A 55822-nucleotide genomic window follows, 5' to 3' on the forward strand; every position below is an offset into this window, starting at 1 on the left:
AAGCCGACGGTGAGCTTCTGGTCCATGCGCTGACGCTCGCGGTACGCCTGCAGTGTCGCCAGGTCGCCCGGAATCGCCGGCCCGGCCAGCAGCGCCTCGGCCAACGCGTAGGCATCCCGCAGGGACAGGTTGAAGCCCTGACCGGCAATCGGGTGCAGGCTGTGGGCGGCATTGCCAAGTACGGCCAGATGAGAGCGCACTTGTTCTTCCGCTTCCACGAGCGTCAGCGGGTACAGGTGGCGCGCACCGACTTGCTTGAGGGTGCCCAGGCGGTAGCCGAACACGCCCTGCAGTTCACTCAGGAAGCTGCGTTCGTCCAGATCGGCCAGGCGCTTGGCGTCCATGCCGACGCGGGTCCAGACCAGCGCGCAGCGGTTGTCCGGCAACGGCAGCAAGGCCATCGGGCCTTCGTCGGTGAACCGCTCGAACGCCTCGCCGTTGTGGGCCTCGCTTGGGGTGATGTTGGCGATCAGCGCGCTCTGGTTGTACGGCCGCTTTTTAACGCCGATGCCCAGTTGCTCGCGCAAACCTGAGCGACCGCCATCGGCCAGCACCGCGAGGTCGCACTCCAGCACGGTTTCGTCATTGAGGGTCAAGCGGTAGCCATCGGCAAGCGGCTCCATGCGCGTAACTTCCGCCGGGCAACGCCAACTGACCACGTCCTTGTCCAGCCCTTGCCACAGGCATTGGCCCAGCCAGGCGTTTTCCACCACGTAGCCAAGCGCCGGCACACCCTCTTCCATGGCCGACAGGCGCGCGGTAGAGAAGCGGCCACGGTCCGACACATGAATCTGTTTGATCGGCTCGGCGCGGCGAGAGATTTCCTGCCACACGCCCAACCGTTGATAGATCTGCCGCGCGCCAAAGGACAGCGCTGAAGAACGCGCGTCATAGCTCGGCTGGTAGCTGTCGCCGGGGGCAAACGGCTCGATCAGCACGATCTTCCAGCCCCGGGCCTTGGCCCCGGCCTGCAAGGCCAATGCGAGGCTGGCACCCACCAGGCCGCCGCCGATAATCGCCAGGTTGACCCGGCTCATCGGGCGCTCGCCATCAATGCTTCGATCTCGGCGACGGACTTGGGCACGCCACCGGTCAGAATTTCACAGCCTTGCTTGGTCACCACCACGTCGTCCTCGATGCGTACGCCAATGCCACGCCATTTCTTCGCCACGTTCTGGTTGTCCGGCGAGATGTAAATCCCCGGCTCCACGGTCAGTGCCATGCCGACTTCCAGCACCCGCCACTCGCCGCCGACCTTGTATTCGCCGACATCGTGCACATCCATCCCCAGCCAGTGGCCGGCGCGGTGCATGTAGAAGGCTTTATAGGCTTCACTGGCGATCAGTTCGTCGACGTCACCCTGCAACAATCCCAGCTTCACCAACCCGGCAGTGATCACTTGCACCGTCGCCTCGTGGGCCTGGTTCCAATGCTTGTTCGGGGCGATTTCGGCAAAGGCGGCTTCCTGGGAAGCCAGCACGATTTCATAAATCGCCTTCTGCTCGGCGGAAAACTTGCCGCTCACCGGCCAGGTGCGGGTGATGTCGCTGGCGTAGCAGTCGATCTCGCAGCCGGCGTCGATCAGCACCAGGTCGCCGTCCTTGAGCAGCGCGTCATTCTGCTGGTAATGCAGGATGCAGCTGTTGCGCCCCGAGGCGACGATGGAACCATAGGCCGGCATCTTCGCCCCGCCCTTGCGAAACTCGTAGTCGAGCTCCGCTTCCAGGCTGAACTCATGCAACCCGGCGCGGCTGGCCTGCATCGCCCGTACATGGGCCGCGCAGGAAATCCGTGCCGCCTCGCGCATCACCTTCACTTCTGCCGCCGATTTATACAGGCGCATGTCGTGAAGCAGATGATCCAGGGCAACAAATTCGTTCGGTGGCTGGGCGCCGAGGTGCGCTTTGGAGCGGATCACGTTGATCCACTCCATCAGGTGCCGGTCGAATTCGGCATTGCTGCCCATGGCCGAATACACTCGGTCACGGCCTTCGATCAGGCCGGGCAGGATGTCGTCGATATCGGTAATCGGGAAGGCGTCATCGGCGCCAAAATCGCGGATCGCGCCTTCGGTGCCCGCTCGCAGGCCGTCCCACAGTTCGCGCTCGGCGTTGCGTTCGCGGCAGAACAGCACGTACTCGCCGTGTTGGCGGCCGGGCATCAGCACAATCACCGCTTCCGGTTCGGGGAAGCCGCTCAGGTACTGGAAGTCGCTGTCCTGGCGGTAGACGTGCTCGACGTCACGGTTGCGGATGGCTACCGCAGCCGCCGGCAGGATGGCGATGCTGTTGGGTTCCATCTGCGCCATGAGCGCCTTGCGGCGCCGGGTGTATTCCGCTTTGGGGATATGGATCATGGGCAGATGGGCTTCCTTTCTTAGTGCAGCGACGGCTTGGGTGCAGCGGGCTCAGCCGATTTACGGGTCTCGGTGAACAGCAGCAGCGGCGCGACGCGCAGGTATTCCATGACTTCCATGTAGTCGCTTTCGCCGTCTTCGGACTCTTCCAGGGCGTCTTGCACCTGGGAGATGGCGGCCAGGTCCTGCAGCACTTCCTGGGCATCGGTGCTCAGGTCGAGGCCGCCGGCGTTCACGCCGAAACCGTGGAGGAAGCCTTGGCACCATTGGCCCAACGCGGCGGCGCGCTCGGTGAGCGGCGCGTCATCGGTAGGCAGCAGCAGGACGACGGTGACGTCATCACCGGTCAGCTCGCCTTTAACCATCTCTTGCAGGCCGATGAGCGCATTGCGCACGTTTTCGGTAGGCTCGGTTTCCAGCAGCTCGGCGACATCGGCCAGCCAGTTGTCGGCATCAAAGCCGACACCGGTGCAACTGCGGCCCAGCAGCACGCCGTGCAGTTCGGCAGGCGAGCAAGGATGACCGCTGGAACTCAGCAGTTTGGAAAAAGCATCGTACGGGGAGTTCTGAATGGGCATGGTGAGCTAGGCGCCAGACGGCGCAATGTCTAGAATGAAGCGCTGTATCCTAGCATCGGCAGACGTACCAAGACTATCGAGGGCGTCAGATCGTTTATCCAGCAGTTGCCATTCATCAGACAAAATCCAGTGGAACCCAATGGAAGACACCGACCTGCAAGCGCTGATGGCCAGACTCGAGCTGCTAATTAACCGGGTCGAGCAACTTAAGAGCCAAAACGGACTCCTATTAGCTCAGGAAAAGACCTGGCGCGAGGAACGCGCTCACCTCATTGAAAAAAACGAAATCGCCCGGCGTAAGGTCGAATCGATGATTTCGCGCCTGAAGGCCCTGGAGCAAGACTCATGAGTTCAAGCAATAGCGTCACCGTGCAGATTCTCGACAAAGAATATTCGATCATCTGCCCCCAGGAAGAACGCAGCAACCTGGTGAGCGCTGCCCGCTACCTGGACGGCAAGATGCGCGAAATCCGCAGCAGCGGCAAAGTCATCGGCGCCGATCGCATCGCCGTGATGGCCGCACTGAACATTACCCACGATCTGCTGCATAAGCAGGAACGGCCTGACGTGCAGGCCAGCGGCTCGACGCGCGAGCAGGTGCGCGACCTGCTGGAGCGGGTCGATCTGGTACTTTCTACCGATCCAGAGCCACCCAAGGGCTGATTGCGGCGTCGGTTTCGGGTATACTCGCCCCACTCCCTGGCGTGCTTGCCAGTCGGCGATGTCCCTGAGCCGATTCGCACTACCCTGGAAGTTACACGTTGGGCTGGTGTGCATGTCCGCTAGACGGAAAGCCTTAAAGCCTACTGTTTCTTCCACCTTGAACTTTCGGGTTCAAGGGCTAAGTCGACAGCGGTTCTGTCGGGGAGCCTGATTCCCAAATCCAATGCCAGTCCCAGGACTGGCATTGTTTTATGAGCCGAAAACCATGACCGAACCTGCGCCGCTTTCCCGCCCGCAACTTCGACGCATGCTGCGCAAAGCCCGCCGCGCCCTGACGCCAAGCGAGCAACGCCAGGCCGCCCTGGGCCTGTATCGGCAACTGGCACAGCACCCGCTGTTTCGCCGGGCCAAACACCTATCCTTATATCTACCGACGGACGGTGAAATCGATCCGCGCCTGCTGCTGCGCGCTGCACAGCGCCGGGGCAAGGCGACGTACCTGCCGGTGCTCAGTGCATGGCCGCGAACCAAGATGGTATTCCAGCGAGTGCGCCCCGGCGAAAAGCTGAGGCCCAACCGTTTTCGCATCCTCGAGCCCCAGGTAAATGCCAGCCGGCAACGCAAGGTCTGGGCGCTGGACCTGGTGCTGCTGCCACTGGTTGGCTTTGATGATGTGGGCGGACGGTTGGGCATGGGCGGCGGGTTTTATGACCGCAGCCTGGCCTACATGGCCCGCCGGAAATCCTGGCGCAAGCCGACGCTGTTGGGCCTGGCCCATGAATGCCAGAAGGTCGAACGATTGGCACAGGCAAGCTGGGATGTACCGCTTGAGGGCACAGTAACCGATAAGGATTGGTATATAGCAGAGACGCTACTGGAATCAGCAGCGCCTTGAAGACGGGTCAGCGTTTGAACGGTTGCGGCTGTTGCTGTGCGAGTTCAATCGGTGCGTCAGTCTTGTTCGACCACAAGCTCTGCGCATAGCCGGTGGTCACAACGCCCAGGCCGAACAAAATAACCAAAATCCATAGTAAATCCGGTTTGCGTTTCATCGATTGCCCCCCTTCAGGCATCTTGCACACGATGACAGCAACGTTCCATTAGTAGTCCGTGCCAGCTGCGTCAAGCTCAAAACCCCGGCATTCTGCGTTAACGTGAACTAACACGCAAACCTTGACGCCAACCGACTGTCGGTTTGTCATAAAATTGCAGGACAACTTTCCCAATCGACTTTTGAGGAGCGAAAACATGGCCTATTGGCTGATGAAATCCGAGCCCGATGAACTGTCCATCAAGGGCCTGGAAAAGCTCGGCGAGGCCCGGTGGGACGGGGTGCGCAACTACCAGGCGCGGAACTTCCTGCGGGCGATGGCGGTGGGTGACCAGTTCTTCTTCTACCACTCCAGCTGCCCGGAACCGGGGATTGCCGGCATCGGTAAAATCGTCGAGGCAGCCTACCCGGACCCGACCGCGCTGGAGCCCGACAGTCATTATTTCGACGCCAAGGCCAGCCCTGAAAAAAATCCGTGGAGCGCGATCAATGTTGCCCACGTCGAGACCTTTGCGAAGGTCCTGGGGCTAGGCTATCTGAAACAGCAAACTGCCCTCGCCGAGTTGCCCCTGGTGCAAAAAGGCAGCCGCCTTTCGGTGATGCCGGTCACCGCCGAGCAATGGGCCGCCGTACTCGGCCTGCGCTGAAACAGCAGAACCCTGCGGTCACGCCCATGGCGCATGCATCTGCGCGCCAACCGGGTTAGGCTGGCGCTTCATTTGACCCGCATCAAGGGCCTCCGGGCAGGATCGGTCAAACTAGGACGCTAACGCCGCAGGATGCACCCATGTCGACGAACCACCGTACCTCCCATCTTTTCGCCATTCCATTGATTGTCTTGCTGCTGGCCGCCGGCGGCTTCGGCTATTGGCAATCCACCCAGGACCGCCTGCCCGAAGGCTTGAGCATGGGCAATGGCCGGCTGGAATCGACTGAAGTGCAGATCGCCGCCAAGATCCCCGGTCGCCTCGCCGAAGTGCGGGTGGACGAAGGCGACAAGGTGCTCAAGGGCCAACTGCTGGCGCGCATGGACACCCGCACCCTGGAAGCCCAGCGCGCCCAGGCCGAAGCTGAAGTGCTGCGGGCCAGGGAAAACTTCGCCGCCGCCCAAGCCAACGTGCAGTTGCGCCAGAGCGAACAACTGCTGGCCAATCAGGAACTCAGGCGCACCCAGGAGCTGTACAAACGCGGCTTCGCCAGCGGCCAACTGATCGACCAGCAGCAGGCCCGGCAAAACACCGGCAACGCTGCCGTGGTCGCCGCCCAGGCCCAGGTCAATTCGGTAAAGGCCGCCATCGGCGCCGCCCAGGCTCAGGTCGCCCAGCTCACCAGTGAAATCGAAGACAGCAGCCTGCGGGCGCCTATCGACGGCATCATCCAGCTACGCCTGGCCGAACCCGGCGAAGTGCTCGGCGCGGGTGGTCGCGTGTTACTGCTGATCGACCCCAACGACCAATACATGAACCTATATCTGCCCGCTTCAGTCACAGGCGCTTTGACCGTGGGCAGTGAGGCGCGGATCGTCCTCGACGCCCTGCCGAAGCAACCGCTGCCGGCGAAAATCAGCTTCGTCGCCGCCAAGTCGCAGTTCACCCCCAAGGAAGTGGAAACCCGCGACGAACGCCAGAAGCTGGTGTTCCGGGTCAAGCTGCGCCTGACCCAACCAAGCGCCGTGCCCCAAGCCAAACCGGGCATGCCCGGCGCCGGCTATGTGCGCACCGCTGACCTGGACTGGCCGGCCAACCTGCAATGAACGGCCTGGCGCTGCACGCCACGGGGATCAACCATCGCTACGGCAAGCAACAGGCGCTGATCGACATCGCCTTCAGCCTGCCCGCCGGCACACGCTGCGGGTTGATCGGCCCGGACGGCGCCGGCAAGTCGAGCCTGCTGGGCTTGATCGCCGGGGTTAAAAAGCTTCAACAAGGCGAGCTGGAAGTACTCGGCGGCTCCATCGAAGACCGCCGCCACCGCAACAGCCTGTACCCGCGTATCGCCTTCATGCCTCAAGGCCTGGGCGGCAACCTGTACCCCGAGCTGTCCATCAGCGAAAACATCCGGTTCTTTGCCACGCTGTTCGGCCTGTCAAAAGCCGATTGCGACCAGCGCATGCACAACCTGCTGCTCGCCACCGACCTCGCACGCTTCGCCGAGCGACCTGCCGGCAAGCTCTCCGGCGGCATGAAGCAGAAACTCGGCCTGTGCTGTGCACTGATCCACGACCCGGACCTGTTGATCCTCGACGAACCCACCACCGGCGTCGACCCGCTGTCCCGTCGACGCTTCTGGGAACTGGTGGAAACCGTACGCAGCGAACGCCCGCAGCTCACACTGCTGGTGGCCACCGCCTACATGGAAGAAGCCGAGCAGTTTGAACACTGCCTGATGCTCGACCGCGGCAAGCTGATCGCCGACGGCCTGAGCAGCGAACTCGCCGCCGCGACGCCCAGCGGCAAACTGGACGAAGCCTTCACCCATTTCCAGGGCGACAGTGCCCATAACAACGAGCCGCTGGTGATTCCGCCACGGCAAAGCGACAACACCGACATCGCCATCGAAGCCCACGACCTGACCCTGCGCTTCGGCGACTTCACGGCAGTCAACAAGGTCAGCTTCGCCATTGGCCGGGGCGAGATCTTTGGTTTCCTCGGCTCCAACGGCTGCGGCAAGACCACCACCATGAAAGTCCTCACCGGGTTGATGCCCGCCACCGAGGGCACCGCCACGCTGCTGGGCAACCCGGTCAACGCCAAGGACCTGGCCACCCGCAAGCGCGTGGGTTTCATGTCGCAAAGCTTCTCGCTGTACGGCGAACTCAGCGTGCGCCAGAACCTGGTGCTGCATGCGCAGTTGTTCGACCTGCCCAAGGCCGGGAGCGGCCAGCGCATCGACGAGTTGATCAAGCGTTTTGACCTGGGCGACGTTGCCGAGCAGCCGTCCGGCGAGTTGCCGCTGGGCCTGCGCCAGCGCTTGTCCCTGGCGGTGGCGGTGCTGCACCGCCCGGAAGTGCTGATCCTCGATGAGCCGACCTCGGGCGTCGACCCGGCCGCGCGGGATGACTTCTGGCGGCTGCTGATCGAACTGTCCCGGGAACAGGGCGTGACGATCTTCCTGTCCACCCACTTCATGAACGAAGCCCAGCGCTGCGACCGCATCTCGCTGATGCACGCGGGCAGGGTGCTGGCCTGCGACACGCCGGACGCGCTGCAACAGCAGTTCCACGGCGAAACCCTGGAAGCAGCGTTCGTCACCTGCCTGGAACAGGCCCAAGGCGCGCCCGAAGCGGCCACCGCGCCCTCCGAAACCGTCAGCGAACCCATGGCCCCACCCGTCAGCAAACGCGGGTTCAGCGTCGCCCGCCTGTTGGCCGTGGCCAGCCGCGAAGGCAAGGAACTGCTGCGGGACAAAGTGCGCATGGCCTTCGCCCTGTTGGGGGCGATTTTCATGATGGTGATCTTCGGCTACGGCATTTCCCTGGACGTGGAAAAGCTCGCCTTCGCCGTCTACGACCAGGATCAGACGCCGCAAAGCCGGGCCTACTTGGAAGCCTTTCGCAGTTCGCGCTATTTCGCCGAACAGTCGCCGATCACTGACTCCAACGAACTGCACAAACGCCTGCAGCGCTCGGAGATCAAACTGGCGCTGGAGATTCCGCCAGGATTCGGCCGCGATCTCTACGCCGGCCGCCAACCCGCCGTGGCCGCCTGGCTCGATGGCGGCATGCCGTTCCGTGCGGAAACCAGCCGCAATTATGTCGAGGCCGTGCACCAGGCCAACCTCCAACAACTGGCCGAACTGAACAGCACACCATTGAATCAGCAAGCCGCCGCCAAACTGGAAACCCGCTTTCGCTACAACCAGGACGTGGTCAGCGTGAACGCTATCGGCCCCGGCGTGATGGCGCTGATCCTCGCGTTTATCCCGGCGATGCTCACGGCCCTGGGGATCGTGCGCGAGAAGGAACTGGGCTCCATCACCAACTTCTACGCCACACCCCTGACCCGCCTGGAATTCCTGTTGGGCAAGCAGGCGCCGTACCTGGCCGTGAGCCTGATCAACCTGGGCCTGCTGGTGGCGATGAACCGCTGGCTGTTCGGCGTGCCGTTCAAGGGCAGCGGCGTGACCCTGGCTTTCGGCGGCCTGCTGTATGTGCTGGCCACCACCAGCATGGGCCTGCTGATTTCCGCGTTCACCCGCACCCAGATCGCAGCGATCCTCGGCACCATGATCATCACCAGCCTGCCGACCATCCAGTTCTCCGGGCTGATCGTGCCGCGCTCGTCCCTGGAAGGCGCCGCCGCGTTGATGGGCATGTTGTTTCCGGCGGGCTACTTCCTCGACATTGCGGTGGGCACCTTTACCAAGGCCCTGGACCTGCGTCAGCTATGGCCACAGTGCCTGGCGCTGTTCGGGTTTTTCCTGGGGTTCACCGGGCTGAGCCTGATCATGCTCAAGAAGCAGGAGGCCTGAGATGCACAAGTTCGCCCATATCCTGCGCCTCGGCATCAAGGAACTGACCAGCCTGCGCCACGACAGCGTGTTGCTGCTGTTCCTGTTCTACGCCTTTACCGTCGCCATCTATATGCCCGCCGCCGGCTCGGTGATCGGCGTGCACAACGCCAGCGTGGCCTTTGTGGATGAAGACCACAGCGCGCTTTCCCGGCAACTGGCCGAAGCGCTGCAACCGCCGGAATTCCAGGCGGCGGTGCCGTTGCCGTACGACCAACTGGACAAGGTGATGGACAGCGGCCAGTACACCTTCGTGATCAACGTGCCGGCGAATTTCCAGGCCGACCTGTTGGCCGGGCGCCAGCCGGGGGTGCAGGTCAACGTCGATGCCACGGCCATGAGCCAGGCATTCATGGGTGCCGGGTATATCGGGCGGATTTTCCAGCGGGAATTGCTGACCTATGGCAACCAGGCCGATGCCGCCCAAAAGGCGCCGGCGCTGCTGACCACCCGGGCGCTGTTCAATACCAACCTGGAAGGCGGCTGGTTTCTGGCGGTGATCCAGATCGTCAACAACATCACCATCCTCGCCATCGTGCTGACCGGCACCGCGCTGCTGCGTGAGCGCGAACACGGCACCCTCGACCATTTGCTGGTGCTGCCGCTGACTGCGCTGGAAATCATGCTGGCGAAAATCTGGAGCAACATGCTGGTGGTGGTGCTGTGCACCTGGCTGTCGCTGGAAGTGGTGGTGAAAGGCTTGCTCGGCGTGCCGCTGGCCGGGTCGCTGACTTTGTTTTTGCTGGTGACGGCGCTGTACCTGTTTGCCAGTACTGCCCTCGGCATCTTCCTCGCCACCCTCGCCCGCTCGACGCCGCAGTTTGGCCTGCTGGCGATCCCGGTGATTATCCCGATGCTGCTGTTGTCCGGCGGCAGCACGCCGCTAGACAGCATGCCGCAGTGGTTGCAATGGGTGATGCAGGGCTCGCCGTCGACGCACTTTGTGAGCCTGAGTGCGGCGATTCTGTTCCGGGATGCGGGTGTGAATGTGGTGTGGCCGGACTTGCTGGCGCTGGCGGGGATTGGGTTGCTGTTCTTTGCGGTGGCGTTGGCGCGGTTCAGGAAGAGCCTGGCTTCCTGAGGTGTCTGTCAGGGCCTCTTCGCGAGCAAGCCCGCTCCCACACTTGACCGAGTTCTAACATGAGAATGCGGTTAAATGTGGGAGCGGGCTTGCTCGCGAAGGGCGCGAAGCGACCGGCTTACTGGATGATCAGGTTGTTGAACAACAGATCCTCAACCTGCGGCTTGCCGGTTTCGTCGTTCATCACTTGCTGGGTCTGCTTCAGGGCTTCCTGGCGCAGTTTTTCCTTCCCATCAACGCTGCTCATGGTGTCGTTGGTCTGCTGGGTAAACAGCGCCACCAACTGGTTGCGAATCAGCGCGTCGTTGGCTTTCACAGCAGCGGCTGCCTCGGGACCGGTGACCCGCAGGGCGATATCCGCCTTGAACACCCGCAGCTTCGCGGTGCCATCCAGGCCGTAGTTACCGACAAACGGCGGGCTCAGGCTGATATAGCTGACCTTCGGCGCTTCGCCTTCTTTGGCTTCTTCGGCCAGGGCTGCCGTCGGCAGTGTCAGGGCCAGCATCAACAGGATCCACGCTTTCACAGTTCATTCCTCAATTCGGTTGCCCAGTAGCATAACGCTAGCAGCCCTGAGCACAAGCTTATGGCGACTTATCAGGCCGGGGCATGCTCGTTGACCCGTCGCCCTGCCCACCTACACTTATCGGCCAACACGCCAAAAGGAATAGTCCGATGAAAGCTGTGCTGTGCAAAGCCTTCGGCCCCGCCGAAACCCTGGTGCTGGAAGACGTCGAAAGCCCGGCGATCAAGAAGAACGAAATCCTGTTGGACGTGCATGCGGCCGGGGTCAATTTCCCGGACACCCTGATCATCGAAGGCAAGTACCAGTTCAAGCCGCCCTTCCCGTTTTCGCCGGGCGGTGAAGCGGCAGGCGTGATCAGCCAAGTCGGTGAGAACGTCAGCCACCTGAAGGTCGGTGACCGGGTGATGGCCCTGACCGGCTGGGGCAGCTTCGCCGAGCAGGTCGCGGTGCCGGGCTACAACGTGCTGCCGATCCCGCCGAGCATGGACTTCAACACCGCCGCCGCCTTCAGCATGACCTACGGCACGTCGATGCACGCCCTGAGGCAACGGGCCAACCTGCAACCCGGGGAAACCCTGCTGGTGCTCGGTGCCTCCGGCGGCGTCGGCCTGGCTGCGGTGGAAATCGGCAAGGCCATGGGCGCCCGAGTGATCGCCGCGGCCAGCAGCGCCGACAAGCTGGCGGTGGCCAAGGCTGCCGGTGCCGATGAGTTGATCAACTACAGCGAAGCCAGCCTCAAGGACGAGATCAAACGCCTTACCGGCGGCAACGGCGTGGATGTGATCTACGACCCGGTGGGCGGCGACCTGTTTGACCAGGCCATTCGCGGCATCGCCTGGAATGGCCGGCTGCTGGTGGTGGGCTTTGCCAGCGGGCGCATTCCTGAGTTGCCAGTAAACCTGGCGCTGCTCAAGGGCGCGGCGGTGGTCGGGGTGTTCTGGGGGTCGTTCGCCCAGCGCCAGCCGCAGGACAATGCCGCCAACTTTCAGCAACTGTTCGGCTGGTTCGCCGAGGGCAAGTTGAAGCCGCTGGTGTCCCAGGTGTACCCGCTGGAGCAGGCGGCGCAGGCGATCAACGACCTCGGCCAGCGCAAGGCTGTGGGCAAGGTCGTGGTGCAGCTACGCTGACTATTGTTTCATTTTGTCCGCGGAGTGCCTGGGCCCATGATCGGCCGAGGCACTCACTCACTGGCAGGAATGAATAATGGTCACACCGCTGCGCGCGCTGTTTCTGGGGTTGTTGATGATGGTGTCGGCTCACGCCTTTGCCCATAAAGAGGGCAAGGATGTACGCGGGCTGAACAACGTGACGGTGCTGATCGTGCGCCATGCGGAAAAACCCGATGAAGGTCCGTTGCTGAGCCCCAAGGGCGAACAGCGGGCGGCGGCCTACGCCAGCTATTTCGACCCGCTGCTGTTGAACGGCATCTCCGTGGTGCCCCAGCGGCTGATCGCTACCAGCGACAGCAAGGAAAGCTCTCGCCCGCGCCTGACCCTGACACCCCTGGCCCAGCGCCTGCAGCTCCCGCTTGAAACACCCTACTCAGACGATCAAGTCGGCAAGCTGGTGAAGTCCCTGCGCAAGTCCAACCAGGCGCAGACCGTGTTGATCGCCTGGCATCACGGGCATATCGACAAGTTGATCGAGGCCTTCGGCGGTGACGGCGCGGCGCTGACCGGCATGAAGAAATGGCCGGAAAATGTGTATGACTGGCTGATCGTGTTGCGCTTCGACGACCAGGGTCAACTGGTGGAATCCCGCAGCCAGAAGATCCAGGAACACCTGCTTCCAGGTGATATCGCAGCCGCCAACGGCAACTAAACCGGATCGCTGTCTGTGGCGAGGGAGCTTGCTCCCGCTGGGGCGCGAAGCGGCCCCAAAAGATGGGCCTGCTGCGCAGTCCAGCGGGAGCAAGCTCCCTCGCCACACGTTCGTGATACCCCGCCTGAAAACGTCCCTCACTTGCCTCTAAGCGACATGTTCGTAAAAGAACATGCAATTGCACTCAATTCCTATGCCCGCAGATAAGAGGCGGTGCTATTTTCGGTAACGAAACTGTAACATTCGCATCCGCAGTCAAAACAAGAAATCTGGAGCTCTTGAATGTTTGCTTTCTTCCGTCCTGCCGCACATCAGGCGCCCCTGCCTGAAGAAAAAATAGACAGCACGTACCGACGCCTGCGCTGGCAGATCTTCGCCGGTATTTTCTTCGGTTACGCCGGGTACTACCTGCTGCGCAAGAACTTCTCCCTGGCCATGCCGTACCTGATCGACGAGGGTTACACCCGTGGCCAGTTGGGCCTGGCAATGTCGGCGATCGCAATTGCCTACGGCCTGTCCAAGTTCCTCATGGGCCTGGTGTCCGACCGCTCCAACCCGCGCTACTTCCTGCCCTTCGGCCTGTTGGTGTCCGCCGGGGTGATGTTCATTTTCGGTTTCGCACCTTGGGCTACGTCCAGCGTGACCATGATGTTCATTCTGCTGTTCATCAACGGTTGGGCCCAGGGCATGGGCTGGCCGCCAAGTGGGCGGACCATGGTGCACTGGTGGTCGCAGAAAGAACGTGGCGGTGTGGTTTCCGTATGGAACGTGGCGCATAACGTCGGCGGCGGCTTGATCGGCCCGCTGTTCCTGCTGGGCATGGCCTGGTTCAACGACTGGCACGCGGCGTTCTACGTCCCGGCTACCGTGGCCCTGCTGGTGGCGGCGTTTGCCTTCATCACCATGCGCGACACCCCGCAATCGGTGGGCCTGCCGCCCATCGAGCAATACAAGAACGATTACCCGGAAGGCTACGACGCCAGCCACGAGGACGAATTCAGCGCCAAGGAAATCTTCGTCAAGTACGTGCTGCGCAACAAAATGCTCTGGTACATCGCCTTCGCCAACGTCTTCGTCTACCTGCTGCGCTACGGCGTGCTGGACTGGGCACCGACGTACCTCAAGGAAGCCAAGCACTTCGACGTGGATAAAACCTCGTGGGCGTACTTCTTCTACGAGTGGGCGGGCATTCCGGGCACGCTGCTGTGCGGCTGGATGTCGGACAAGATCTTCCGTGGCAACCGTGGCCTGACCGGCATTGTGTTCATGGGCCTGGTCACCGTGGCGACCCTGGTTTACTGGCTCAACCCGCCGGGCAACCCGATGATCGACATGATCGCGCTGTTCTCCATCGGCTTCCTGATCTACGGTCCGGTGATGCTGATCGGCCTGCAGGCGCTGGAACTGGCACCGAAAAAAGCCGCCGGTACCGCAGCGGGCTTTACGGGCTTGTTCGGTTACCTGGGTGGTTCAGTGGCAGCGAGTGCGGCCATGGGCTACACCGTTGACCATTTCGGCTGGGACGGTGGTTTCGTATTGCTGATCGGCGCGTGCCTGCTGGCCATCGCGTTCCTGATCCCCACCTTGTGGCATACCAATAGCGTCAGTGCCGCACGTTAATCGTCGGAACAGCCTTTGGAACACCGCTTGAGCCGCGCCTCCAGATTCTTGTCTGGCATGGCGTGGCTACGCAGGGCGTTGACGGTCTGCTCGACATAATCGCGCGTAGTGCCGTAACGCCCGCAAGCGCTTTGCAACACGTGATTCAGCACGATGTCGGGCAAATTGCCGGCATAACTGGGCAGGTGCCGCTCCAGGACAAATCCCAATGCCTGCACCTGGCTGCCATCTTCCAGACGACAGCTGAGCCAGTGCGGCCGGTACGAGGGATACGGCATCTCGCGCTGCCACAGGGCATACAGCGAGGCCTCCAGTTGATCTTCCGGCAAGCGGTAGGCAAACCCGCTGCACGAGCCGCCGCGATCCAGGCCAAACACCAACCCCGGTATTTCCGGCGTGCCCCGGTGCTCATGAGACCACAGGTACAAGCCCCGGTGATAACCGTGGACCCGCGCCCGCATCCGCTGTGTCGACGAACATTCAGGCCGCCAGATCAGCGAACCGTAAGCGAATAGCCAGACCGGCCCACCCTTATGCAAAGCCATGGTGGCTTGCATCGAGCTCATCAACTGTTCGTGAGTGAGTTGCGGCCCCAGATCGAGCCGCGGAGGGTAAGCCAATTGCAAAAGATCAGATTCAATGGCGGTCATGGCAAATCGCTTAGGTCTCCTTTGTTGTTACGAGAAGCTGTTACCAGTTGTAAGCAACTTTACCGTAATAGAACGCGCCGCTGTAACCGTACGGCGAAAAAGTGCTATATGCCAAATTGCCACCACTGCTGGCGTAGGCATTGAGTTTTTCCGGGTATTTGTCGGTGACGTTGTCGCCGCCAACGGTGAAGGTCCAGTTTTTCAGCTTGTAGTCGGCTGACAGGTCCAACAGCCAGGCGGCCTTGAAGCTCTGGTCGTTGGTCGGGTCGGCCTGGTAGCTGGTGAATGAACCATAGCGCACCAAATTACTGTGCAGCGCCCAGTTGCCGAAACTCAGGTCGTTGCCCAGGCTCAGCTTGTGCTGTGGCGTGGTATCGCCCAGCAGGCCGATGCGCTCGCGACGGTCCACCCGAACCAGGCTCGCGCCCAGGCTATCCAGTACGGACGGGTTGGCTTTTACGTCGGTGACCTTGGTGTGGTTGTAGTTGTAGCCCACGGTGCTGTTCCAGCGCACACCGTTGTCCAGTTGGTAGCGATAGTTGGCCACCAGGTCGACGCCATTGGTGGTGGTGTCGGTGGCGTTGGTGAAGTAGCGCACCGTGGTGTAGTTGATGTTGCCCACGCCATTGGCCTGCAGATACGCGAGCGCAGCCGGGTTCTTGCTCAGGTCCAGGTTGGAGGACAGGCTGATGCGGTCGCTGATGTCGATACGGTAGACATCGGCGGTCACGGTCAGGTTGTCGGTCGGCTCCAGCACCAGGCCGAGACTGTAGTTGCGGGACTTCTCGGCTTTCAGGTCTTCAGCGCCGAGCAGGCGCGCCACCTGGCTGTTGGCAGGGAAGGTGCCGGCTTCCTGGATGGTGTTGCCGATCAGTTGCGACGAGGTGTAGGCGAAGTTTTGCTGTGCCAGGGACGGCGCACGGAAACCGTTGGATACACTGCCGCGCAAGGCCACTTGCGGGGTGAAGTCGTAGCGCGCCGAGAGCGAGCCGCTGACGTTGGAGCCAAAATCACTGTAGTCCTCGTGACGCACGGCGGCGGAGGCACTGAGTTTTTCGGTGAAGTTGGTTTCCAGGTCCAGGTACTGCGCCCAGTTGTGGCGCGTGCTGGTGCCGGCGTCGGAATCACGGAAGCCGCCCAGGCCCGAGCTGCCGGTCTGGTAGTAGGACGCCGGGTCGCCCGCCTTGATCTGGTAACCCTGGTCCAGGTATTCGCCGCCAAACGCCACCGACACTGGATACGGCAACCAGCCCAGGCTGAATTCCCGCGACAGGTCCAGGCTGAGTTGCTTCTGGTCATTGACCAACGTGCCATTGTCGAACTTGCGCGGCGTGGCCAGGCCCAGCGAGGTGTTGATGGTTTCGGTACCGATCTGGTACTGGTTCTTGCCGTAGTTGACCGACACATCGTAGTGCCAGTCATAGGCCAACAAGCCGCGCAGGCCGACCGCCAGGGACGTGTCTTCCACGTCACCGCGAATCAACGGCAGGTAACCATTGGGGTTGAGCGCAGGAATGTTGTTGCTCGCGTTGCTGGCCCGGTAGAACGCCGCCGTCTCGCCGCGGGTCTTGCTGTAGCCGCCAAACGCATAGAACTCGGCCGCATCGCTGAAGGAATATTCCGAGTTGAGAAACAGCTTGCCCTGGTCAGTGGCCGGCTCGCCCTGGCGGAACACCCGCTGGCCGTAGGTCGTCGAACCAACGCTGCCCGGACGCAGGTCCTTGCCGGCGCGGTTGGTGTAATCGTTGTCGGCGCCTTCGGCAGAGATGTTGATAAACCCGTTATCGCCCAGCGCCACACCGGTGTTGCCGCTGAGGTTGCGCTGGATACCGTCGCCCTTCTTGTACTCACCAAACTTGCTGGTGATCGAGCCGCCGTGGTCGTCATGCTTGAGGATCACGTTGATCACCCCGGCAATCGCATCGGAGCCGTAGCGGGCCGATGCGCCGTCACGCAGCACCTCGATATGGTCGACCGCCGACAACGGGATCGCATTCAAATCCGCCGGCGCCGAGCCACGCCCAACCGCACCGCCGAGATTGACGAAGGCACTGGTGTGGCGGCGCTTGCCGTTGACCAGCACCAACACCTGGTCCGGTGACAGGCCACGCAGCTGCGCCGGGCGCACCAGTTCGGCACCGTCTACCAGGCTCGGGCGTGGAAAGTTGATGGAAGGAATCAATCGGGCCAACACCGCGCCCAACTCATCAGAGCCGGTGCTGCGCAAGGTGTCGCCGGAAATCACATCGATAGGTGACAACGAGGCACTGGCGGTGCGCTCTTGGGCGCGGGTGCCGGTGACAATGACTGTATCGAGTTTGGGTACATCGGCAGTGGCCGTTTCGGCGGATGCCACTGGACTGAATCCCACAGCGGTCAGCAAATTAGCCGACAAAATCGCCGTGTACAGCAGGTGCTGCTTGTTGCTCCCCATACCGCTCCCCTTGGAATCAAAAGCCAGAACGTCAATGCTCTGAGCTCGTACGATCGATCCGTGTGGCGGACGGTGGCGGTCATTTATTGGTTATTGGCAGAAAGTCGGTAGTCCGTTGGCATATAGCTTAATGATATTTATGTAACAAATTAAATACCTTTAAAGAATAAGCGAATGCATAAGCCCAGGCCGCTCCGCTCATCAGGATTGGCTGCCTCAATCCCTGTAGTTTCAGCGCAGGTTCAGCCTGGGGGCACGCTGAGCCTTCAAAATAGGCGCCTGTCACGACCCACCTGGCCGCCAACCGAATCGACTACCGAGGTCACTCCATGAAATACCGACTGCCCAGCCTGTTGTTCCTGGCACAGGCCACCACCGCCCTGGCGGCGGAAGTGCCGACCCAGGACGAAAAAGGCTTCTGGTATGCCCAGACGAGCGTCTACACCCGGCATTTTGCGCCGGACAAGGACCACAACAACAACCAGGACCTGATCGGCCTGGAGCGCAATGAAGCGTCAGGCCTGGTGTATGGCGGGGCGACGTTTCGCAACTCGTTCAGCCAGCGTTCGTACTACGCCTATGCCGGCAAACGCTATGACATGCCCGATTACCCGGTGTACTTGAAGCTGACAGGGGGTGTGATCCAGGGCTATCGCGGCAAGTACCGCGACAAGATTCCGCTGAATGGACTGGGGGTGGCGCCGGTGATCATCCCCTCGGTGGGCACTCACTACGGGCCGGTCGCCGCCGAGCTGGTGTTGCTCGGGTTCAATGCGGCGATGGTGACCACGGGCGTTCGTTTCTGATCAAGCCGCTGAAAGGCTTCTGTGGCGAGGGAGCTTGCTCCCGCTGGGTCGCGAAGCGGCCCTGAAGTTCATGCGATCTTAAAGATAGAACCCAGCGACTGTTTCGGGGCCGCTGCGCAGCCCAGCGGGAGCAAGCTCCCTCGCCACACGTTACGGGCGGGGTGCGTAGGCAAATACGTCAGCACGCATCTGGTGCGCATCCATGCCGGCCTCGACCAGCGCATCCAGGGTGCCGTAGATCATCGCCGGTGAACCGCTGGCGTAGACATGCACGGACTTGAGGTCGCTGATGTCTTCGCACACCGCTTCATGCAACAGCCCGCAGCGCCCTTCCCAGCCACACAGGTCGCTGACCACTTTGTGCAGGAACAGGTTGGGCAGTTGCAGCCACTGGTCCCAGTGCTCGATGTCGTAGAAGTCTTCCGGTCGACGTACACCCCAATACAGATGCACCGGGTGCTTGAAACCGCTGGCGCGACAGTGTTCGATCAGGCTATGCATCTGGGCCATGCCGGTGCCGGCGGCGATCAGCACCAGCGGCCCGTCGGGCAGTTCCGCCAGGTGGGTGTCGCCAAACGGCATTTCGATGCGTGCCATCTGGTTGCGCTGCAACTGCTCCAGCAGGCTGCGGGCGCTGTCTTCCCGGGCCAGCACGTGCAATTCCAGCTCGCGCCCGGCGTGGGGCGCCGAGGCCAGGGAGAACGCCGACTTCTCGCCGTTTTCCCGCTCGATCATCAGGTATTGCCCGGCGTGGTAGCGCACCGCCTTGCCGGCTGGTGCCCGCAGGCGTACGCGCCAGACGTCACCGCCCACTTCAACGCATTCACTCAGTTGGCAAGACAGTTTGCGCACCGGCAATTCTCCCGGCGCCAGCACGCCATCCCACAACACAATGCAATCTTCCAGCGGTTCGGCAATGCAGGTATAGAACTCGCCATGGTCACGCACCTCACCGGCTTGCTGCACCCGGCCTTCCACCAGCAGCGCCGCGCACACGTGGCACACGCCATTGCGGCAGGCCTGGGGGCAATCGTAGCCCAGGCGGCGCGCACCCTCGAGGATCCGCTCGCCGGGCGTCAGTTCAAGTACCGCACCGGAAGGCTGCAGGGTTACACGCATCAATCTATTCCTAATTCTTTCCAGAGCGCATCGACACGGGCAGTGACCGCTTCGTCCTTGACGATCACGCGGCCCCATTCGCGGGTGGTTTCACCCGGCCATTTATGGGTGGCGTCCAGGCCCATTTTCGAGCCGAGGCCCGATACCGGGGAAGCAAAGTCGAGGTAGTCGATCGGCGTATTGTCGATCATCACCGTGTCGCGCTTGGGGTCCATGCGCGTGGTGATAGCCCAGATCACGTCGTTCCAGTCCCGGGCGTTGATGTCGTCGTCGGTGACAATAACGAACTTGGTGTACATGAACTGTCGCAAAAACGACCACACACCCAGCATTACCCGCTTGGCGTGGCCGGGGTACGACTTCTTCATCGTCACGATGGCCATGCGATACGAGCAGCCTTCGGGCGGCAGGTAGAAATCAGTGATTTCCGGAAACTGCTTTTGCAGGATCGGCACAAACACTTCGTTCAACGCCACGCCGAGGATCGCCGGCTCATCCGGCGGGCGGCCGGTGTAGGTGCTGTGGTAGATCGGCTTGACCCGGTGGGTGATGCGCTCGACGGTGAACACCGGGAAGCTGTCGACTTCGTTGTAGTAGCCGGTGTGGTCGCCGTAGGGGCCTTCATCGGCCATCTCGCCCGGGTGAATAACGCCTTCGAGGATGATTTCGGCGGTGGCCGGCACTTGCAGGTCGTTACCGCGGCATTTCACCAGCTCAGTGCGATTGCCGCGCAACAGGCCCGCGAAAGCGTACTCGGACAGGCTGTCGGGCACCGGCGTGACGGCGCCGAGGATGGTCGCCGGGTCGGCGCCCAGGGCAACGGAAACAGGGAATGGCTGGCCGGGATGCTTTTCGCACCACTCACGGAAATCCAGCGCGCCGCCACGGTGGCTCAGCCAGCGCATGATGACCTTGTTGCGGCCGATCACTTGCTGACGGTAGATGCCGAGGTTCTGGCGGTCCTTGTTCGGGCCCTTGGTGACGGTCAGGCCCCAGGTGATCAGCGGGCCGACGTCGCCAGGCCAGCAGGTCTGCACGGGGAGCATGCCGAGGTCGACATCCTCGCCTTCGATCACCACTTCCTGGCAGACCGCGTCTTTCACGACCTTGGGGGCCATGGCAATGATCTTGCGGAAGATGGGCAGCTTCGACCAGGCGTCCTTCAGACCCTTGGGCGGCTCCGGTTCCTTGAGGAAGGCCAGCAGCTTGCCGATCTCGCGCAGTTCGCTGACCGACTCGGCGCCCATGCCAAACGCCACGCGGTCGGGAGTGCCGAACAGGTTGCCGAGCACCGGGATATCAAAGCCCACCGGGTTTTCGAACAGCAGCGCCGGGCCCTTGTTGCGCAAGGTGCGGTCGCAAATCTCAGTCATCTCCAGGACCGGGGAAATCGGCACCTGGATACGTTTCAACTCTCCGCGCTGCTCAAGTTGCTGCACGAAATCCCGAAGATCCTTGAATTTCATTAACCATGCCACCCGTAAAATAGGCGTACATCCTACCTGCTCTTACGGTCGCTGGCAGCTTATTGAGCAGCATTGCCGACGACACAGACTCAAAGAGCCGATGCCTGGGTTTCATCGCGCAAGGCTTTGAACAAGGGTTCAAGAAACGCCTCGACATACCGCGAACCAACCGCCGAGAGGTGATTGTCGTCGGTGTACAGCGACTGACCGTCCAGTTCCACCCGGCACCAGTCATTCGCACTGCATAACTTGGGCGCCGGATCCATTACCTTTACCCCGGGATCAGCCGCCGCCATGCGCTCGAATACGCTACTGATATAGGCCTGGCGCTGGAGGTGCTCATCCAGGGGCATGCCTTCTTTGTCGGTGGGCCGGCCGAGCATCGCCAGGCGACTCAGGCGGTAAGGCGGACTGAATTCCTGCAGGGGGACTTCCTTGACCAGCCACACCCGATGGCCGCTGGCGCGCAATTGCTGCACAAGGGCGCCGAGACTTTCAGCGAAGCGCCGCTCGGCGAAGGCGCGGTCATAGGTTCCGGTCGCCGGGTCCAGCAACGAAGCCTCGGTATCACCATCGCGCTGCCCATAGACATACAGGCTCCAGCGCGCCACCAGCACCACGTCGCTAAAGGTTTCCTTGCCGAGCAGTTGCGTGACCTGCTGGTTAAAGGCCAGGCAGCCCGGAACGCTTTCCTTGCGATTAAACGGCAGGCAACCGGCATAACCTGCCTGCGTGACGCTGACACCGTACTTGCTGGCGCCGTCTCGCAACGCCGGAACCAGCGCCGTGGCATGGCTATCGCCCCAGACCAGCGCGCGCGTCGGCGCGGACTGAGGCCCGAAATGACAAAATCCATGGTGGCGATTTTTCCCACCATCCACCAGGCAGGCCATAAGGTCCGGGCTCCACTCGCGCGCCTGGGCAAATTGCAGCGCCTCGGGCGACAGGCGCCAAGGCAAGCCCTTCGTCAAGACCAGGCCTTTGCCGAGCAGTCCCACCCCAAGCAGCGCGATACCCGCCGCCACCAGGATTTGCTTGCGCCCTGCCAACAGCCGACGTTCACGGAACGGCGCCTCGACAAACCGCCAGGACGCATAACCCAGCACCAGGCTCAACACAAACAGTGCACCAAGCTCCCACGGGCCCAGCCCGTCGACACTGGCGTACTTGCCAAACACGTACACCGGCCAGTGCCACAGGTACCAGGAGTAGGAGATCAGGCCAATCCCCACCAGCAAGCGGCTACCCAGCAGCTTGCTCATCAGGGTAGTTTGCTGGCCGTTGGCCCAAATCAGGCAGACCACGCCCACCACCGGCAACAGCGCTGCGGCGCCGGGAAACGGCGTGCTCGGGTCATACGCGAAGACCGCCAGCAGGATCAGGCCGAGGCCGGCAAGGCTGACGGCCTGCGCCAACGCCGGGCTGGCGCGGTACTCGCGTACCGGCATTACCGCCAGCATTGCACCCGCCAACAGCTCCCAGGCACGCATCTGCAGCAGGAAAAAGGCTCGTTCCGGAGCGTGGGCCACCGCCCATGTACTCATGCCGAATGACACCAGCAACAACACGAACAGCGCCGTGCGCCAATATTTGAGCCGGCTCGACAGCAGTGTCAGCAGCAGTGGGAAGAGGATGTAGAACTGTTCTTCAACCGACAATGACCAGGTATGCAGCAACGGTTTGATATCGGAGGCCACATCAAAGTAACCGTCCTGACGCATGAAAAACAGGTTGGAGATAAACACCACCTGGTTATGTATCGAGCGCCCCAACTCGCTGTAATCCTTGGGCGCCAGCAGGAACCAGCCCACCACCAGCGCGCCGAGCATCATCACGAACAGTGCCGGCAGGATACGCCGCGCTCGCCTGGCCCAGAAGCTGACAAAACTGAAACGGCCGGCCTCACGCTCGCGCCAGATGATCGAGGTGATCAAGTAGCCGGAGATCACGAAAAACACGTCGACGCCGACAAAGCCGCCGGTAAAGCCCGGTACACCAAAATGAAACAGCACAACAGCGAGCACAGCTATGGCACGCAGGCCGTCAATGTCCCTGCGATAAGCGAGAATGGTCATAAAATCTTGTAATTTGCCTGATCGGATGGACAGCGAGTGTAGTCACACACGCGAATTTGTTTCTAAACAGACACACACTAAAGCCAAAACTCCTTTTCCAGAAACAAAAAAAATGGCGCCCCATGGGGCGCCATCCTTTTTGACCGAAGCGTCGTGTTACTTGCGCTTCATCGACAGGAAGAACTCGTCGTTGGTCTTGGTGGTTTTCAGCTTGTCGATCAGGAACTCGATGGCCGCAACTTCGTCCATCGGGTGCAACAGCTTGCGCAGGATCCACATGCGCTGCAGTTCGTCATCGGCGGTCAGCAACTCTTCGCGGCGCGTGCCGGAACGGTTGATGTTGATGGCCGGGAACACCCGCTTCTCGGCGATACGACGGTCCAAAGGCAGTTCCATGTTGCCGGTACCTTTGAACTCTTCGTAGATCACTTCATCCATCTTCGAACCGGTTTCAACCAGTGCGGTGGCGATGATGGTCAGCGAGCCGCCTTCTTCGATGTTCCGCGCAGCGCCGAAGAAACGTTTCGGTTTCTCCAGGGCGTGGGCATCGACACCACCGGTGAGCACCTTGCCGGAGCTTGGGATCACGGTGTTGTAGGCACGGGCCAGACGGGTGATGGAGTCGAGCAGGATCACCACGTCTTTCTTGTGTTCGACCAGGCGCTTGGCCTTCTCGATCACCATTTCGGCAACCTGCACGTGGCGGGTTGGCGGCTCATCGAACGTCGAGGCAACCACTTCGCCGCGCACGGTGCGCTGCATTTCGGTTACTTCTTCCGGACGCTCATCGATCAGCAACACGATCAGGTGAACTTCAGGGTTATTACGGGCGATGTTCGCTGCGATGTTCTGCAGCATGATGGTCTTGCCGGCTTTCGGCGGGGCCACGATCAGGCCGCGCTGGCCTTTGCCGATCGGGGCACACAGGTCGATGACACGACCGGTCAAGTCTTCGGTGGAACCGTTGCCGGCTTCCATCTTCATGCGCACGGTCGGGAACAGCGGCGTCAGGTTCTCGAAGAGAATCTTGTTTTTCGCGTTCTCGGGACGATCGTAGTTGATCGTGTCGACCTTGAGCAGGGCGAAATAACGCTCGCCTTCCTTTGGAGGGCGGATCTTGCCAACGATGGTGTCACCGGTGCGCAAGTTGAAGCGACGGATCTGGCTCGGCGAGACGTAGATATCGTCTGGGCCGGCGAGATAGGAAGCGTCTGCAGAGCGGAGGAAGCCGAAGCCGTCCTGGAGAATCTCCAGCACGCCATCACCGGAGATTTCCTCGCCGCTTTTCGCGTGCTTTTTCAGCAGGGAGAAAATCACGTCCTGCTTGCGCGAACGGGCCATATTTTCTATGCCCATCTGTTCGGCCAATTCGAGCAGTTCGGTAATCGGCTTTTGCTTGAGTTCAGTCAGATTCATATAGGAATGACGTAATCATTTATGGAGGGGGGGAAATTAAGCTTTTGGCTTAATGAGGCCGCGCCGCAGAGAAGGCGACAGGATCGCGTACTAATCGAAAAGGAGAGCGTCGGCGACGGCTTGCAGGGGGCAGTGGAGAAACCAGTGCGGGGCCGAATGTACCACCTGAGTTTCAGAGCGTCTAGCCCTGTTTCACGAAAAAGCCCCGCAAATTGCGGGGCTTTTTGAGGACGCTTAGATATTGGCGTCGAGGAAAGCTTGCAGCTGGGACTTCGACAGCGCGCCGACCTTGGTGGCCTCGACGTTGCCGTTCTTGAACAGCATCAGGGTCGGGATACCACGCACGCCGTGCTTGGCCGGAGTTTCCTGGTTGTCGTCGATGTTCAGCTTGGCAATGGTCAACTTGCCTTCGTAAGTGGTGGCAATGTCGTCCAGGACCGGAGCGATCATTTTGCAAGGACCGCACCACTCAGCCCAGTAGTCAACCAGCACCGGGCCCTGGGCCTTCAGTACTTCGGCCTCGAAGGTCGCGTCGGTGACGTGCTTGATAAGATCGTTGCTCATGGATGTCTCCGGGTTGTAAGCAAAAAAAACGTTGCCCATCATAGCCGCCCTTCCCGCGTTCAGGAAGCTGCAGCTGATTGACTCTTCCTATGATGGCGCATGAGTTTGGGTATAGCCTGACTCATGGGGTTACGGGAGTGATGAAGGCAATCCCTGTACGCAACGCCGCGTTACGCACATGTTCCTGCATGCTTTTCTGCGCCGCCCCGCTGGCGCGTCGGGCCAGGGCACGGAGGACCTTGCGGTGCTCCTGCCAGGTCTCCATGGCCCGCTCCGGCCGGATGAACGGTAGTTTCTGGCTCTCCAGGAACACCTCGGCACTGGCGCTGAGGATGCTCACCATCGCCTGATTGCCGCTGGCCAGCAGGATGCGCCGGTGGAATTCGAAGTCCAGCCGGGCGGCTGCCTCGAAATCACCGGCCTTCAGCTCCTTGCGCATCGCCTCGACGTTATCTTCCAGGATGTCCAACTCCCCGGTGGTCAGCGTCACCGCCGCCAGCCCCGCCGCAAAACCTTCCAGGGCGTAGCGCAGTTGAAAGATATCCAGCGGCGTCGCCTGTGCCGTAAACGGCCAGGCCAACCCCGGCAGCTCTTCGGCCGCTTGCACGAACACGCCCTTGCCCGGCTGCACACTTACCACGCCCAAGGCACTGAGTGACGACAAGGCTTCACGCAAAGAGGCCCGGCTCACGCCCAATTGCAGCGCCAGGTCGCGCTGGGAGGGCAACGCATCACCCGGCCCGAAGCCCTCGTCAGCGATCAATTTGCGGATGGCCTGTAGCGCCACTTCCGGTACGGCTTGGGCGATGGAATTCATAAGAAACTCAGGTTTCCAGTCAACTGAGCGGCTAGTTGTAAAGCTATTCGCAGCGCCCGGCAAGCCACGCCCCAAAGGGGCTCGCGCGGTTTTGACGGCGCTCGAAAAGGGTGCAGAAAACCCAGTAACTGTTCAGACCAGTAAGACCGCCAAGACTCAACAGCCACCGGCTCTGGCGCGAAATACGGCGGTGCTGGCATGGGCTGTGCACTGGCAAAAACCGGAAAATCCTTTCGTCCTTTTCGGAGAGTCGCCATGACCAAGCGTTGCAGCGCCCTGCTCACTGCCCTGTTTGCCAGCCTGATGCTGAGCCAGGCGCCCGCCCAGGCCAACGGTCTGGACGATATCGTCGCCCGTGGCACCCTCAAGGTGGCCGTGCCCCAGGATTTCCCGCCGTTCGGCTCGGTCGGCCCGGACATGAAGCCCCGCGGCCTGGACATCGACACCGCAAAGCTTTTGGCCGACCAGCTCAAGGTCAAGCTTGAACTGACCCCGGTCAACAGCACCAACCGCATCCCGTTCCTCACCACCGGCAAGGTCGACCTGGTGATTTCCAGCCTGGGCAAGAACGCCGAGCGCGAGAAGGTCATCGACTTCTCCAAGGCCTACGCGCCCTTCTACCTCGCCGTATTCGGCCCTCCCGATGCGCCGATCAGCACCGTTGACGACCTCAAGGGCAAAACCATCAGCGTGACCCGTGGCGCCATCGAAGACATCGAGCTGACCGCCGTGGCGCCTAAAGAGGCGACGATCAAGCGCTTTGAAGACAACAACTCGACCATCGCCGCCTACCTCGCCGGCCAGGTGGACCTGATCGCCAGCGGCAACGTGGTGATGGTGGCCATCAGCGAACGCAACCCCAAGCGCGTGCCGGCACTGAAAGTGAAGCTCAAGGACTCGCCGGTGTACGTGGGCGTGAACAAGAACGAGCCGGCGCTGCTGGACAAGGTGAACCAGATCCTGGTCGCGGCCAAGGCCGACGGCAGCCTGGAAAAGAATGCATTGCAGTGGCTCAAAGAGCCGCTGCCGGCTGATCTCTGAGCGCGGTAACGAGGGTTAGCCTATGGCCTATCAATTCGACTTTGTGCCGGTCCTGGCCAATACCGATCTGCTGCTGCGCGGCGCGCTGTTCACACTTGAACTGACCGCCATCGGTGCAGTACTGGGCGTGGCGCTGGGAATCGTCGGCGCCGTGGTGCGGGCGTGGAAGATCCAGCCGTTCAGTTGGATCTTCGGCGTGTACGTCGAGTTGATCCGCAACACGCCGTTCCTGGTGCAGTTGTTTTTCATCTTCTTCGGCCTGCCGTCCCTCGGCCTGAAAATCACCGAATGGCAGGCGGCAGTGCTGGCGATGGTGATCAACCTGGGGGCGTACTCCACCGAGATCATCCGCGCCGGGATCCAGGCGATCCCCCGCGGGCAACTGGAAGCGGCGGCCGCGCTGGCGATGACACGTTTCGAGGCGTTCCGCCATGTGGTGTTGCTGCCCGCGCTGGGCAAGGTCTGGCCGGCCCTGAGCAGCCAGATCATCATCGTGATGCTCGGCTCGGCGGTCTGCTCGCAGATCGCCACCGAGGAACTGAGCTTTGCCGCCAACTTTATCCAGTCGCGCAACTTCCGCGCCTTTGAAACCTATGCGCTGACGACCCTGGTCTACCTGTGCATGGCGCTGATGATCCGCCAATTGCTGAACTGGATCGGCCGGCGCTATGTCATGAGGAACGCCCGATGAGTGATTTTTCGTTCTGGGACATCGTGCGCAACCTGCTCACCGGTTTGCAGTGGACCTTGCTGCTGTCGCTGGTGGCGTTCATCGGCGGCGGCGTGATCGGCTTGCTGGTGATGACTATGCGCATCAGCACCAAGGCGTTCCCGCGCAATGTCGCCCGCACCTATATCGAACTGTTCCAGGGCACGCCGCTGTTGATGCAACTGTTCCTGGTGTTCTTCGGCATCGCCTTGCTCGGCGTGGACATTTCGCCCTGGCTGGCGGCGGCGATTGCCTTGACCCTGTTCACCAGCGCCTACCTGGCCGAAATCTGGCGTGGCTGCGTCGACTCCATCGCCCACGGCCAATGGGAGGCGTCCGCGAGCCTGGCCCTGAACCCGCTGGAGCAATTGCGCTACGTGATCCTGCCCCAGGCCCTGCGCATTGCCGTGGCGCCAACCGTGGGTTTCTCGGTGCAAGTGGTCAAGGGCACCGCCGTGACCTCGATCATCGGCTTCACCGAGCTGACCAAGACCGGCGGCATGCTCGCCAACGCTACCTTCGAACCCTTCATGGTCTATGGCCTGGTGGCGCTGGGTTACTTCCTGCTCTGCTACCCCTTGTCCCTCAGTGCGCGCTACCTGGAAAGGAGACTGCATGCCTCTGCTTAGAATTTCCGCCCTGCATAAGTATTACGGCGATCACCACGTCCTCAAGGGCATCGACCTGAGTGTCGAAGAAGGCCAGGTGGTGGCGATCATCGGTCGCAGCGGCTCGGGCAAATCCACCCTGCTGCGCACCCTCAATGGCCTGGAGTCGATCAACGACGGCGTGATCGAGGTCGACGGCGAATACCTCGACGCCGCCCGCGCCGACCTGCGCACCCTGCGGCAGAAAGTCGGCATGGTGTTCCAGCAGTTCAACCTGTTCCCACACCTGACGGTGGGCGAAAACGTCATGCTTGCGCCGCAAGTGGTGCAGAAAGTGCCGAAAGCCAAGGCCGCACAATTGGCGCGACAGATGCTTGAGCGCGTTGGGCTGGGGGAGAAGTTCGACGCGTTCCCCGATCGTTTGTCCGGCGGCCAGCAGCAGCGGGTAGCAATCGCCCGGGCTCTGGCGATGTCGCCCAAAGTGCTGCTGTGCGATGAAATCACCTCGGCCCTGGACCCGGAGCTGGTCAACGAAGTGCTCAGCGTAGTGCGCCAACTGGCCAAGGATGGCATGACACTGATCATGGTCACCCATGAGATGCGTTTTGCCCGGGAAGTGGGTGACAAGCTGGTGTTCATGCACCAGGGCAAGGTGCATGAAGTGGGCGACCCGAAAATCCTGTTTGCCAATCCGCAGACCGCCGAGCTGGCCAACTTCATCGGTTCGGTGGAGCGCACGGACTGAGGCATCAGGCCCCGGGCGCCCACTCAAAACCGCCCTGCCCCTCAAATGTCGTTTCATCCCTGACGGCCAGCAAAGCCGCAGGCAGGAAGGTCTCGACGTTGACCAGGGCGGTGAAGCGGCGCCCATGCACCGGCATACCCGCTACGTGTGCAACAAGCCTATGGCCCGGCAGCAATCGTCCGGTCGCCGGCTCTTCAGACAGGTGCGGCATTACCAGCTCAACGGATTTTCCATCGACTTGAGCGGACTGCAGGCTCAGGGTGAAATGCCCCTGGCGCCCAAACCGAAAGCCCTCCAGGCCTGCGGGTACGCCCGTAAAGCGCAGCGCCATGGATACAGGCGCCTCACAGGCCATGTTCAGGCGAAGCGTGCGCTTGCCCAGCGCGATCTGTGGGTGGCCCCGCTCGGCTTGGCGAACCAGACCGTAATCAACCCGGGGCTGGCTCAAGGACACCTGGCAGTTATCTGCCCGCGCCTCATTGGCCAACACCACGACAAACAGCAGCAGGTAAAGGATAAGCCCATGACGCAGGCGTACACCGTCAAAAGGCCCCACCGGCTCAGAGGGTACGGCAGACCGCCGAACCTGTTTCATAGAATTTGTCGTCATTGGATTCTGGCTCAAGGTTCAGTTGCAACAAGCAGGTGCTTGAATCTGGCAAGGAGATGTTCAGCGCTCGCGACTCATCCAGGCTGTTAAGGAAGACCATGCCCTCGCCCACGACGCTGGTCAGGAAAGCATTGTTGCTGTCGAAAACCGAGGCTCCCTGGGGCAGGGGTTGGCCGTGCGCGTCACGGACCTCAAGCAATACACGGCGCACTTTCACTACTTCGAAATCGATCGTGTTGAAAGAACCGCGTCCGGCCGCAAGGACCTTGGTGCCGTTTTTCAGATCGATGCGCTTGGGCAGGGATTGGGTTTGCACCTCGACATTGCTGCTGCGGTAGGCAGGCAGGCTGGCGATCACCGCCTGCCCGCGGTAGTCAGTCCAGACCGGCCCCTGCGGCGTCGAAACCTTGGCTGCCCCGACATTACCCACCGAGACAATTCCAAAGGTGTCCTGGACGGCATAGGGCGAGAACGTCATGCCTCTGTCGTGGGCCACCACGCCGCCCTGCAATTGGCCGGTATACCCGGTGCTCAATGAATCATGTCGCACACCCAACCCTATCTGGGTGTAACGCGGCATGGCATTCACGCGGGCGTGAACAGCCTGTGTACGGCTCGCCTGCTCACGCGCAACCCCCACTTCATAGTTCACATAGTCGTTGACCCGATCGCTGAAGGCGGTCCCAAGATCGAACCTGTCGCCCCGCCGACTGGCATACGAGGTGACGCGGCGATCCCCACCGAACGGCACGGTGACCTGCAACCGAAGCGAAAGCCCCTTATCCGACACATCGCTGCGCTCGTCTCGAACGGTGTTCTTGACCTTGCGCGGTCGAGAGCCGCCCATCCGGGAATCCGCAATCAAAGCCACCTGGGTGCCATTGAACTGCTGATTCCATGAGGCAAAGACGTGTTCGGCGGAGCGATCATCAAATTGCGAGCTGCGGGAATAACTGACGGAAAAGCCTCCCAGGGACGGGTCGACCCAACTCAAACCTACCGTGTATTGGTCCTTGAAGCGGGCATCCCGCTGGTCACGCCGCGTCGACTGCCCCACTTCCAGTACTTCGCGATAACCCCGCGTCTGGGTAGTGGCACTCGACGTCATTTCAATGCCGGCGAACAGCGGACTTCCCACGGTGACGGAGCTGCGGGCCCCGGTAACTTCGTCCCGGCCATCGCGAGACAGGTTCTGGCGCACGCCAACCGAAAGGTGCTGGAAAAAAACACTGCTCCACACGCCACCCGCCGCCTGGTATTCGTCGGTACTCAACAGGCCGAATCCCAGTGACGAGTTGCGCCCCAATCCCCAGGTCCCACTGCCCATCGCCACGACCGGAGGCTCCCCGGCACCCGGATTTGCCCCGCGCACCTTGCCCAGGGAGAAGTAATAACCGGGCTCTATCGGTACCGCCCCCGCAAAGGACGCGGCAGGGACGGTGAACCCATGCCTGCCACCGCGAGTGCCAATGACACTGACCTCAAGATCGCTGGTGCCATTGAGTATGGGTAATCCGGTCAACGTGAACGGGCCTTCCGGTACCAGTGTGGTATGGATCAACACCCCGGCCTGGCGCACCTCGACCCGGGATGGGCTCTGGGCCAAACCTTCGACCACCACGCTGCTGCCACCCGGGCTGCGCGATTGGCCATCCGGCGAGAGCTGGAAACCCGACAGCTGTAACCCACCGAACACCGGGTTGTTGCTGGAAATCTGCCCGACCTGGAAGGTCGACTTCAGGGGCGCGAAATCGCGTTGGGCGTAGGCATTCACATGATCGCTGCTGCGCTTGCCGTTATCGGAGACAAAGAATTGGCGGCTTCGGACGATCCAGTTGCCGATATTGAATCCCGCCTCGGTGTAGGCCGAAACCGAGCGGGAAGAGCCGCTGTTGAAGCGTTCTTCGAATCCCTGCACATCGTAATTGAACAAGGCTGCCATACCGCCCTGGGAGAAACTGCCGACATCCCATTCGGCCTCGCGCATTGACTGAGTAGGCACCACCAGCGATACCTCATCGCTGCCGGGGCGCAACTTGACGATGGTCGCGGGGTAAGCACCGAGAAAGTCATGACACGCCTGGTCGGGCGCGATACCCGGCCGAATAATCGCGGCTGGCAACCGCAACCCGGCCTTGTCCAGCAGGACCGGGGTAAAACACAACTGCCCCTGGTAGTCGAAGCGTGCCTCCACCAGGCCCAATGAGGTGCCGTTGACCTGCAGCCCCACCACGTGCACGCCCTCGCGGAATCGCGCAGCACTGCGAAAATAATGGGCAACCTTCGGGTCGATCCCGTTCGCCGACAAGACCGCCAGATCAAAACCCGATCCGAGCTCCAGCGCGCAGGCGGGAAGGCTCCACAGCGTTGCCAGGCCGATACAAGTCCGGGAAACCGAGGTTCGAATGGGTCGTACAGAGAGGCTCCAATCGTTTGCATGGGTAGCATTTCTCATAGACCGCTCAACCCGCCTCGACAACAACGGAGGCTTCGTAGGCGGTTGCCGAATACCCGTAGACCGTCGCCGGTTGAATCTCGACACCGCTGACCTGGGCCACCGCCTCTTCGATGCGGGTTGATAACACTTCGCCAGGCAGGATATAGGTGCGCGGCAATATCGCCGGGTGCCTCGACGGCAGCAGGTGCACCTCCAGCCCCATCCGGACCACGTAGGCACTGTCGTTATGAACCGTCAGCCGATTACCCCGCAGCTTCCACTTCAGCAACTTCCATGGCTCCTGATGCCGCGGCAAGCCCTGGGGATGCAGGATCAGCGGTAAGTCCTGTCGAATGGTCACTCCAATGGTCGAGCGCCCTTCGGCGCGCGCCTGCGGAATACCTTCAAAGGTGACACGCTTCAATCGCTGGGTCTTGAGCGGCTGCTTCAAGGTACTGATAAACCGCACAAGTTGTGTTTCGCCCGGTTCGACACGGGCGATAGGAGGCGTAACGATCAAGAGTGTCTCCGGATCTTCCGGGACGTTTTGAATGACTGTGTGAAGTAAAGCAGGGCCAGCGTCCGTATTTTTTACGTTGATCGTCGCTTCACCGTTCTCTTCATAAAGAATAACAACGGATGTTTCCGGCTCCATTCCATCCGCTCTTACACTGCCAGAAACTAAAAAATAAAGATTCGCACACCAGAACAGAGCATTAACTGTATTTAAAAGACGACTCATCGAACTCTACCCGCAACCAGATAACGCACCGTTGACAATCACGAAATACCTATACGCATATAAAGAGCCAGCACGAAGCCACGGTGCGCGACCGCCTGCTAAATGCTGGCCATGTTTATAGAGTTAGATTCGAGTTACTACCAAAGTGGCAGCTCCATTCAATTGAATATCCCTGCTGAGATCCAGTGCATCGCCGCGATTGATCACAGCCTTGACTACGAGAGTGCCGGTAACGGAAGAGACCGCGGCTGGAGTTGTGTTGTTATTACGGCTCCAGGAGTGCTGGTAAGGAGATTTTTCGACCTTGCCGTCACTGGTGCTCCAGGCACCGCCGGAGCTTGTCCTTCTAAGCGGGTACAGCGTAGCGCCGACAGTGGTCAAGGTGGCGAGCCTGATCGAATAGCCACCGGTATTCCTGGTTCCGACCGCGCCAAGGCCAAAGTTGTGGTTGTCGGTGAAGCCGGCTCCCAGGATCCCCCTTACGACACTGTTTGTTTGTGAGTCAGTAACGGACAGTGCCATCTGGGCAGCCGCCGCACCACAGTTGACGTTTAACGGCAGCGACTTTTCCGGCAGAGGATAGAAAGAGGTCAGCGGAATGCTCGACGCATTGATCGTACCGTAATCAACGGTGCCGCCTGTGGCGCCGAGGTTTACCGTGCATGCAGCTGGTTTAATGGTTCCGGTGACTCTCAGGTTTCCGGCACCACTTGTATTTGCTTGGGTACCCATGCTTACCGCCAGGCCAACGACAACTATTGCCAAACCAAATGTTCTGTTCATGTTCATCCTGTCACTGAAGTTCTCAGGTGCATGTGGTTCGCCGGGCTATTCCATGCCCAACTGCTATCAACCTTGATAGGCAAACTACAAATAGTTAACACCACGGCCTAATTGCCGAGTGACAGTCTCTCTCGTAAACACCCGAAGAAAGAATGAGACGACGCCTGAACTAGTGTCAGAGCGGTAAAAAAACAATGTCCCCTTAGATCATCCTTGCAGTAGTCCTGACTTAATTATCGACTGGAACAAATAACCCAGCCATGTAGGCATATTCAGGAAGCCTATTAAAGCTGGAGATTTCCGTTACTCCACTTGCCCTACGGAACAATCGCCAGGCGCATCAAGAATCGCCCTACATATCCTGCAGATTTTCCTCCAAGACACCGATGAGCGAATTCCGGAAGCACTACGCGTTGGCGTCAGCGGTTGATCGTGGCACGATGGCGAGGTTATCGACCGAGACCCCTTAACCATGCCGCAATCCCAAGCCAAGAATCTGTCCCTGATCGCCGCCATCGACCTGGGCTCCAACAGCTTTCACATGGTCGTGGCCAAGGCCCAGAACGGCGAAATCCGCATCCTTGAGCGGCTCGGCGAGAAAGTGCAACTGGCTGCCGGGATCGACGACGAGCGTCAGCTCAATGAAGAATCCATGCAGCGCGGGCTCGATTGCCTGAAGCGCTTTGCCCAACTGATCAACGGCATGCCCCCGGGCGCCGTGCGGATCGTCGGCACCAACGCCCTGCGCGAAGCCCGCAACCGGGGCGAGTTCATCCGCCGCGCCGAGGAGATCCTCGGGCACCCGGTAGAGGTCATCTCCGGCCGCGAGGAAGCGCGCCTGATCTACCTCGGCGTGTCCCACACCCTGGCCGACACTCCGGGCAAGCGCCTGGTGGCCGACATCGGCGGTGGCAGTACCGAATTCATTATTGGCCAGCGCTTCGAGCCGCTGCTGCGCGAAAGCCTGCAAATGGGCTGCGTCAGCTACACCCAGCGCTATTTCAAGGACGGCAAGATCACCCCGGCCCGCTACGCCCAGGCTTATACGGCGGCGCGGCTGGAGATCATGAGCATCGAGCACGCCCTGCACCGCCTGACCTGGGATGAGGCCATCGGTTCGTCCGGCACCATCCGCGCCATCGGCCTGGCCCTCAAGGCCGGCGGCCATGGCACTGGCGAGGTCAACGCCGAAGGCCTGGCCTGGCTCAAGCGCAAGCTGTTCAAGCTGGGGGATGCCGAGAAGATCGACTTCGAAGGCATCAAGCCTGATCGCCGCACCATTTTCCCGGCGGGCCTGGCGATTCTCGAAGCGATTTTCGACGCCCTTGAACTGCAACGCATGGACCACTGCGATGGCGCCCTGCGTGAAGGGGTGCTCTACGACCTGCTGGGCCGTCATCATCATGAAGACGTCCGTGAGCGCACCCTCAGCTCGTTGATGGAGCGTTACCACGTCGACCTGGAACAGGCGGCGCGGGTTGAACGCAAGGCGCTGCATGCTTTCGACCAGGTCGCAGCGGATTGGGACCTGGAAGACGGCGTGTGGCGTGAACTGCTGGGCTGGGCGGCCAAGGTCCATGAAGTGGGGCTGGACATCGCCCACTACCATTACCACAAGCACGGCGCCTACCTGATCGAGCACTCGGACCTGGCGGGTTTCTCCCGTGAAGACCAGCAGATGCTCGCGCTGCTGGTACGCGGCCACCGCCGCAACATCCCCCGGGACAAGTTTGCCGAGTTCGGTGCCGAGGGCATCAAGCTGATTCGCCTGTGCGCGCTGCTGCGGTTTGCGATCCTGTTCCACCACATCCGTGGTACCCAGGAAATGCCGCAAGTGGTCCTGCGGGCCAATGCCGACAGCCTGGACGTGGTATTCCCGAAGAACTGGCTTGATGAAAACCAGCTGACCCAGGCGGATTTCGCCCAGGAAGCCGAGTGGCTGACGCGGGTTGGGTTCACGCTGAACGTGCGCTGATATGAGTGAGTGACGCGGAGCGTCACAGGATGTATTCCCACGCAGAGCGTGGGAACAATCTAACGCCACAAAACAAATGTGGGAGCGGGCTTGCTCGCGAAGGCGGAGTGTCAGTCAACAGATTCATCGACTGATCCACCGCTTTCGCGAGCAAGCCCGCTCCCACATTTTTGACCGCGTCGGTTTTTAGTTCACCGTCAGAATCGGGCTGCCCAACTTCTCCAGCAATGTCGCCTGAGCGCTGCGCGGGTTCTGGTTGCCGGTCGGGGTGTTGCGCACGTAGCGCCCGTCCGACTGCAGGCTCCAGCTGTGGGTGTTATCGGTGAGATAACTCTCCAGCTCCTTCTTGACCCGCATGATCAGTTTCTTGCCTTCCACCGGGAAGCAGGTCTCCACGCGTTTGTCGAGGTTGCGCTCCATCCAGTCGGCACTGGAGAGGAACATCTGCTCCTCGCCGCCATTGAGGAAGTAGAACACCCGCGTGTGCTCCAGGAAGCGCCCGATGATCGAACGCACGTGGATGTTATGGGAGACCCCGGCGATGCCCGGCCGCAGGCAGCACATGCCACGCACCACCAAATCGATACGCACACCCGACTGGCTGGCCTTGTACAACGCGCGGATGATCTTCGGATCGGTCAGCGAGTTGAACTTGGCGATGATGTGCGCCGGCTTGCCTTCGAGGGCGAACTGGGTCTCGCGGGCAATCATGTCGAGCATGCCCTTCTTCAGGGTGAACGGCGCGTGCAGCAGTTTCTTCATGCGCAGGGTCTTGCCCATGCCGATCAACTGGCTGAACAGCTTGCCGACGTCTTCACACAACGCGTCGTCGGAGGTCAGGAGGCTGTAGTCGGTGTAGAGCTTGGCGTTGCCGGCGTGGTAGTTGCCGGTGCCCAAGTGGGCGTAGCGCACGATCTCACCGGCTTCGCGGCGCAGGATCAGCATCATCTTGGCGTGGGTCTTGAAGCCGACCACGCCGTAGATCACCACCGCGCCGGCCGCTTGCAGGCGGCTGGCCAGTTGCAGGTTGGATTCTTCATCGAACCGCGCCCGCAGTTCGATCACTGCCGTCACTTCCTTGCCGTTACGCGCGGCATCCACCAGCGCATCGACGATTTCGGAGTTGGCGCCGGAACGGTACAGGGTTTGGCGCACAGCCAGCACGTGCGGGTCCTTGGCGGCCTGGCGCAGCAGGTCGACCACCGGGGTGAAGGACTCGAACGGGTGCAGCAGCAGAATGTCCTGCTTGCTCACCACACTGAAGATGTTCTCGCTGTTTTGCAGCAGTTTCGGGATCTGCGGGGTGAACGGCGTGTATTGCAGCTCCGGGTGGCTGTCCAGGCCAGTAATGCTGAACAGGCGCGTCAGGTTCACCGGGCCATTGACCTGGTACAGCTCGGTCTCGCTCAGGTTGAACTGCTTGAGCAGGTAGTCGGACAGGTGTTTCGGGCAGGTGTCCGCCACTTCCAGGCGCACCGCATCACCGTAGCGACGGGAGAACAGCTCGCCGCGCAGGGCGCGGGCCAGGTCTTCGACGTCTTCGGAGTCCAGCGCCAGGTCGGCGTTACGGGTCAGGCGGAACTGGTAGCAGCCCTTGACCTTCATGCCCTGGAACAGGTCATCGGCGTGGGCGTGGATCATCGACGAAAGGAATACATAGTTATCGCCAGCGCCCCCCACCTCTTCCGGTACCTTGATGATCCGTGGCAACAGGCGCGGTGCCGGAATGATCGCAAGGCCCGAGTCGCGACCGAAGGCATCGATACCTTCCAGCTCGACGATGAAGTTCAGGCTCTTGTTCACCAGCAGCGGGAACGGGTGCGTCGGGTCGAGGCCGATGGGGGTGATGATCGGCGAGATTTCGTCGCGGAAGTAGCGGCGCACCCAGGTCTTGATCTTGGTGGTCCAGTGCCGGCGCCGGATGAAGCGCACGTGATGCTTTTCCAGTTCCGGCAGCAGGATGTCATTGAGGATCGCGTATTGGCGGTCCACGTGGCCGTGTACCAGCTCGCTGATGCGGGCCAGGGCCTGATGCGGTTGCAGGCCGTCGGCACCGGCTTGTTCACGGGCGAACGTGATCTGCTTCTTCAGGCCGGCGACACGGATCTCGAAGAACTCGTCCAGGTTGCTGGAGAAGATCAGCAGGAATTTCAACCGCTCCAGCAATGGGTAGGACTCATCCAGCGCCTGTTCCAGCACGCGGATGTTGAATTGCAGTTGTGACAGCTCGCGATGGATGTACAGGCTGCTGTCATCCAGGTTGGTAACCGCAACCACCGGTACCGGCGCGGCAGCGGGCGCTTCGGCCACCACGGCAGGCGGGGCCGGCTCCAGCTCCGGCGGGGTCTCGGTAGCTTGTTCGACCACCGGGTGAGCGTCTTTTACGGCAACTTCTGTGAGTCCTTCGGTATTCATCGAGTGTTCCTGTGAGGGCTAGTGTTGCTCTCTAAGCAATTGGGCGGCGCGGGCGGCGAAGTAAGTCAGGATGCCATCAGCACCCGCGCGTTTAAAGGCAGTCAGGGATTCAAGGATCACCCCTTCACTCAACCAACCATTCTGGATCGCGGCCATGTGCATGGCGTATTCACCGCTGACCTGATAGACAAAGGTCGGCACCTTGAATTCCTCTTTGACCCGATAAAGGATGTCGAGGTACGGCATCCCGGGCTTGACCATCACCATGTCGGCGCCTTCGGCCAGGTCCGCGGCCACTTCGTGCAGGGCTTCGTGGCTGTTGGCCGGGTCCATCTGGTACGAGGCCTTGTTGGCCTTACCCAGGTTCAGCGCCGAACCCACCGCATCGCGGAACGGGCCGTAATAGGCGCTGGCGTACTTGGCCGAGTAGGCCATGATGCGCACGTTGACGTGACCGGCCAGCTCCAGGGCTTCGCGAATCGCCTGGATGCGACCGTCCATCATGTCCGAGGGGGCCACCACCTGGGCGCCCGCTGCGGCGTGGGACAAGGCCTGTTTTACCAGCGCATCAACGGTGATGTCGTTCTGAACATAGCCTTCTTCGTCGAGAATGCCATCCTGCCCGTGGGTGGTGAACGGGTCCAGCGCCACATCGGTAATCACCCCCAGCTCCGGAAAGCGTTCACGCAAGGCGCGGGTGGCGCGCTGGGCGATGCCGTCGGGGTTCCAGGCTTCGGCGGCGTCCAGTGACTTCAGCCCAGACGGCGTGACCGGGAACAGCGCCAGCGCCGGAATCCCCAGTTCAACCCAGTTCGCGGCCTCTTCGAGCAGCAAATCAATGGTCAAGCGCTCCACGCCCGGCATCGACGCCACCGCTTCCCGACGACTTTCACCGTCCAGCACAAACACCGGCAGGATCAGATCATTCACCGTCAGCACGTTTTCACGCACCAGGCGCCGGGAAAAATCATCACGACGGTTGCGACGCAGACGAGTGGCGGGAAACAGGCGGTTGGCGGGGGTAAAGCTCACGGCAGACTCCTGAGCCCGGCTTGACGGGCGAGCGTGACAGTTATAAGCGGCCATTATGACGAAGGAATTACAGTTGTGGTTAGCTCATGCGCCGTAAGGCAACCGGCGTGCGACCTGTAGTCGCATTCGTCGTTTATGTAGGAATTGTTCACTTCGTGACACATCTCGATACTTTCATGAATGTTCACGAAGGCGTAGGCTGCGCGTTCATTTCGCCAGCACCCAGACCATGCTTCAACAATTTCTGCATGACTTCGGCTACTTTGCGCTGTTCCTAGGCACCTTCTTCGAAGGCGAAACCATCCTGGTTCTCGCAGGCTTCCTGGCGTTCCGTGGATACATGGATATCAACCTGGTGGTGGTCGTTGCCTTTTTCGGCAGCTACGCCGGCGACCAGTTGTGGTACTTCCTGGGACGCAAGCACGGCCGCAAACTGTTGGCGCGCAAGCCGCGCTGGCAACTGCTGGGCGACAAGGCCCTGGAGCATATCCGCAAGCACCCGGACATCTGGGTGCTGAGCTTCCGGTTTGTCTACGGTTTGCGCACGGTGATGCCGGTGGCCATTGGTTTGTCGGGCTACCCGCCGGGTCGCTACCTGTTGCTCAACGGGATTGGCGCCGCCGTGTGGGCCGCTGCGCTGGGCGCTGCGGCTTACCATTTCGGCGCGGTACTGGAAGGCATGCTGGGCAGCGTCAAGAAGTACGAGCTGTGGGTGCTGGGCGCACTGCTGGTGCTGGGCCTGGGCTTGTGGATTCGCCGGCGCGTCAAGAACGCCCGCCTGACCCGCGAAGCCTGTGCCGCCGAGAAGGTTCGCCTGGCGGCCGGCGAACCTGAAAAAGCCGAAAAGCCTACGACGCCAGTCGAGTAAGCCGGTCTCTGCAACAGTAGAGGCCGATGCCGCTGAGCAAGCTGTAACTGACCAGGCCCAGCCAGCCCAACGCGCTGGCCGGCCACAGCCCCACCAGCGGCGCCAGCCACACCAAAGGCACATTCAGTGCCAGGCGCACCAGCTCAGCCTTCAACGCCCACGGGCGATTCTCCAGCGCCACCCCCAGGGTAAACAACCCCAATGCCATCGCGCTCCAGCCCAACACCAGGGCAGCGGTCGGCAAGCCCTCGCCGAAATTCATCAGGTAGCTGCCAAAACCCACGTACGCGGCAAACTGCAGCGCGATGTAAATCTGTTGGCGCCCATCCAGCGGCACCTCGAACTTGCGGAACTGGCTCAAGTCCGGCTTGGCCATCGGGTACTTTGCCGCCACATCCGCCGGGCGCCAACCGGTGCGCATGAACCAGATCCGCAGCTTGTCCCACCCACTTTCGGTGCGCCGTGCATCACTCCACAGCTGCGCATAAAACTGCAGGTTGGCCCATAGCGGGTTCCAACTGGCCAAGGGCGTGGTCACGCCAAAGATTACCGGCTCGTTATCGTCTTCTTCCTGGAAGGAGCCAAACAGGCGGTCCCAAATAATGAACACCCCGCCGTAGTTGCGATCCATGTAGAGAGCGTTCTGTGCATGGTGGGCCCGATGATTGGATGGCGTGACGAAGAACCACTCGTACCAGCCGAGCTTCGGCACATGCCGCGTATGCACCCAGAATTGATACAGCAGGTTGAGGGACGCCACGCTGATAAACACCACCAGCGGCACGCCCAACACGGCCAGCGGCAAGTAGAAGATCCAGCTCAGCAGGAAGCCGGTGCTGGTCTGGCGCAAGGCGGTGCTGAGGTTGTAGTCCTCGCTCTGGTGATGCACCGAGTGCGCGGCCCAGAGGATGTTGCGCTCATGGCCCATGCGATGCAGCCAGTAGTAGCAGAAGTCATAGAACACAAAGGCGAACACCCAGGTCCAGACGCTTTGGGCCGACAGCTCAATGATCGCCAGGTGCTTGAGGGCGAAGGCATAGGTGAGGATGCCCACCCCTTTGGTCAGCAGTCCTGTGGTGGTGGACAGCACGCCGGTGCTGAGGCTGTTGATGGCGTCGGCCACCCGGTAGTTGCGTTGGCCGCGCCGGTAGTCGGCCAGCAGCTCGACCACGATCAAGGCAATGAAAAACGGTACCGCGTAAGGGACGAAGTCCATGGGCAAGTCCGGTCAATTATTGTTACATCTAGAGTAGGTGTAGCGGCTGGATATCCCATTGGCAATGAGTGACAAATGAGTAGACATTTAACGCCATGAATCAGGAGAAATGCCCATGAGCAAAAAGATTGCAGTGATCCTTTCCGGCTGTGGCGTGTACGACGGGGCTGAGGTTCATGAAAGCGTGATCACCCTGCTGCGCCTGGACCAGCGCGGCGCCGAGGTGCAGTGTTTTGCGCCGAACATTGCCCAGTTGCATGTGATCAACCACCTGACGGGGGAGGAGATGCCCGAGTCGCGCAATGTGCTGGTGGAGTCGGCGCGCATTGCCCGTGGCGAGGTGAAGGACATTCGTGAGGCCAACGCCGAGGATTTCGACGCACTGATCGTGCCCGGGGGGTTTGGCGCGGCGAAGAACCTGTCGAACTTTGCCGTGGAAGGCGCCGGGTGCAGCGTCAACCCGCAGGTGCTGGAACTGGCCGAGGCGTTTGCCGAAGCGGGCAAGCCCGTCGGGCTGATCTGCATCTCGCCGGCGCTGGCAGCGAAGATCTATGGCCCAGGCGTGACCTGCACCATCGGCAATGACGCCGACACCGCAGCCGCCATGGACAAGATGGGCGCCACCCACCAGGAATGCGCGGTCGACGACATCGTCGAAGACAAGGCGCGCAAGCTGGTGAGTACCCCGGCCTACATGCTGGGCAAACGCATCAGCGAAGTGGCGTCAGGCATCAACAAGCTGGTGGACCGGGTGCTGGAACTCACCCACGAGAACGATTAGGCCTTCATCAGCCGGGTCAGAATCCGATCCAGCGAATTGGCAAACGCCTGCTTGTCCTTGTCCCCATGGGGCGGCGGGCCACCGCCCATCTGCCCCTGCTCCCGCAGATCGGTGAACAGGTTACGCACCGCCAGCCGCTCGCTCATGTTCTGCGGGCTGAACTCCTTGCCTCGTGGGTCGAGCGCAGCCACGCCATTCTTCACCAAGCGGTCGGCCAACGGCACATCGCTGCAGATCACCAGGTCACCGGGCACGGCGTGCTCCACCAGGTAGTCATCGGCCGCGTCCGGGCCGCTGGGCACCACGATCAACTTCACGCACGAGAAGCTCGGCTTGATCTGGCTCTGCCCGGCCACCAGCACCACTTCGAACTGGCGCTTGAGGGCGAACTTCACCACCTGATCCTTGGCCGCCCGGGGGCAGGCGTCTGCATCGATCCACACGCGCATGGTTAAGCCACCACCCGGCGCTTTTCAGCGAGCCGGCTGCGACCGTACAGCACCACAATCGCCAGGATCGCCACAGCCTGGGCGCTCAGGGAATAGGCATCGGCGTGAATGCCCAGCCAGTCGAAGTCAAAGAACGCGACCGGCCGGGTGCCGAAGATCCCGGCTTCCTGCAACGCCTTGACGCCATGCCCGGCGAATACCACCGACAGCGCGCACAGCAACGCCGCGTTTATGCCGAAGAACAGCGCCAGCGGCAGTTTCGCCGAGCCCCGCAGAATCACCCAGGCCAGGCCCACCAACAGCACCAGCGCCGTGGCGCCACCGGCCAATACCGCGTTGTGCCCGGCAGGGCCGGCCTGCAACCACAGGGTTTCGTAGAACAGGATCACTTCGAACAGCTCGCGGTACACCGAGAAGAACGCCAGCATCGCAAAACCGAAGCGCCCGCCACCGCCCACCAGGCTGCTCTTGATGTAGTCCTGCCAGGCGGCCGCGTGACGGCGGTCGTGCATCCACACCCCGAGCCACAGCACCATCACGCTGGCAAACAGCGCCGTGCAGCCTTCCAGCAACTCGCGCTGGGCGCCGCTGACGTCGATCACATAAGCCGCTAACGCCCACGTCGCCAAGCCGGCCAACAGCGCCAGGCCCCAGCCGACGTTGACGCTGCGCACCGCCGATTGCTGGCCGGTGTTACGCAGGAACGCGAGAATCGCCGCCAGCACCAGGATCGCTTCCAGGCCTTCGCGCAGCAGGATCAACAAACCGGAGATGTAGCTCAGGGACCAGCTCAAGCCATCGCTGCCCAGCAGGCCGGCGGACTCGGTGAGCTTGCCCTTGGCCACATCCAGGCGCTGCTGCACTTGCTCGATCGGCAAGCCGTCCTGCAATGACTGCCGGTAGGCCATCAGGGCCTTTTCGGTGTCCTTGCGCACGTTGGCATCAACGTTATCGAGGGAGCTTTCAACCAGCTCGAAACCTTCCAGGTAGGCGGCTACCGACAGGTCGTAGGCCTGCTCGTGCTCGCCATTGCGGAACGCGGCGAGGCTTTTGTCGAGGGTGGCCGCGGTGTAATCAAGCAACTGCGCCGGGCCACGCTTGACCTGCGGCGGTTGGGCGCGCTGGGCGCGGAAGGTGGCAACTGCGCCGGGACCTTCGGCAGCCAGCACTTCGTTGGGGGTCTGGCGCGAGAGGTCGGCGAGGTTGAAGGACTTTTCACTGTTCGCGGCAGCCGGGTCGGCGGTGAAGCCGGCGATATAGGTCGCCAGGTCCCAGCGCTGGCGGTCGTCCAGTTGATCGGCAAACGACGGCATGTCGGTGCCTTCCACGCCCAGACCCAGGGTGTTGTAGATCGCGTAGAGGCTCAAGCGATCGAGGCGTGCAGCGTCCCGCAGGTTGGCGGGCGGCGGCGTCATGCCCACGCTTGCGGGGCCATCGCCGGCGCCTGTAGCGCCGTGGCACACCGAGCAGTTCTGCGCGTACAGCGGCGCACCGCGCGTCGGATCGGGGGTAATGGCCGGGGCCTGGCTGACTTCATAGGCCACTGCCAACTTGGCGCCCAATTGCCGGGCCTGGTGCGCAACCACCGCGCCGTCCTGATGGGCCGTTACGGCGGCCAGCAGTTCATCCACGCCTTTGATCAGTTCGGCGCGCTCGGGCTTTACCGGCAGATCGGCCACAAGCCCCTGCAACACCCCGAGAAACTCTACCTGTTCACGGTATTCGGAATCATCGATAACCTTGCCCGCCTCCACCGTCGGCGGGTAGTCCGCACCGATGTAATCCAGTAAATGCAGGGCCTGCGGGGCGCCCTCGGCAGTCGCAGCCAGCAGGTTGAAGCTGCACGACATCAACGCCGGCAGCACCAGCCAGGCAAGAAAACGGAAGGGGGCAATCATGAATGAATCTCAAAGGGAAATACGAAGTAACACATTGTCAAACCTTAAGGGGTTTGACTCAAGGCGTTAGTGATTCGGGGAAAGGGATAACGACACTGAGGTAGTGGCATCCGAGCTAAAAATCGGATCCAAAAGGCCATTGTTTTGCCAGTAATGCAGCTTATAATGCCGCGCCTTCGTTATTTCGAAATGGCATTTCAGCTCCTCTTTTTATGAGGAATTGGCTGGATCGCAACGCGTTCCTGCCATTGGTGATTCGGCCCGACCAGCACATTCGGCCGATTACGTTCAGGGAAGAAGCTCTTCGATGGCATCTCGCGCCTTTACCTCGCTCGCGCTCGCGGCAGTGACCTTGCTGTCCGGTTGTTCGATGTTTCGCAGCTACGACACCGAGCTGCAAGCCACCAATCAGCAGTTGGCCACCGGCAACGTCGACGCCGCGCTGACCCTGCTTGAGAAGAACAACACCGGCGACGACAAGGACCTTCTCTACTACTTCGAAAAGGGTGAGTTGCTGCGCGCCAAGGGCGACCTGACCGGCAGCCAGGTCGCCTGGCGCAGCGCCGACCTGCAAGTCTACAAGTGGGAAGAGTCGGTCAAGTTCGACACCGACAAGTACCTCGCGCAGTTCGGCGCCTTCCTGGTCAATGACAAGGTCCGCCGCTACGAAGGCTACGACTACGAAAAGGTCATGCTGACCACCCAGATGGCCCTCAACCTGCTGGCGCTGAATGACTTCGACGGTGCCCGCACCGAGATCAAGAAGACCCACGAACGCGAAGCGGTGATTGCCGACCTGCGGGACAAGGAATACCTCAAGAGCGAAAACGAGGCCGAGCGCCAGGGCATCGCGACCCAGTTCAAGGACCTGCGCGGCTACCCGGTGGAGAGCCTCAACGCCCCTGAAGTGGTAGGCCTGAAGAACAGCTACCAGAGCGCTTTCAGCCACTACCTGGCCGGCTTCGTCTACGAAGCCCTGGGCGAAAAAGACCTGGCCGCACCGGGTTATCGCAAGGCCGCCGAACTGCGCCCCAACACACCGCTGCTGGAACAGGCCCTGCTCGACCTGGACAAATCCAAGGTCGGTGCGGACGAGACTGACGTGCTGATCGTGGTGCAAAGCGGCCTGGCGCCGGCCCGCGACTCGATTCGCCTGCCGTTGCCGATCCCCATCGACGGCCACCTGGTGATCACGCCACTCTCGTTCCCGGTGATCAAGCCCGACACCTCGACCGCGCCCTTCGCCCAGATCGGTGTCGACGGCCGGCAACAGAACCTCACTGCCCTCAACAGCACCACCGCCATGTCCCGCCGCGCCCTGCGGGATGACATGCCGGGGATCATCCTGCGCACCACCGTGCGCGCCGTCACTCGCGGCATCACCCAGAACAACCTGAACAAGACCAACCCGATGGCAGGCCTGGTACTCGGTATTGCCTCGGCCGTCACCGAAGGCGCCGACACCCGCACCTGGCGCACCCTGCCGGACATGACCCAGGTGACACGCCTGCGCCTCAAGCACGGCGAGCACCAGGTCAGCCTGCCCAACGCCCTGGGCGGCACGCTGGTGACGGTCAAGGCCGATCAGCGCTACCAGGTGATCACCCTGCGCGTGGTCGGCAACCAGGTCTTCGCCGGCGGTCTTGCAGCCCACGTGGTGCAGAACAATCCGCCCCAGGCCGTCGCCACTCTCAAACAACCTTAAGGAGCACGCTATGCGTCATTTCATCCTCGGCGCCCTGGCGCTGATCCTGCTGGCCGGTTGCGCCACCCCGCCACCGCCGGAACCCGGAAGCGCCGCGAGCAAGATCGTGGTGATGGGCAAGTTCAAGGGCATCGCCGTCGGCGCCATCCGGGTCGCCCGGGAAAACGGCTTCCTGACCGCCAAGGTGCAGTTGAGCAACATCACCAGCAGCAACCAGATGATGTATTACCGCTTCGCCTGGCTGGGTGCCGACGGTTTCCCGGTGGGTGATGAAGAGACCTGGAAGGTGCTGAACCTCTACGCAAACCAGGCGACCTTCCTGCCGGCCATCGCCAACCTGCCCCAGGCTGCCGACTTCCGCCTTGAAGTGAAGACGCCTTGATCCACCCACTCATTCAGTTTCAGAGAGACATCCCCATGTTTGCACGCTTCTCGTTCCTCGCCGTGGTGGCCGTCCTGGCCAGCGGCTGCGCCAACACCTCGCCAGTCCTGGGCGGTAAAAACATCAGCTACGGCGACAGCAAGGCCGTGGAACTGGTGACCAACGAGTTCGGCTCCACCGACCTGCAGATGATCGCCGAAAGCATGACCCGCTCCCTGGCCCAGTCCGGCATCCTGCAAGGCCGCCCGGTGGTGCAGGTGTATGACGTGAAGAACAAGACCAGCGAGTACATCGATACCCGCGAGATCACCACGTCGATCAAGACCCAGCTGATGAAGACCGGCACCGCCCGCTTCGCTAGCGACAACACTGACATGCAAAGCCAGGTCGACCAGCTGAAGCTGCAGAACCAGAGCGGCTTGTACAAGAAGTCGACCGTCAGCAAGACCGGCAACATGGTCGCCGCCAAGTACCGCCTGGAAGGCTCCATCAGCTCCATCGTCAAGCGCAGCTCGGACTACAAGGACGTGTTCTACAAGTTCAGCCTGCAACTGGTCGACGTCGAAAGCGGCCTGGCCGAATGGATGGACGAAAAAGAAATCCGCAAGACCACGGAGCGCTAAGCAATGCGTGCATGGATCGGCATGATCGGCCTGCTGTGCGCCTTTGGCGCCTCGGCCGCACCGAAGATCGCGGTAACCGACCTGGCCTACGAGGCTCGCGTGGAGGAATACATCCACCAGGTCGCGGCCAGCAACAATTTCCAGGCCAGCGCCTACAACGCCAGCGGCGGCTCGAGCTACAGCGAGTATGAAAGCCGTACCAGCTACATCGAGCAGACCGAGCTGCGCAAGTTCAGCGGCGACATCAAGGGGGAAATCCTCAAGTCGCGGCAGTTCCAGCTGGTGCAGGGCACGCCTTACACCGCGGACGCCAAGGGCGATGTGTATGACGTGATCAAGCGGATCAAGGCCGGTAACTTCAAGGGTGCGGACTACGTGCTGTTCGGCACCTTGTCGGATATCGACTTCACCCAGGACGTCAACGCGCTGGACCACACCAACAGCTACTCGGCGGTGCTGGGCCTGACGCTGGTGGCGGATTTCAGCCTGATCAACACCCGCACCTTTGAGATCACCTCGGCGTTTACCGCCATGGGCGAAGGCCAGGACACCAAGCTGGTGAACAACCGTGACGTGCGCGTGAGCCTGAACCGGCCTCGCGTGGTGCGGGAAGTGTCGAAGGCGTTGGGCGAGGATGTGGCGCGGCAGTTGGCCGAACAACTCGGCGGTGGTTATCAGGAAGCACCTGGACAGCCAGCACTGCGCAATAACCTGCCACGGGATGAAGCGCCGAAGATCCTGCGCTGAACGAAAATCCCGCTACCGACATAAAACCAATGTGGGAGCGGGCTTGCTCGCGAATGCGGTGGGTCAGTCAATACATCTGGTGACTGACACTGCGCATTCGCGAGCAAGCCCGCTTCCACATTTTTGATCCGGTTTCGTCAGTTACGCCGTTGCGCGATGCAAGCTGGCCAGGAACCCCGCCGCCCCAACGAACAAGCCAGCAAACGTACGGTTCATGCGTTTCTGCTGCTTCGGTGTGCGCAACAGGCGCAACACTTTCGACGCCAGCCCGGTGTAGCCGGCCATCACGATCATGTCCACGCAGATCATGGTCGCGCCCAGGATCAGGTATTGGTTCAGCAGCGGCGCCTGCGGGTTCACGAACTGCGGCAGCACCGCCAGCATGAACACCAGGGCCTTGGGGTTGCTGGCGTTGACCAGGAACCCGCGGAACATCATCGCCATCGGCTTGCCGATCGGGCGAATCGCCGCGTCATCGCTCAGGTCGGTTGGCAGCGCGCGCCATTGCTTGATGGCCAGGTACACCAGGTACGCTACGCCAAACCATTTGATCGCATAAAACGCGGTGGAGGATGCGGCAAGAATCGCCCCCAGGCCACCGGCGACCACGGCAATCTGCATCGCCAGGCCCAATTGCAGGCCCAGGGCGTTCCAGTAACCGCGCAGGAAACCGTATTGCAGGCCGCTGGACATCGACGCAATGGCACCGGCGCCAGGGGAAAGACTGATGATCCAACTGGCGAGGAAAAAGGCCAGCCATGTGTCGAGCGCCATTACACACCTCAGAGCTTAGTTTGCTGAATGTTTCTAAACTAACGCTGCCGGCTGAGAAATGGCTAGAAAAATTTTGGGGTGCGCCTTTGTGGCGAGGGGGCTTGCTGTGGCGAGGGAGCTTGCTCCCGCTGGAGTGCGTAGCGCTCCCGGCTTTTTTTGGGGCTGCTACGCAGCCCAGCGGGAGCAAGCTCCCTCGCCACAGGTTAAGGCAGCACGTCGCTGCCGCGCCAACGGCGCACCGAGCGCTGGAAGAACAGGCTGTTGGGCACTTGCACCATGACACTGCCGGTACCGGCCTCTTCCACTTCGATCAGCGTGGTGTAGAGCAGGTTGATCGCCACCACCCGGCCTTTGACGCCGGGCTTGTCGACGGTGTCCACCAACTCGACCACATCGCCCAGGCGGAACGGCCCGACGGTGAAGATCAGGATGGCGCACAGCAGGTTGGACAACACCGACCACATGGCGAAGAACGCGACCGCAGCCACCGCCACAAAACCCGACAACGCCGTCCACAACACCGTGGCAGAGACGCCCAGGCGCTCCAGCACGAAGATCAGCGCGCTGCCCATGATCAGCCAGCGCAGGCCGCCGCGCAGCGGCATCAGCAACTGCGGCGGGAACGGATAACGTTCCCCCAGGCGGTTCAGGCATTTGGCGACGAAACGCTGGGCGAAGTAGCCAGCCAACAGGATCAGCAGAATCTGTACGGCCACCCAGATCGGCGCGATCCATTGGGCCGGCAGCGGCAGTTGCAGCGCTTCCATCAGGACAGCGCCTCCAGCTCCGCTTGCAAGGATTCCAGCAGTTCGAGGGCTTCCATCCAGGTCTCCTCCAACTGCGCTTCACGTACCTTGAGCTTGGCCTGTTCGGCCAGCAGGTCGCGCAATTCATCCTTGCGGGCCGGCTCGTAGACGGCGCTGTCACCCAGGCTGGTTTCGATCTTCGCCAGCTTCTCGTGGATCTTGCCCAATTCGGCTTCCAGCTTGTCCGCTTCACGCTTGTGCGGGGCCAGTTGCTGACGCAATGCAGCCGCGGCCTGGCGCTGGGCCTTCTTGTCGGTCTTGTCCGGGTTGACCGGCGTGTTGCTGACCGGCGCGTTGCGCAGGCGGTAGTCCGACAGCCAACGGGCATAGTCTTCCAGGTCGCCGTCGAATTCCTCGACCTTGCCGTCAGCCACCAGCAGGAAGTTATCCGTGGTGCTCTTGAGCAGGTGGCGATCGTGAGACACCACCAGTACCGCGCCGCTGAATTCCTGCAGGGCCATGGTCAACGCCAGGCGCATTTCCAGGTCGAGGTGGTTGGTCGGTTCGTCGAGCAGCAACAGGTTTGGCCGGTCCCAGGCGATCAGGGCCAGGGCCAGGCGGGCCTTTTCGCCACCGGAGAAATTCAGCACCGGCTCGTCGATGCGCGCACCACGGAAGTCGAAACCACCGAGGAAGTCCCGCAGGGTCTGTTCGCGTTCGGTCGGCGCCAGGCGCTGCAGGTGCAGCAGCGGGCTGGCCTTGGCGTCGAGGGAGTCCAACTGGTGCTGGGCGAAGTAGCCCACCACCAGGTTCTCACCGCGCACCAGGCGACCGGCCAGGGGCTGCAATTCGCCCGAGAGGTTTTTGATCAAGGTCGACTTGCCCGCGCCGTTGGGGCCGAGCAGGCCGATCCGCGCGCCAGGGGTGAGCTGCAACTTGACCTTCTCGAGGATGGTCTTGTCGCCATAGCCCAGGCGGGCATCGGAAAGGTCCAGCAGCGGGCTGGAGATTTTCACCGATTCGCGGAACACAAAGTCGAACGGTGAATCGACGTGGGCCGCCGACAGTTCTTCCATGCGCTCCAGGGCCTTGATCCGGCTCTGGGCCTGACGGGCCTTGGTGGCCTGGGCCTTGAACCGGGCGATGTAGCTTTCCATGTGCGCGCGCTGCGCCTGCTGCTTCTCGTAGGCCTGTTGTTGCTGGGCCAGGCGTTCGGCACGGGCGCGTTCGAAGGCGCTGTAGCCGCCGCGGTACAGGGTGATTTTCTTCTGGTCGACGTGGGCAATGTTGTCCACCACGGCGTCGAGGAAATCCCGGTCGTGGGAAATCAGCAGCAAGGTGCCCGGGTAGCTTTTCAGGAAGTCTTCCAGCCACAGGATCGCATCGAGGTCCAGGTGGTTGGTCGGTTCATCGAGCAGCAACAGGTCCGAGGGGCACATCAGCGCCTGGGCCAGGTTCAGGCGCATGCGCCAGCCACCGGAGAAGTCGGCGACCGGGCGGTCCATCTGTTCGTTGGTAAAGCCAAGGCCGGCAAGCATCTTGCGCGCACGCGCGTCGGCGGTGTAGCCGTCGGCGCTGTCCAGTTCCGAGTGCAGGCGGGCCTGTGCGGCGCCGTCCTGGGCTTTCTCGGCCTCGGCGAGGTCGTGTTGCACCTGGCGCAGGCGCAGGTCGCCATCGAGCACGTAGTCGATCGCAATGCGGTCGAGGGTGTCGATCTCCTGGCGCATATGGGCGATGCGCCAGTCGGCCGGCAGCAGACAATCCCCGGAGTCGGGAGTCAGCTCACCCAGCAGCAAGGCGAACAACGTGGATTTGCCGGCGCCGTTGGCACCGATCAGGCCGGCTTTGTGACCGGCGTGCAGGGTCAGCTCGGCGTCTTCGAGAAGACGTTGCGGGCCACGCTGTAATGTTAGGCTTTGAAGTCGGATCATAATGGCGGCGGAGTCTACCAGCTTCGTTGGCCGCTGGCTTGGGTGTGAATATGTGCGCTGACCTGTGGAGCTTTGCCCTCTCGACCTACGCCCGCTCGGGCGTCGAGGACGCGTGCCTGCGCTTGCAGGCGCAAGGGGCTGATGTGTGCCTGGTGTTGTGCGGGTTGTGGCTGGAGCAGCGGGGTGTGGCGCCGGAAACGTCGCGCTTGCAGGCACTGCGGCAGATCGCCGGGCCGTGGCAGGCGGAGGTGGTCGAGCCGCTGCGGCAAGTACGCACGCAATGGCGGGCCATGGCGCAGCAGGATGCTGAGCTGGGAGCGTTACGGGAGCGGGTCAAGGCTTTGGAATTGGATGCAGAAAGGCTGCTGCTATCACGCCTGGAAGGTGTGGCGCAGCGTTGGCCGATGGCCGAGGTGAATCATCAAGCATGGGTTGAAGGACTGGCGGCCGAAGCCGCCAACCTTGACCACGACGCGCTGCATCAGCTGCGCGCCGCGGTTACCGGCACTTAGGAAGCGCTGGTTGGGGTGACGCTTGGCGCTGCCGGTGCAGGCGTGCTGCTGGCCGGAGCGGTTGGCGCTGTGGTGCTGGCAGCAGGTGCAGCCGGGGTCGCAGGCTTCGCAGCTGGAGTAGCTGGTTTGGCTGGTGCTGGCTTGGCGGCGGCAGGTTTAGCGGCTGGTTTGGCAGCAGCAGGTTTGGCGGCCGGCTTGGCAGCTGGTTTCGCAGCAGCAGGTTTAGCGGCCGGCTTCGCGGCTGGTTTTGCAGCAGCAGGTTTAGCGGCTGGCTTCGCAGCTGGTTTTGCAGCAGCAGTTTTAGCGGCTGGCTTGGCAGCTGGTTTTGCAGCAGCAGGTTTAGCGGCTGGCTTCGCAGCTGGTTTTGCAGCAGCAGTTTTAGCAGCTGGCTTCGCGGCAGGTTTTGCAGCAGCGGGTTTAGCGGCTGGCTTCGCAGCTGGTTTCGCAGCAGCGGTTTTAGCAGCTGGCTTCGCGGCTGGTTTCGCAGCAGCGGTTTTAGCAGCTGGCTTGGCAGCTGGTTTTGCAGCAGCGGTTTTAGCAGCTGGCTTGGCGGCTGGTTTTGCAGCAGCGGTTTTAGCAGCTGGCTTGGCGGCTGGTTTTGCAGCAGCGGTTTTAGCGGCTGGTTTGGCAGCTGGTTTTGCAGCAGCGGTTTTAGCGGCTGGTTTGGCCGCTGGTTTTGCAGCAGCGGTTTTAGCAGCTGGCTTGGCAGCTGGTTTTGCAGCAGCAGTTTTAGCCGCTGGTTTGGCAGCCGATTTAGCCGGTGCTTTTGCCGCAGGCTTGGCCGCAGCTTTCGCAGGTGCCTTGCTGGCTGGCTTCTTCGCTGCGCTGGCTGCAACGGCCTTAGCCGGAGCACGGGTGCTCAGCACTTTGCCTACAGCTTCCTTCACACGACCAACACCCTGGGCCAATTTCAGGCTCTCGGAAGCATCACGCTTGAGTTGGGAAATGTAGGTGCGGGTTTCGGATTGACGATCCTTGAGGGCGTCGAGCAAGTCCTCAAGTTCTTTGACGGCGTCCTTGGCCTTGGCTTGTGCCTTGGCTTTGCCAGCGGTCGCTGCGCCTTGCAGTTTGGTGCGGGATTTGTGCAGTTTTTCCTGAGCTTTGCCGCGTTGTTTTTCAAGCTTGGCGAGCAACTTCTCAGCATCAGCCAAGGCTTGTGAACAGGCGCTTTCCAAATGTTCGAGCAGGCTGCCCGAAAGTTGTTGGAGCAAATGCAACGGGGTATTTACAGGCTTCTGTTTGGCCGACATGGTTTACCTCCTGGCTGACGTGGGTGCGGCTCATACTAGCCCTCTGCTCTTACCGCCGCTAGGGCATGTTGACAGTATCGATTGGCTTGCGTTGCACCGCACGAAAATTCTTATTGATATAACGAAAATCCACGCCACTTTTTAAGCATTCACACTGGCATAATCCATCGCACTTTCGGCTGGAGAACGCCCATGTCGCGTTACCTTTTTTTAGTGTTGAGCGTGGTGCTTTGCGTGGCCAACGCAAGCGAGAAATCCCCCTCCAAAGATGACCACGACCTGGCCTACAGCCTGGGCGCGAGCCTGGGTGAGCGCCTGCGCCAGGAGATGCCTGGGTTGCAGGTAGAGGCGCTGATCGACGGACTCAAACAGGCCTATCAAGGTAAGCCACTGGCCCTGGACGACACACGCATCGAACAGATCCTTGCCCAGCACGAAGCACAAAACGCGCCGGACAATCGAGCACCACAAAGTGAAAAGGCACTCGCTGCCGAGCAACAATTTTTAGCCAGTGAAAAATCCAAAAGTGGTGTGCGTGAATTGGCAGACGGCATCCTGCTGACCGAACTGACCCCTGGCAGCGGGAAGAAACCGGCGGCCGATGATCGCGTGCAAGTGAATTATGTTGGGCGGTTACCCGACGGGACCGTCTTCGACAAGAGCACACAACCTCAGTGGTTTCGCCTGGACAGTGTGATCAATGGCTGGCGCAGTGCGTTGCAACAGATGCCGGTGGGCGCGAAGTGGCGCCTGGTGATTCCATCCGACCAAGCCTATGGCGCTGATGGCGCAGGCGAACTGATCCCGCCTTATACGCCGCTGGTATTCGAGATCGAATTGCTCAAGGCGGGCGCCTGAGCCCAAACGAAAAACGGTGCGCAATGCGCACCGTTTTCTTGTGTCGGGGGGAGTCAGGCCTTAGCCGTCAACTCTTCCTTGTGAGCGTTGTGCAGCACTTCGATCAGGCAATCTTCCAGCTCGAAACGCTCGTGAAGCAAACCGCCCAGCTCTTTGAATTTTTCTGCAACGCACTTGCCGGCATCACACAGGTCGTTGAACGCCAGCAGCTTCTCGGTGATGACATCGATGCGCGGGTAAATCGTCTCTGCCAAGTCCAGGCCACGTTGATCGTCGAAAGCCTCGGCCTCTTTGGTCAACTGCTCGTAGACACCGAAGTGCCCCGCCGAGACGTAATCCACCAATACCCCACAGAATTCCTGCAACGGCTTGCGGTTCTCGCTTAGCGCTTCGGGTTTGGCACCGAGAGCATCAAAGGCCCGAACCAGTTCGTGACGCGCTTTCAACCAACCATCGATCAGCTTGTGCACCCCACCCCAGCGTTCCTGAGCATTCTGACAACTTTCCAGCATGATGATCTCTCTTCCCTATAGGGGCGCCGCACGCTGCCCGCGCAACACTTCAAGGTTAAAGCGGCAACCGGGCAAAGGTGCATCGAACAGTCTGTTTCAATAACGCGTGCGGGCCAGATTATGCCCGCACGACTATGTCATCAAGGTACGCAGGAGAGAAAGTTCATACAAGTGTTTAATCCCTTCCTACAACCTGCGGTTACCTGTCAGTGCCGTGCAAGGCCAAAACGCTGGCTCAGCAGCAACCGCGAGAACTGCGCGATGCCAAGGATCAGCATCGCCACGAAGAACAGCAGGCTCCACTCGGGAATACTCAAGTCGAACAGCGTCCAGTTGATTTCCACGCAGTCGACGGTGCCCTTGAAGATCAAGGCCAACGTCTCTCTCAGCGACAGGTTCTCGATCATGGATTGAAGGCCGGGCCAACAGGCAGGCAACTGTTCCGGCGGCGTATTTTGCAGCAGCACCTGGCGTACGGCGGTAATGGCGCCCAGCACTGCACACCCCATGCTCGCCGCCCAATACAGGTAGATCCCGGACCGCTTCGGCCCATGAATCGCTGCCACGAGATTGATGAGCGTGAAGGCAGCCACAAGAATTCGTTGCACCTGGCACAGGAAACAAGGCCGCAAAAGCGCGGCGTATTCCAGGTAAAAGGACGCGCCCAGCGTCAGCGCACCAGCCAGGAACGCCAGGAGGAACAGGGAGCGTGAGGGGGCCAAAGACATTGTTTATCCGCAACGCAAGAGATAGGTAGTTACGGTAGAGGAAAGACCTTACCCCTTTCAATACGCGCCAGAGCAGACGATTCCGCGAGAGCGTAGGGATATCCCGTCAGAAGGCGAGCGATTAAACGCGCGTCTACGTAGGAGTTTACTACAAGCCGTATTGACTACAGCTATTGGGCGTTATTGAAGGGTTGGCCACCAGACAATTCTGAGGCAACCCTTACTCTGTTTCCTACTTCAAACCCGTGCCGGCACCGGCAGCGGTGACGCCAGCAAACGCTTGTCCAGCAAGCCCAGGCCTTCCTGGAACAACTGGTTGCTGCGCTCGGTGTCGCCCAACTGCGCCAGCAGGCGTGCCAGCTCGGCGCAGGCCTCAGGGTTGCGCTGCACCTGAAGGCTGCTTTCAAGGTAATCCCGCGCCTTGCCCCACAAGCTGTTTTGCAGGCACAGGCGCCCCAGGGTCAGCAGCAGGCTGGCATCGCCTGGATGGTCCTTGAGCCAGCCTTCGGCGAACTTCAACTGCTTCGCCGGATCGCTGCCACGCAGCAGCCCGTAGAGCCGGATCAGATGACTGTCGTACTCGCGCTTGAGGGCACCGCGCAGCACTTCTTCGGCCTTGGCGTCCGCGCCCAACTGGCGCAGTTGTTCGGCGTACGCCAGCACCAGTTGCGGCTCCTGGCGCTGGGCCGAAGTCAGTTGTTGCCAGGCCAGCTCCAGGGATTGCTGCCCGGCCTCGCCCTGCTCTTCGCGCTGGGCAGCCAGGGTCAGGTTCTCGCCCCAGGCGCGTCGCTCCAGGTCGGCCAACTCGGCAGGCGGCAACACCTTGTCCTTGCGCAACTCCGGCAACAGCCGGATTACCGAAGACCAATCGCCACGCTGTTGATACAGCCGCTGCAGTTGGCGCAATACCTGGACGTTATGCGGATGACGCTCATGCATGGCCTGCAGGGTGACCAGGGCGCCATCGGTGTCACCGCGGTCCATCTGCAACTGCGCATGACTCAAGGCTACCGCGAGTTCGGCCTGGGGCTGGCGCTCAAGCGCGCGTTCCAGCAGGCCATCCGCTTCCTCATAACGGCCCTGTTCGTTGGCCGCACGGGCCGCGCCGAGGTAGTAGAGCAATGGCTGGCGTTCGGCTTCGGCCGCACGGTGCAAGTGGCGCTCGGCACTGGCCCAGCGCCCTTCGGCGAGGT

General features: G+C 61.4%; 53 protein-coding genes and 1 other RNA gene (2 of these 54 running past the window's edge). 25 read left to right on the forward strand and 29 right to left on the reverse strand.

The features are described from left to right. The 3 genes in view from ubiH to V6607_RS31495 are tightly spaced (at most 20 nt apart) and all read right to left on the reverse strand, a layout consistent with a single transcriptional unit that may run on beyond the window. Positions 1-1037: the 5' portion of a 2-octaprenyl-6-methoxyphenyl hydroxylase gene (gene ubiH, locus V6607_RS31485; protein ID WP_134327503.1), read on the reverse strand. Its footprint begins 151 nt before the window's first position; the window shows 1037 of its 1188 coding nt (coding positions 1-1037); it begins with the start codon at positions 1035-1037; its stop codon lies off the left edge, out of view. Further along, positions 1034-2356, reverse strand: a complete 1323-nt coding sequence (gene pepP / locus V6607_RS31490) for a Xaa-Pro aminopeptidase (RefSeq protein ID WP_134327504.1) — start codon at positions 2354-2356, stop codon at positions 1034-1036. The genes ubiH and pepP overlap by 4 nt, the downstream gene beginning before the upstream one ends. 20 nt (positions 2357-2376) lie before the next feature. Beyond that, the gene (locus V6607_RS31495; protein WP_003213952.1) at positions 2377-2934 is read right to left on the reverse strand and encodes a YecA family protein; all 558 of its coding nucleotides are present in this window, start codon (positions 2932-2934) and stop codon (positions 2377-2379) included. A gap of 139 nt (positions 2935-3073) precedes the next feature. On the opposite strand from V6607_RS31495, the gene V6607_RS31500 reads away from it, so the two are divergent. The 4 genes from V6607_RS31500 to V6607_RS31515 all read left to right on the forward strand — a co-directional run bounded on the left by V6607_RS31500 (position 3074) and on the right by V6607_RS31515 (position 4492). Then, positions 3074-3283 carry a TIGR02449 family protein gene (locus V6607_RS31500; protein ID WP_003213954.1) on the forward strand — a complete coding sequence of 70 codons (210 nt, stop codon included), beginning with the start codon at positions 3074-3076 and terminating at the stop codon, positions 3281-3283. Then, complete coding sequence (locus V6607_RS31505; protein WP_003213956.1) at positions 3280-3597, forward strand: cell division protein ZapA; 318 nt, start codon at positions 3280-3282, stop codon at positions 3595-3597. The genes V6607_RS31500 and V6607_RS31505 overlap by 4 nt, the downstream gene beginning before the upstream one ends. A 30-nt stretch (positions 3598-3627) precedes the next feature. Further along, a non-coding RNA gene (ssrS, locus tag V6607_RS31510) (6S RNA) lies at positions 3628-3806 on the forward strand. A gap of 56 nt (positions 3807-3862) precedes the next feature. Continuing rightward, complete coding sequence (locus V6607_RS31515; protein ID WP_102604083.1) at positions 3863-4492, forward strand: 5-formyltetrahydrofolate cyclo-ligase; 630 nt, start codon at positions 3863-3865, stop codon at positions 4490-4492. A gap of 7 nt (positions 4493-4499) precedes the next feature. Here the strand turns inward: V6607_RS31515 and V6607_RS31520 are convergent, their stop codons facing one another. After that, the gene (locus V6607_RS31520) at positions 4500-4649 is read right to left on the reverse strand and encodes a hypothetical protein (protein ID WP_003213959.1); all 150 of its coding nucleotides are present in this window, start codon (positions 4647-4649) and stop codon (positions 4500-4502) included. A 196-nt stretch (positions 4650-4845) separates the two neighbouring features. Here V6607_RS31520 and V6607_RS31525 point away from each other — a divergent pair, with 196 nt between their 5' ends. The 4 genes from V6607_RS31525 to V6607_RS31540 all read left to right on the forward strand — a co-directional run bounded on the left by V6607_RS31525 (position 4846) and on the right by V6607_RS31540 (position 10238). Continuing rightward, the gene (locus V6607_RS31525) at positions 4846-5295 is read left to right on the forward strand and encodes an EVE domain-containing protein (RefSeq protein ID WP_003213961.1); all 450 of its coding nucleotides are present in this window, start codon (positions 4846-4848) and stop codon (positions 5293-5295) included. A 140-nt stretch (positions 5296-5435) separates the two neighbouring features. Further along, entirely contained in the window at positions 5436-6401 is a 966-nt protein-coding gene (locus V6607_RS31530) for an HlyD family efflux transporter periplasmic adaptor subunit (RefSeq protein WP_134327505.1), read from the forward strand. Beyond that, the gene (gene rbbA, locus V6607_RS31535) at positions 6398-9118 is read left to right on the forward strand and encodes a ribosome-associated ATPase/putative transporter RbbA (protein WP_134327506.1); all 2721 of its coding nucleotides are present in this window, start codon (positions 6398-6400) and stop codon (positions 9116-9118) included. The genes V6607_RS31530 and rbbA overlap by 4 nt, the downstream gene beginning before the upstream one ends. A 1-nt stretch (position 9119) precedes the next feature. Beyond that, positions 9120-10238 carry an ABC transporter permease gene (locus tag V6607_RS31540; RefSeq protein ID WP_003213965.1) on the forward strand — a complete coding sequence of 373 codons (1119 nt, stop codon included), beginning with the start codon at positions 9120-9122 and terminating at the stop codon, positions 10236-10238. 118 nt (positions 10239-10356) lie between these two features. On the opposite strand, the gene V6607_RS31545 is transcribed toward V6607_RS31540, so the two are convergent. Further along, on the reverse strand, positions 10357-10764 hold the full coding sequence (locus V6607_RS31545; protein WP_003213967.1) for a flagellar basal body-associated protein FliL: 408 nt from the start codon (positions 10762-10764) through the stop codon (positions 10357-10359). A gap of 149 nt (positions 10765-10913) precedes the next feature. On the opposite strand from V6607_RS31545, the gene V6607_RS31550 reads away from it, so the two are divergent. The 3 genes from V6607_RS31550 (at position 10914) to glpT (ending at position 14205) form a co-directional block, all read left to right on the forward strand. Beyond that, entirely contained in the window at positions 10914-11891 is a 978-nt protein-coding gene (locus V6607_RS31550; protein WP_087693288.1) for an NADPH:quinone oxidoreductase family protein, read from the forward strand. A 76-nt stretch (positions 11892-11967) separates the two neighbouring features. Then, entirely contained in the window at positions 11968-12585 is a 618-nt protein-coding gene (locus tag V6607_RS31555) for a flagellar basal body-associated protein FliL (RefSeq protein ID WP_008438881.1), read from the forward strand. A 282-nt stretch (positions 12586-12867) separates the two neighbouring features. After that, entirely contained in the window at positions 12868-14205 is a 1338-nt protein-coding gene (gene glpT, locus V6607_RS31560) for a glycerol-3-phosphate transporter (protein WP_003213972.1), read from the forward strand. Here the strand turns inward: glpT and V6607_RS31565 are convergent. Both V6607_RS31565 and V6607_RS31570 read right to left on the reverse strand, forming a co-directional pair. Further along, a complete protein-coding gene (locus tag V6607_RS31565) occupies positions 14202-14855 on the reverse strand; it encodes a gamma-glutamylcyclotransferase (RefSeq protein WP_003213974.1) in 654 nt (217 codons plus the stop codon). The genes glpT and V6607_RS31565 overlap by 4 nt on opposite strands. 40 nt (positions 14856-14895) lie before the next feature. Then, positions 14896-17289 (reverse strand): TonB-dependent receptor, encoded by a 2394-nt coding sequence (locus tag V6607_RS31570; protein ID WP_008438880.1) that lies wholly within the window; start codon positions 17287-17289, stop codon positions 14896-14898. Positions 17290-17618: 329 nt separating this feature from the next. On the opposite strand from V6607_RS31570, the gene V6607_RS31575 reads away from it, so the two are divergent. Then, positions 17619-18095 (forward strand): hypothetical protein, encoded by a 477-nt coding sequence (locus V6607_RS31575; protein ID WP_003213979.1) that lies wholly within the window; start codon positions 17619-17621, stop codon positions 18093-18095. A 150-nt stretch (positions 18096-18245) separates the two neighbouring features. Here V6607_RS31575 and V6607_RS31580 read toward each other — a convergent pair whose 3' ends face one another. From V6607_RS31580 to V6607_RS31605, 6 genes are all read right to left on the reverse strand, one after another. Continuing rightward, complete coding sequence (locus tag V6607_RS31580; protein WP_134327509.1) at positions 18246-19214, reverse strand: CDP-6-deoxy-delta-3,4-glucoseen reductase; 969 nt, start codon at positions 19212-19214, stop codon at positions 18246-18248. Next, the gene (gene ubiD / locus V6607_RS31585) at positions 19214-20680 is read right to left on the reverse strand and encodes a 4-hydroxy-3-polyprenylbenzoate decarboxylase (RefSeq protein WP_134327510.1); all 1467 of its coding nucleotides are present in this window, start codon (positions 20678-20680) and stop codon (positions 19214-19216) included. Before ubiD ends, V6607_RS31580 begins: the two co-directional genes overlap by 1 nt. A gap of 89 nt (positions 20681-20769) precedes the next feature. Then, positions 20770-22755: an acyltransferase family protein gene (locus V6607_RS31590; RefSeq protein ID WP_102604079.1), complete on the reverse strand. Its 1986-nt coding sequence runs from the start codon at positions 22753-22755 to the stop codon at positions 20770-20772. A 156-nt stretch (positions 22756-22911) separates the two neighbouring features. Further along, on the reverse strand, positions 22912-24171 hold the full coding sequence (gene rho / locus V6607_RS31595; RefSeq protein WP_008438874.1) for a transcription termination factor Rho: 1260 nt from the start codon (positions 24169-24171) through the stop codon (positions 22912-22914). Positions 24172-24405: 234 nt separating this feature from the next. Beyond that, positions 24406-24735 (reverse strand): thioredoxin TrxA, encoded by a 330-nt coding sequence (trxA, locus tag V6607_RS31600; protein WP_003213989.1) that lies wholly within the window; start codon positions 24733-24735, stop codon positions 24406-24408. Positions 24736-24856: 121 nt separating this feature from the next. Further along, positions 24857-25552, reverse strand: coding sequence for a FadR/GntR family transcriptional regulator (locus tag V6607_RS31605; protein WP_003213991.1), 696 nt, complete (start codon positions 25550-25552; stop codon positions 24857-24859). Between the two features lie 255 nt (positions 25553-25807). Here V6607_RS31605 and V6607_RS31610 point away from each other — a divergent pair, with 255 nt between their 5' ends. From V6607_RS31610 to V6607_RS31625, 4 genes are read left to right on the forward strand one after another with little or no spacing between them, the layout of a single operon-like run. Further along, on the forward strand, positions 25808-26593 hold the full coding sequence (locus tag V6607_RS31610; protein ID WP_003213993.1) for a transporter substrate-binding domain-containing protein: 786 nt from the start codon (positions 25808-25810) through the stop codon (positions 26591-26593). A 22-nt stretch (positions 26594-26615) separates the two neighbouring features. Continuing rightward, positions 26616-27284 carry an amino acid ABC transporter permease gene (locus V6607_RS31615; RefSeq protein WP_003213995.1) on the forward strand — a complete coding sequence of 223 codons (669 nt, stop codon included), beginning with the start codon at positions 26616-26618 and terminating at the stop codon, positions 27282-27284. Further along, positions 27281-27931 carry an amino acid ABC transporter permease gene (locus tag V6607_RS31620; RefSeq protein WP_003213996.1) on the forward strand — a complete coding sequence of 217 codons (651 nt, stop codon included), beginning with the start codon at positions 27281-27283 and terminating at the stop codon, positions 27929-27931. Before V6607_RS31615 ends, V6607_RS31620 begins: the two co-directional genes overlap by 4 nt. Next, positions 27918-28655: an amino acid ABC transporter ATP-binding protein gene (locus V6607_RS31625; RefSeq protein WP_003213999.1), complete on the forward strand. Its 738-nt coding sequence runs from the start codon at positions 27918-27920 to the stop codon at positions 28653-28655. The genes V6607_RS31620 and V6607_RS31625 overlap by 14 nt, the downstream gene beginning before the upstream one ends. A gap of 4 nt (positions 28656-28659) precedes the next feature. Here V6607_RS31625 and V6607_RS31630 read toward each other — a convergent pair whose 3' ends face one another. The 4 genes from V6607_RS31630 to V6607_RS31645 form a co-directional block, all read right to left on the reverse strand. Then, a complete protein-coding gene (locus V6607_RS31630; protein WP_134327511.1) occupies positions 28660-29250 on the reverse strand; it encodes a hypothetical protein in 591 nt (196 codons plus the stop codon). Beyond that, positions 29216-31720 (reverse strand): fimbria/pilus outer membrane usher protein, encoded by a 2505-nt coding sequence (locus V6607_RS31635; RefSeq protein ID WP_256349469.1) that lies wholly within the window; start codon positions 31718-31720, stop codon positions 29216-29218. The genes V6607_RS31630 and V6607_RS31635 overlap by 35 nt, the downstream gene beginning before the upstream one ends. A gap of 7 nt (positions 31721-31727) precedes the next feature. After that, positions 31728-32444 (reverse strand): fimbria/pilus chaperone family protein, encoded by a 717-nt coding sequence (locus tag V6607_RS31640; protein WP_207241471.1) that lies wholly within the window; start codon positions 32442-32444, stop codon positions 31728-31730. 123 nt (positions 32445-32567) lie between these two features. Then, on the reverse strand, positions 32568-33227 hold the full coding sequence (locus V6607_RS31645) for a DUF1120 domain-containing protein (RefSeq protein WP_134327513.1): 660 nt from the start codon (positions 33225-33227) through the stop codon (positions 32568-32570). 472 nt (positions 33228-33699) lie between these two features. On the opposite strand from V6607_RS31645, the gene ppx reads away from it, so the two are divergent. Then, the gene (gene ppx, locus V6607_RS31650; protein ID WP_003214007.1) at positions 33700-35202 is read left to right on the forward strand and encodes an exopolyphosphatase; all 1503 of its coding nucleotides are present in this window, start codon (positions 33700-33702) and stop codon (positions 35200-35202) included. Between the two features lie 186 nt (positions 35203-35388). Here ppx and ppk1 read toward each other — a convergent pair whose 3' ends face one another. Both ppk1 and hemB read right to left on the reverse strand, forming a co-directional pair. Then, entirely contained in the window at positions 35389-37617 is a 2229-nt protein-coding gene (ppk1, locus tag V6607_RS31655; protein ID WP_003214009.1) for a polyphosphate kinase 1, read from the reverse strand. Positions 37618-37635: 18 nt separating this feature from the next. Continuing rightward, positions 37636-38649, reverse strand: a complete 1014-nt coding sequence (gene hemB, locus V6607_RS31660; RefSeq protein WP_134327514.1) for a porphobilinogen synthase — start codon at positions 38647-38649, stop codon at positions 37636-37638. A 229-nt stretch (positions 38650-38878) separates the two neighbouring features. Between hemB and V6607_RS31665 the strand changes: the two genes are divergently transcribed. Next, positions 38879-39517 carry a DedA family protein gene (locus V6607_RS31665; protein WP_003214015.1) on the forward strand — a complete coding sequence of 213 codons (639 nt, stop codon included), beginning with the start codon at positions 38879-38881 and terminating at the stop codon, positions 39515-39517. Here the strand turns inward: V6607_RS31665 and V6607_RS31670 are convergent. After that, positions 39498-40733 (reverse strand): sterol desaturase family protein, encoded by a 1236-nt coding sequence (locus V6607_RS31670; protein WP_003214017.1) that lies wholly within the window; start codon positions 40731-40733, stop codon positions 39498-39500. The genes V6607_RS31665 and V6607_RS31670 overlap by 20 nt on opposite strands. A gap of 115 nt (positions 40734-40848) precedes the next feature. Between V6607_RS31670 and elbB the strand changes: the two genes are divergently transcribed. Beyond that, complete coding sequence (gene elbB / locus V6607_RS31675) at positions 40849-41514, forward strand: isoprenoid biosynthesis glyoxalase ElbB (protein ID WP_003214018.1); 666 nt, start codon at positions 40849-40851, stop codon at positions 41512-41514. Here the strand turns inward: elbB and V6607_RS31680 are convergent. Then, positions 41511-41963, reverse strand: a complete 453-nt coding sequence (locus V6607_RS31680) for a YaiI/YqxD family protein (RefSeq protein ID WP_003214020.1) — start codon at positions 41961-41963, stop codon at positions 41511-41513. The two genes, elbB and V6607_RS31680, sit on opposite strands and share 4 nt — an antisense overlap. 2 nt (positions 41964-41965) lie before the next feature. Continuing rightward, positions 41966-43861 (reverse strand): cytochrome c/FTR1 family iron permease, encoded by a 1896-nt coding sequence (locus V6607_RS31685; protein WP_134327515.1) that lies wholly within the window; start codon positions 43859-43861, stop codon positions 41966-41968. A 307-nt stretch (positions 43862-44168) separates the two neighbouring features. On the opposite strand from V6607_RS31685, the gene V6607_RS31690 reads away from it, so the two are divergent. The 4 genes from V6607_RS31690 to V6607_RS31705 are packed head-to-tail and all read left to right on the forward strand — an operon-like array spanning position 44169 to position 47318. After that, the gene (locus V6607_RS31690; RefSeq protein WP_003214023.1) at positions 44169-45566 is read left to right on the forward strand and encodes a hypothetical protein; all 1398 of its coding nucleotides are present in this window, start codon (positions 44169-44171) and stop codon (positions 45564-45566) included. Between the two features lie 10 nt (positions 45567-45576). Further along, positions 45577-45948, forward strand: a complete 372-nt coding sequence (locus V6607_RS31695) for a YcfL family protein (RefSeq protein WP_003214024.1) — start codon at positions 45577-45579, stop codon at positions 45946-45948. Positions 45949-45983: 35 nt separating this feature from the next. After that, positions 45984-46571: a penicillin-binding protein activator LpoB gene (gene lpoB, locus V6607_RS31700; RefSeq protein ID WP_003214026.1), complete on the forward strand. Its 588-nt coding sequence runs from the start codon at positions 45984-45986 to the stop codon at positions 46569-46571. Positions 46572-46574: 3 nt separating this feature from the next. Further along, positions 46575-47318, forward strand: coding sequence for a penicillin-binding protein activator LpoB (locus tag V6607_RS31705; RefSeq protein ID WP_134327516.1), 744 nt, complete (start codon positions 46575-46577; stop codon positions 47316-47318). Between the two features lie 141 nt (positions 47319-47459). Here the strand turns inward: V6607_RS31705 and V6607_RS31710 are convergent, their stop codons facing one another. The 3 genes from V6607_RS31710 to V6607_RS31720 all read right to left on the reverse strand — a co-directional run bounded on the left by V6607_RS31710 (position 47460) and on the right by V6607_RS31720 (position 50769). Beyond that, entirely contained in the window at positions 47460-48092 is a 633-nt protein-coding gene (locus tag V6607_RS31710; protein ID WP_003208844.1) for a LysE family transporter, read from the reverse strand. A 203-nt stretch (positions 48093-48295) separates the two neighbouring features. Then, positions 48296-48859: a mechanosensitive ion channel family protein gene (locus V6607_RS31715; protein ID WP_003208843.1), complete on the reverse strand. Its 564-nt coding sequence runs from the start codon at positions 48857-48859 to the stop codon at positions 48296-48298. Continuing rightward, a complete protein-coding gene (locus V6607_RS31720) occupies positions 48859-50769 on the reverse strand; it encodes an ATP-binding cassette domain-containing protein (protein ID WP_003208841.1) in 1911 nt (636 codons plus the stop codon). The genes V6607_RS31715 and V6607_RS31720 overlap by 1 nt, the downstream gene beginning before the upstream one ends. A gap of 50 nt (positions 50770-50819) precedes the next feature. Here V6607_RS31720 and V6607_RS31725 point away from each other — a divergent pair, with 50 nt between their 5' ends. Then, positions 50820-51281 (forward strand): TIGR02444 family protein, encoded by a 462-nt coding sequence (locus V6607_RS31725; protein ID WP_087694898.1) that lies wholly within the window; start codon positions 50820-50822, stop codon positions 51279-51281. On the opposite strand, the gene V6607_RS31730 is transcribed toward V6607_RS31725, so the two are convergent. Next, the gene (locus V6607_RS31730) at positions 51278-52531 is read right to left on the reverse strand and encodes an AlgP family protein (protein ID WP_134327517.1); all 1254 of its coding nucleotides are present in this window, start codon (positions 52529-52531) and stop codon (positions 51278-51280) included. The two genes, V6607_RS31725 and V6607_RS31730, sit on opposite strands and share 4 nt — an antisense overlap. A 192-nt stretch (positions 52532-52723) precedes the next feature. Here V6607_RS31730 and V6607_RS31735 point away from each other — a divergent pair, with 192 nt between their 5' ends. After that, the gene (locus V6607_RS31735) at positions 52724-53389 is read left to right on the forward strand and encodes an FKBP-type peptidyl-prolyl cis-trans isomerase (protein WP_003208833.1); all 666 of its coding nucleotides are present in this window, start codon (positions 52724-52726) and stop codon (positions 53387-53389) included. Between the two features lie 53 nt (positions 53390-53442). Here V6607_RS31735 and V6607_RS31740 read toward each other — a convergent pair whose 3' ends face one another. The 3 genes from V6607_RS31740 to V6607_RS31750 form a co-directional block, all read right to left on the reverse strand. Continuing rightward, positions 53443-53901, reverse strand: a complete 459-nt coding sequence (locus tag V6607_RS31740) for an Rsd/AlgQ family anti-sigma factor (protein WP_008439329.1) — start codon at positions 53899-53901, stop codon at positions 53443-53445. Between the two features lie 206 nt (positions 53902-54107). Then, positions 54108-54629 carry a disulfide bond formation protein B gene (locus tag V6607_RS31745; RefSeq protein WP_003208831.1) on the reverse strand — a complete coding sequence of 174 codons (522 nt, stop codon included), beginning with the start codon at positions 54627-54629 and terminating at the stop codon, positions 54108-54110. Between the two features lie 237 nt (positions 54630-54866). Further along, on the reverse strand, positions 54867-55822 hold the 3' portion of the coding sequence (locus V6607_RS31750) for a heme biosynthesis protein HemY (protein WP_003208828.1). 286 nt of this gene lie beyond the right edge of the window; 956 of the gene's 1242 nt are visible here — the last part of the coding sequence; its start codon lies off the right edge, out of view; its stop codon occupies positions 54867-54869.

Origin of the sequence: Pseudomonas sp. KK18 (assembly GCF_037094675.1) — a bacterium.
In the GTDB taxonomy this organism is placed as follows: domain Bacteria; phylum Pseudomonadota; class Gammaproteobacteria; order Pseudomonadales; family Pseudomonadaceae; genus Aquipseudomonas.

Bases quoted from the DNA above. Each gene is read 5' to 3' on its own strand.
- pepP (WP_134327504.1), bottom strand. From the start codon at position 2,356: ATGATCCATATCCCCAAAGCGGAATACACCCGGCGCCGCAAGGCGCTC.
- V6607_RS31495 (WP_003213952.1), bottom strand. From the start codon at position 2,934: ATGCCCATTCAGAACTCCCCGTACGATGCTTTTTCCAAACTGCTGAGT.
- V6607_RS31500 (WP_003213954.1), top strand. From the start codon at position 3,074: ATGGAAGACACCGACCTGCAAGCGCTGATGGCCAGACTCGAGCTGCTA.
- V6607_RS31505 (WP_003213956.1), top strand. From the start codon at position 3,280: ATGAGTTCAAGCAATAGCGTCACCGTGCAGATTCTCGACAAAGAATAT.
- V6607_RS31515 (WP_102604083.1), top strand. From the start codon at position 3,863: ATGACCGAACCTGCGCCGCTTTCCCGCCCGCAACTTCGACGCATGCTG.
- V6607_RS31520 (WP_003213959.1), bottom strand. From the start codon at position 4,649: ATGAAACGCAAACCGGATTTACTATGGATTTTGGTTATTTTGTTCGGC.
- V6607_RS31525 (WP_003213961.1), top strand. From the start codon at position 4,846: ATGGCCTATTGGCTGATGAAATCCGAGCCCGATGAACTGTCCATCAAG.
- V6607_RS31530 (WP_134327505.1), top strand. From the start codon at position 5,436: ATGTCGACGAACCACCGTACCTCCCATCTTTTCGCCATTCCATTGATT.
- rbbA (WP_134327506.1), top strand. From the start codon at position 6,398: ATGAACGGCCTGGCGCTGCACGCCACGGGGATCAACCATCGCTACGGC.
- V6607_RS31540 (WP_003213965.1), top strand. From the start codon at position 9,120: ATGCACAAGTTCGCCCATATCCTGCGCCTCGGCATCAAGGAACTGACC.
- V6607_RS31550 (WP_087693288.1), top strand. From the start codon at position 10,914: ATGAAAGCTGTGCTGTGCAAAGCCTTCGGCCCCGCCGAAACCCTGGTG.
- V6607_RS31555 (WP_008438881.1), top strand. From the start codon at position 11,968: ATGGTCACACCGCTGCGCGCGCTGTTTCTGGGGTTGTTGATGATGGTG.
- glpT (WP_003213972.1), top strand. From the start codon at position 12,868: ATGTTTGCTTTCTTCCGTCCTGCCGCACATCAGGCGCCCCTGCCTGAA.
- V6607_RS31565 (WP_003213974.1), bottom strand. From the start codon at position 14,855: ATGACCGCCATTGAATCTGATCTTTTGCAATTGGCTTACCCTCCGCGG.
- V6607_RS31570 (WP_008438880.1), bottom strand. From the start codon at position 17,289: ATGGGGAGCAACAAGCAGCACCTGCTGTACACGGCGATTTTGTCGGCT.
- V6607_RS31575 (WP_003213979.1), top strand. From the start codon at position 17,619: ATGAAATACCGACTGCCCAGCCTGTTGTTCCTGGCACAGGCCACCACC.
- V6607_RS31580 (WP_134327509.1), bottom strand. From the start codon at position 19,214: ATGCGTGTAACCCTGCAGCCTTCCGGTGCGGTACTTGAACTGACGCCC.
- ubiD (WP_134327510.1), bottom strand. From the start codon at position 20,680: ATGAAATTCAAGGATCTTCGGGATTTCGTGCAGCAACTTGAGCAGCGC.
- V6607_RS31590 (WP_102604079.1), bottom strand. From the start codon at position 22,755: ATGACCATTCTCGCTTATCGCAGGGACATTGACGGCCTGCGTGCCATA.
- rho (WP_008438874.1), bottom strand. From the start codon at position 24,171: ATGAATCTGACTGAACTCAAGCAAAAGCCGATTACCGAACTGCTCGAA.
- trxA (WP_003213989.1), bottom strand. From the start codon at position 24,735: ATGAGCAACGATCTTATCAAGCACGTCACCGACGCGACCTTCGAGGCC.
- V6607_RS31605 (WP_003213991.1), bottom strand. From the start codon at position 25,552: ATGAATTCCATCGCCCAAGCCGTACCGGAAGTGGCGCTACAGGCCATC.
- V6607_RS31610 (WP_003213993.1), top strand. From the start codon at position 25,808: ATGACCAAGCGTTGCAGCGCCCTGCTCACTGCCCTGTTTGCCAGCCTG.
- V6607_RS31615 (WP_003213995.1), top strand. From the start codon at position 26,616: ATGGCCTATCAATTCGACTTTGTGCCGGTCCTGGCCAATACCGATCTG.
- V6607_RS31620 (WP_003213996.1), top strand. From the start codon at position 27,281: ATGAGTGATTTTTCGTTCTGGGACATCGTGCGCAACCTGCTCACCGGT.
- V6607_RS31625 (WP_003213999.1), top strand. From the start codon at position 27,918: ATGCCTCTGCTTAGAATTTCCGCCCTGCATAAGTATTACGGCGATCAC.
- V6607_RS31630 (WP_134327511.1), bottom strand. From the start codon at position 29,250: ATGAAACAGGTTCGGCGGTCTGCCGTACCCTCTGAGCCGGTGGGGCCT.
- V6607_RS31635 (WP_256349469.1), bottom strand. From the start codon at position 31,720: ATGAGAAATGCTACCCATGCAAACGATTGGAGCCTCTCTGTACGACCC.
- V6607_RS31640 (WP_207241471.1), bottom strand. From the start codon at position 32,444: ATGAGTCGTCTTTTAAATACAGTTAATGCTCTGTTCTGGTGTGCGAAT.
- V6607_RS31645 (WP_134327513.1), bottom strand. From the start codon at position 33,227: ATGAACAGAACATTTGGTTTGGCAATAGTTGTCGTTGGCCTGGCGGTA.
- ppx (WP_003214007.1), top strand. From the start codon at position 33,700: ATGCCGCAATCCCAAGCCAAGAATCTGTCCCTGATCGCCGCCATCGAC.
- ppk1 (WP_003214009.1), bottom strand. From the start codon at position 37,617: ATGAATACCGAAGGACTCACAGAAGTTGCCGTAAAAGACGCTCACCCG.
- V6607_RS31665 (WP_003214015.1), top strand. From the start codon at position 38,879: ATGCTTCAACAATTTCTGCATGACTTCGGCTACTTTGCGCTGTTCCTA.
- V6607_RS31670 (WP_003214017.1), bottom strand. From the start codon at position 40,733: ATGGACTTCGTCCCTTACGCGGTACCGTTTTTCATTGCCTTGATCGTG.
- elbB (WP_003214018.1), top strand. From the start codon at position 40,849: ATGAGCAAAAAGATTGCAGTGATCCTTTCCGGCTGTGGCGTGTACGAC.
- V6607_RS31680 (WP_003214020.1), bottom strand. From the start codon at position 41,963: ATGCGCGTGTGGATCGATGCAGACGCCTGCCCCCGGGCGGCCAAGGAT.
- V6607_RS31685 (WP_134327515.1), bottom strand. From the start codon at position 43,861: ATGATTGCCCCCTTCCGTTTTCTTGCCTGGCTGGTGCTGCCGGCGTTG.
- V6607_RS31690 (WP_003214023.1), top strand. From the start codon at position 44,169: ATGGCATCTCGCGCCTTTACCTCGCTCGCGCTCGCGGCAGTGACCTTG.
- V6607_RS31695 (WP_003214024.1), top strand. From the start codon at position 45,577: ATGCGTCATTTCATCCTCGGCGCCCTGGCGCTGATCCTGCTGGCCGGT.
- lpoB (WP_003214026.1), top strand. From the start codon at position 45,984: ATGTTTGCACGCTTCTCGTTCCTCGCCGTGGTGGCCGTCCTGGCCAGC.
- V6607_RS31705 (WP_134327516.1), top strand. From the start codon at position 46,575: ATGCGTGCATGGATCGGCATGATCGGCCTGCTGTGCGCCTTTGGCGCC.
- V6607_RS31710 (WP_003208844.1), bottom strand. From the start codon at position 48,092: ATGGCGCTCGACACATGGCTGGCCTTTTTCCTCGCCAGTTGGATCATC.
- V6607_RS31715 (WP_003208843.1), bottom strand. From the start codon at position 48,859: ATGGAAGCGCTGCAACTGCCGCTGCCGGCCCAATGGATCGCGCCGATC.
- V6607_RS31720 (WP_003208841.1), bottom strand. From the start codon at position 50,769: ATGATCCGACTTCAAAGCCTAACATTACAGCGTGGCCCGCAACGTCTT.
- V6607_RS31725 (WP_087694898.1), top strand. From the start codon at position 50,820: ATGTGCGCTGACCTGTGGAGCTTTGCCCTCTCGACCTACGCCCGCTCG.
- V6607_RS31730 (WP_134327517.1), bottom strand. From the start codon at position 52,531: ATGTCGGCCAAACAGAAGCCTGTAAATACCCCGTTGCATTTGCTCCAA.
- V6607_RS31735 (WP_003208833.1), top strand. From the start codon at position 52,724: ATGTCGCGTTACCTTTTTTTAGTGTTGAGCGTGGTGCTTTGCGTGGCC.
- V6607_RS31740 (WP_008439329.1), bottom strand. From the start codon at position 53,901: ATGCTGGAAAGTTGTCAGAATGCTCAGGAACGCTGGGGTGGGGTGCAC.
- V6607_RS31745 (WP_003208831.1), bottom strand. From the start codon at position 54,629: ATGTCTTTGGCCCCCTCACGCTCCCTGTTCCTCCTGGCGTTCCTGGCT.